Source organism: Massilia sp. DWR3-1-1, from assembly GCF_049898325.1.
Classification (GTDB): Bacteria; Pseudomonadota; Gammaproteobacteria; order Burkholderiales; family Burkholderiaceae_D; genus JAFCUW01.
The window spans coordinates 1-55,129 of the sequence record NZ_JAFCXL010000007.1 but is presented as its reverse complement, the minus strand read 5'-3'; the positions used below and the strand labels follow the sequence as shown (position 1 = coordinate 55,129).

Annotated in this window: 55 protein-coding genes, 1 tRNA gene and 1 pseudogene (1 of these 57 cut by a window edge); 32 read left to right on the top strand and 25 right to left on the bottom strand. The window is 64.4% G+C overall.

The features are described from left to right. From dnaG to ybiB, 5 genes are all read right to left on the bottom strand, one after another. Positions 1-343, bottom strand: partial view of a DNA primase gene (dnaG, locus tag ACP7EY_RS09160; protein ID WP_426192665.1) — the beginning only. Its footprint begins 1,454 nt before the window's first position; the window shows 343 of its 1,797 coding nt (coding positions 1-343); it begins with the start codon at positions 341-343; its stop codon lies beyond the left edge, outside the window. Between the two features lie 113 nt (positions 344-456). After that, the gene (locus tag ACP7EY_RS09155; protein WP_426192663.1) at positions 457-903 is read right to left on the bottom strand and encodes a GatB/YqeY domain-containing protein; all 447 of its coding nucleotides are present in this window, start codon (positions 901-903) and stop codon (positions 457-459) included. A gap of 146 nt (positions 904-1,049) precedes the next feature. Then, positions 1,050-1,262, bottom strand: a complete 213-nt coding sequence (gene rpsU / locus ACP7EY_RS09150; RefSeq protein ID WP_008451879.1) for a 30S ribosomal protein S21 — start codon at positions 1,260-1,262, stop codon at positions 1,050-1,052. Positions 1,263-1,368: 106 nt separating this feature from the next. After that, positions 1,369-2,580, bottom strand: a complete 1,212-nt coding sequence (locus tag ACP7EY_RS09145; protein WP_426192661.1) for an NAD(P)/FAD-dependent oxidoreductase — start codon at positions 2,578-2,580, stop codon at positions 1,369-1,371. Positions 2,581-2,623: 43 nt separating this feature from the next. Further along, positions 2,624-3,610: a DNA-binding protein YbiB gene (gene ybiB / locus ACP7EY_RS09140; protein ID WP_426192659.1), complete on the bottom strand. Its 987-nt coding sequence runs from the start codon at positions 3,608-3,610 to the stop codon at positions 2,624-2,626. Between the two features lie 125 nt (positions 3,611-3,735). Between ybiB and ACP7EY_RS09135 the strand changes: the two genes are divergently transcribed. The 3 genes from ACP7EY_RS09135 (at position 3,736) to ACP7EY_RS09125 (ending at position 6,905) form a co-directional block, all read left to right on the top strand. Next, positions 3,736-4,794 (top strand): 3-deoxy-7-phosphoheptulonate synthase, encoded by a 1,059-nt coding sequence (locus tag ACP7EY_RS09135; protein ID WP_426192657.1) that lies wholly within the window; start codon positions 3,736-3,738, stop codon positions 4,792-4,794. A gap of 100 nt (positions 4,795-4,894) precedes the next feature. Beyond that, positions 4,895-5,935, top strand: a complete 1,041-nt coding sequence (gene tsaD, locus ACP7EY_RS09130) for a tRNA (adenosine(37)-N6)-threonylcarbamoyltransferase complex transferase subunit TsaD (protein WP_426192655.1) — start codon at positions 4,895-4,897, stop codon at positions 5,933-5,935. Between the two features lie 127 nt (positions 5,936-6,062). After that, on the top strand, positions 6,063-6,905 hold the full coding sequence (locus ACP7EY_RS09125; RefSeq protein ID WP_426192653.1) for an endonuclease/exonuclease/phosphatase family protein: 843 nt from the start codon (positions 6,063-6,065) through the stop codon (positions 6,903-6,905). Positions 6,906-6,924: 19 nt separating this feature from the next. Here the strand turns inward: ACP7EY_RS09125 and ACP7EY_RS09120 are convergent, their stop codons facing one another. From ACP7EY_RS09120 to ACP7EY_RS09095, 6 genes are all read right to left on the bottom strand, one after another. Next, positions 6,925-7,731 carry an ABC transporter ATP-binding protein gene (locus tag ACP7EY_RS09120; RefSeq protein WP_426192651.1) on the bottom strand — a complete coding sequence of 269 codons (807 nt, stop codon included), beginning with the start codon at positions 7,729-7,731 and terminating at the stop codon, positions 6,925-6,927. A gap of 1 nt (position 7,732) precedes the next feature. Further along, positions 7,733-8,623, bottom strand: a complete 891-nt coding sequence (gene ntrB / locus ACP7EY_RS09115) for a nitrate ABC transporter permease (RefSeq protein WP_426192649.1) — start codon at positions 8,621-8,623, stop codon at positions 7,733-7,735. A gap of 11 nt (positions 8,624-8,634) precedes the next feature. Next, positions 8,635-9,879 (bottom strand): CmpA/NrtA family ABC transporter substrate-binding protein, encoded by a 1,245-nt coding sequence (locus ACP7EY_RS09110; protein WP_426192647.1) that lies wholly within the window; start codon positions 9,877-9,879, stop codon positions 8,635-8,637. Between the two features lie 177 nt (positions 9,880-10,056). After that, positions 10,057-10,698 carry a DsbA family oxidoreductase gene (locus ACP7EY_RS09105; protein WP_426192645.1) on the bottom strand — a complete coding sequence of 214 codons (642 nt, stop codon included), beginning with the start codon at positions 10,696-10,698 and terminating at the stop codon, positions 10,057-10,059. 75 nt (positions 10,699-10,773) lie between these two features. Continuing rightward, complete coding sequence (plsY, locus tag ACP7EY_RS09100) at positions 10,774-11,400, bottom strand: glycerol-3-phosphate 1-O-acyltransferase PlsY (RefSeq protein WP_426192643.1); 627 nt, start codon at positions 11,398-11,400, stop codon at positions 10,774-10,776. Between the two features lie 128 nt (positions 11,401-11,528). After that, positions 11,529-12,419 (bottom strand): intradiol ring-cleavage dioxygenase, encoded by an 891-nt coding sequence (locus ACP7EY_RS09095; protein ID WP_426192641.1) that lies wholly within the window; start codon positions 12,417-12,419, stop codon positions 11,529-11,531. 194 nt (positions 12,420-12,613) lie between these two features. Here ACP7EY_RS09095 and ACP7EY_RS09090 point away from each other — a divergent pair, with 194 nt between their 5' ends. Next, complete coding sequence (locus ACP7EY_RS09090) at positions 12,614-13,303, top strand: response regulator transcription factor (RefSeq protein WP_426192639.1); 690 nt, start codon at positions 12,614-12,616, stop codon at positions 13,301-13,303. A gap of 1 nt (position 13,304) precedes the next feature. Next, on the top strand, positions 13,305-14,828 hold the full coding sequence (locus tag ACP7EY_RS09085; protein ID WP_426192637.1) for an ATP-binding protein: 1,524 nt from the start codon (positions 13,305-13,307) through the stop codon (positions 14,826-14,828). A gap of 100 nt (positions 14,829-14,928) precedes the next feature. On the opposite strand, the gene ACP7EY_RS09080 is transcribed toward ACP7EY_RS09085, so the two are convergent. Then, positions 14,929-15,423 carry an aminoacyl-tRNA deacylase gene (locus tag ACP7EY_RS09080; protein WP_426192635.1) on the bottom strand — a complete coding sequence of 165 codons (495 nt, stop codon included), beginning with the start codon at positions 15,421-15,423 and terminating at the stop codon, positions 14,929-14,931. Positions 15,424-15,460: 37 nt separating this feature from the next. Between ACP7EY_RS09080 and ACP7EY_RS09075 the strand changes: the two genes are divergently transcribed. Continuing rightward, positions 15,461-16,435 carry an endonuclease/exonuclease/phosphatase family protein gene (locus tag ACP7EY_RS09075; protein ID WP_426192633.1) on the top strand — a complete coding sequence of 325 codons (975 nt, stop codon included), beginning with the start codon at positions 15,461-15,463 and terminating at the stop codon, positions 16,433-16,435. On the opposite strand, the gene ACP7EY_RS09070 is transcribed toward ACP7EY_RS09075, so the two are convergent. Next, complete coding sequence (locus ACP7EY_RS09070) at positions 16,416-18,968, bottom strand: sensor domain-containing protein (protein ID WP_426192631.1); 2,553 nt, start codon at positions 18,966-18,968, stop codon at positions 16,416-16,418. The genes ACP7EY_RS09075 and ACP7EY_RS09070 overlap by 20 nt on opposite strands. Before the next feature lie 321 nt (positions 18,969-19,289). Here ACP7EY_RS09070 and ACP7EY_RS09065 point away from each other — a divergent pair, with 321 nt between their 5' ends. Both ACP7EY_RS09065 and ACP7EY_RS09060 read left to right on the top strand, forming a co-directional pair. Next, positions 19,290-20,501, top strand: coding sequence for an efflux RND transporter periplasmic adaptor subunit (locus tag ACP7EY_RS09065; RefSeq protein WP_426192629.1), 1,212 nt, complete (start codon positions 19,290-19,292; stop codon positions 20,499-20,501). Positions 20,502-20,504: 3 nt separating this feature from the next. Further along, complete coding sequence (locus tag ACP7EY_RS09060) at positions 20,505-23,636, top strand: efflux RND transporter permease subunit (protein ID WP_426192627.1); 3,132 nt, start codon at positions 20,505-20,507, stop codon at positions 23,634-23,636. 78 nt (positions 23,637-23,714) lie between these two features. Here ACP7EY_RS09060 and ACP7EY_RS09055 read toward each other — a convergent pair whose 3' ends face one another. The 6 genes from ACP7EY_RS09055 to ACP7EY_RS09030 all read right to left on the bottom strand — a co-directional run bounded on the left by ACP7EY_RS09055 (position 23,715) and on the right by ACP7EY_RS09030 (position 28,825). Beyond that, positions 23,715-23,924, bottom strand: coding sequence for a hypothetical protein (locus ACP7EY_RS09055; RefSeq protein ID WP_426192625.1), 210 nt, complete (start codon positions 23,922-23,924; stop codon positions 23,715-23,717). A 75-nt stretch (positions 23,925-23,999) separates the two neighbouring features. Then, a complete protein-coding gene (xerD, locus tag ACP7EY_RS09050) occupies positions 24,000-24,971 on the bottom strand; it encodes a site-specific tyrosine recombinase XerD (protein WP_426192623.1) in 972 nt (323 codons plus the stop codon). Next, complete coding sequence (locus ACP7EY_RS09045) at positions 24,944-25,498, bottom strand: methylated-DNA--[protein]-cysteine S-methyltransferase (protein ID WP_426192621.1); 555 nt, start codon at positions 25,496-25,498, stop codon at positions 24,944-24,946. The genes xerD and ACP7EY_RS09045 overlap by 28 nt, the downstream gene beginning before the upstream one ends. A gap of 337 nt (positions 25,499-25,835) precedes the next feature. After that, positions 25,836-27,116, bottom strand: coding sequence for a TRAP transporter large permease (locus ACP7EY_RS09040; RefSeq protein ID WP_426192619.1), 1,281 nt, complete (start codon positions 27,114-27,116; stop codon positions 25,836-25,838). After that, positions 27,113-27,682: a TRAP transporter small permease gene (locus ACP7EY_RS09035; protein ID WP_426192617.1), complete on the bottom strand. Its 570-nt coding sequence runs from the start codon at positions 27,680-27,682 to the stop codon at positions 27,113-27,115. The genes ACP7EY_RS09040 and ACP7EY_RS09035 overlap by 4 nt, the downstream gene beginning before the upstream one ends. A gap of 156 nt (positions 27,683-27,838) precedes the next feature. Continuing rightward, the gene (locus ACP7EY_RS09030) at positions 27,839-28,825 is read right to left on the bottom strand and encodes a TRAP transporter substrate-binding protein (RefSeq protein WP_426192615.1); all 987 of its coding nucleotides are present in this window, start codon (positions 28,823-28,825) and stop codon (positions 27,839-27,841) included. 161 nt (positions 28,826-28,986) lie between these two features. Here ACP7EY_RS09030 and ACP7EY_RS09025 point away from each other — a divergent pair, with 161 nt between their 5' ends. Together ACP7EY_RS09025 and ACP7EY_RS09020 are read left to right on the top strand one after the other, a co-directional pair. Then, positions 28,987-30,987: a PAS domain S-box protein gene (locus ACP7EY_RS09025; protein ID WP_426192613.1), complete on the top strand. Its 2,001-nt coding sequence runs from the start codon at positions 28,987-28,989 to the stop codon at positions 30,985-30,987. 43 nt (positions 30,988-31,030) lie between these two features. After that, positions 31,031-31,615 carry a response regulator transcription factor gene (locus ACP7EY_RS09020; RefSeq protein ID WP_426192612.1) on the top strand — a complete coding sequence of 195 codons (585 nt, stop codon included), beginning with the start codon at positions 31,031-31,033 and terminating at the stop codon, positions 31,613-31,615. A gap of 11 nt (positions 31,616-31,626) precedes the next feature. Here ACP7EY_RS09020 and ACP7EY_RS09015 read toward each other — a convergent pair whose 3' ends face one another. Beyond that, the gene (locus tag ACP7EY_RS09015) at positions 31,627-32,085 is read right to left on the bottom strand and encodes a hypothetical protein (RefSeq protein ID WP_426192610.1); all 459 of its coding nucleotides are present in this window, start codon (positions 32,083-32,085) and stop codon (positions 31,627-31,629) included. A 237-nt stretch (positions 32,086-32,322) separates the two neighbouring features. Between ACP7EY_RS09015 and ACP7EY_RS09010 the strand changes: the two genes are divergently transcribed. Continuing rightward, positions 32,323-32,697: a DUF3052 family protein gene (locus ACP7EY_RS09010; protein ID WP_426192608.1), complete on the top strand. Its 375-nt coding sequence runs from the start codon at positions 32,323-32,325 to the stop codon at positions 32,695-32,697. Here ACP7EY_RS09010 and queG read toward each other — a convergent pair. Further along, the gene (gene queG, locus ACP7EY_RS09005; protein WP_426192606.1) at positions 32,648-33,790 is read right to left on the bottom strand and encodes a tRNA epoxyqueuosine(34) reductase QueG; all 1,143 of its coding nucleotides are present in this window, start codon (positions 33,788-33,790) and stop codon (positions 32,648-32,650) included. The two genes, ACP7EY_RS09010 and queG, sit on opposite strands and share 50 nt — an antisense overlap. Before the next feature lie 69 nt (positions 33,791-33,859). Between queG and tsaE the strand changes: the two genes are divergently transcribed. From tsaE to ACP7EY_RS08990, 3 genes are read left to right on the top strand one after another with little or no spacing between them, the layout of a single operon-like run. Then, positions 33,860-34,345 carry a tRNA (adenosine(37)-N6)-threonylcarbamoyltransferase complex ATPase subunit type 1 TsaE gene (gene tsaE / locus ACP7EY_RS09000; protein WP_426192604.1) on the top strand — a complete coding sequence of 162 codons (486 nt, stop codon included), beginning with the start codon at positions 33,860-33,862 and terminating at the stop codon, positions 34,343-34,345. After that, complete coding sequence (locus tag ACP7EY_RS08995; protein ID WP_426192602.1) at positions 34,309-35,706, top strand: N-acetylmuramoyl-L-alanine amidase; 1,398 nt, start codon at positions 34,309-34,311, stop codon at positions 35,704-35,706. Before tsaE ends, ACP7EY_RS08995 begins: the two co-directional genes overlap by 37 nt. A gap of 2 nt (positions 35,707-35,708) precedes the next feature. Beyond that, positions 35,709-36,518, top strand: coding sequence for a D-hexose-6-phosphate mutarotase (locus ACP7EY_RS08990; protein ID WP_426192600.1), 810 nt, complete (start codon positions 35,709-35,711; stop codon positions 36,516-36,518). A 12-nt stretch (positions 36,519-36,530) separates the two neighbouring features. On the opposite strand, the gene ACP7EY_RS08985 is transcribed toward ACP7EY_RS08990, so the two are convergent. Then, a complete protein-coding gene (locus tag ACP7EY_RS08985; protein ID WP_426192598.1) occupies positions 36,531-37,661 on the bottom strand; it encodes a carbonic anhydrase in 1,131 nt (376 codons plus the stop codon). Between the two features lie 102 nt (positions 37,662-37,763). Continuing rightward, on the bottom strand, positions 37,764-38,411 hold the full coding sequence (locus ACP7EY_RS08980; protein ID WP_426192596.1) for a VTT domain-containing protein: 648 nt from the start codon (positions 38,409-38,411) through the stop codon (positions 37,764-37,766). 205 nt (positions 38,412-38,616) lie between these two features. On the opposite strand from ACP7EY_RS08980, the gene ACP7EY_RS08975 reads away from it, so the two are divergent. From ACP7EY_RS08975 to ACP7EY_RS08890, 18 genes and pseudogenes are all read left to right on the top strand, one after another. Next, positions 38,617-39,549: a peptidylprolyl isomerase gene (locus ACP7EY_RS08975; RefSeq protein ID WP_426192594.1), complete on the top strand. Its 933-nt coding sequence runs from the start codon at positions 38,617-38,619 to the stop codon at positions 39,547-39,549. A gap of 66 nt (positions 39,550-39,615) precedes the next feature. After that, positions 39,616-41,541: a DNA mismatch repair endonuclease MutL gene (gene mutL, locus ACP7EY_RS08970; RefSeq protein ID WP_426192592.1), complete on the top strand. Its 1,926-nt coding sequence runs from the start codon at positions 39,616-39,618 to the stop codon at positions 41,539-41,541. Next, a complete protein-coding gene (locus ACP7EY_RS08965; protein WP_426192590.1) occupies positions 41,541-42,773 on the top strand; it encodes a multidrug effflux MFS transporter in 1,233 nt (410 codons plus the stop codon). Before mutL ends, ACP7EY_RS08965 begins: the two co-directional genes overlap by 1 nt. After that, complete coding sequence (gene miaA / locus ACP7EY_RS08960; protein ID WP_426192588.1) at positions 42,770-43,753, top strand: tRNA (adenosine(37)-N6)-dimethylallyltransferase MiaA; 984 nt, start codon at positions 42,770-42,772, stop codon at positions 43,751-43,753. Before ACP7EY_RS08965 ends, miaA begins: the two co-directional genes overlap by 4 nt. A 79-nt stretch (positions 43,754-43,832) precedes the next feature. Beyond that, positions 43,833-43,909 (top strand) — tRNA-Met (locus ACP7EY_RS08955). A 71-nt stretch (positions 43,910-43,980) separates the two neighbouring features. Then, positions 43,981-44,082: pseudogene (locus tag ACP7EY_RS08950) on the top strand (hypothetical protein); the annotation flags it as partial. Continuing rightward, positions 44,075-45,343 carry a tyrosine-type recombinase/integrase gene (locus ACP7EY_RS08945; RefSeq protein WP_426192586.1) on the top strand — a complete coding sequence of 423 codons (1,269 nt, stop codon included), beginning with the start codon at positions 44,075-44,077 and terminating at the stop codon, positions 45,341-45,343. The pseudogene ACP7EY_RS08950 and the gene ACP7EY_RS08945, both read left to right, overlap by 8 nt. 23 nt (positions 45,344-45,366) lie before the next feature. After that, complete coding sequence (locus tag ACP7EY_RS08940; protein ID WP_426192584.1) at positions 45,367-46,113, top strand: hypothetical protein; 747 nt, start codon at positions 45,367-45,369, stop codon at positions 46,111-46,113. A gap of 198 nt (positions 46,114-46,311) precedes the next feature. Continuing rightward, positions 46,312-46,542, top strand: coding sequence for a helix-turn-helix transcriptional regulator (locus tag ACP7EY_RS08935; protein WP_426192582.1), 231 nt, complete (start codon positions 46,312-46,314; stop codon positions 46,540-46,542). A 280-nt stretch (positions 46,543-46,822) separates the two neighbouring features. Beyond that, on the top strand, positions 46,823-47,221 hold the full coding sequence (locus ACP7EY_RS08930) for a hypothetical protein (RefSeq protein ID WP_426192580.1): 399 nt from the start codon (positions 46,823-46,825) through the stop codon (positions 47,219-47,221). Then, complete coding sequence (locus ACP7EY_RS08925; protein ID WP_426192578.1) at positions 47,218-47,523, top strand: hypothetical protein; 306 nt, start codon at positions 47,218-47,220, stop codon at positions 47,521-47,523. Before ACP7EY_RS08930 ends, ACP7EY_RS08925 begins: the two co-directional genes overlap by 4 nt. Beyond that, on the top strand, positions 47,520-47,885 hold the full coding sequence (locus ACP7EY_RS08920) for a hypothetical protein (protein ID WP_426192576.1): 366 nt from the start codon (positions 47,520-47,522) through the stop codon (positions 47,883-47,885). The genes ACP7EY_RS08925 and ACP7EY_RS08920 overlap by 4 nt, the downstream gene beginning before the upstream one ends. After that, complete coding sequence (locus tag ACP7EY_RS08915; protein ID WP_426192574.1) at positions 47,882-48,199, top strand: hypothetical protein; 318 nt, start codon at positions 47,882-47,884, stop codon at positions 48,197-48,199. The genes ACP7EY_RS08920 and ACP7EY_RS08915 overlap by 4 nt, the downstream gene beginning before the upstream one ends. Then, entirely contained in the window at positions 48,196-49,431 is a 1,236-nt protein-coding gene (locus ACP7EY_RS08910; protein WP_426192572.1) for an AAA family ATPase, read from the top strand. The genes ACP7EY_RS08915 and ACP7EY_RS08910 overlap by 4 nt, the downstream gene beginning before the upstream one ends. Then, positions 49,428-49,883, top strand: a complete 456-nt coding sequence (locus tag ACP7EY_RS08905) for a hypothetical protein (RefSeq protein ID WP_426192570.1) — start codon at positions 49,428-49,430, stop codon at positions 49,881-49,883. Before ACP7EY_RS08910 ends, ACP7EY_RS08905 begins: the two co-directional genes overlap by 4 nt. Then, positions 49,880-50,173, top strand: a complete 294-nt coding sequence (locus ACP7EY_RS08900; protein WP_426192568.1) for a hypothetical protein — start codon at positions 49,880-49,882, stop codon at positions 50,171-50,173. Before ACP7EY_RS08905 ends, ACP7EY_RS08900 begins: the two co-directional genes overlap by 4 nt. A 139-nt stretch (positions 50,174-50,312) precedes the next feature. Next, positions 50,313-50,966 carry an HK97 family phage prohead protease gene (locus tag ACP7EY_RS08895; protein WP_426192566.1) on the top strand — a complete coding sequence of 218 codons (654 nt, stop codon included), beginning with the start codon at positions 50,313-50,315 and terminating at the stop codon, positions 50,964-50,966. Next, positions 50,963-52,153: a phage major capsid protein gene (locus tag ACP7EY_RS08890; protein WP_426192564.1), complete on the top strand. Its 1,191-nt coding sequence runs from the start codon at positions 50,963-50,965 to the stop codon at positions 52,151-52,153. Before ACP7EY_RS08895 ends, ACP7EY_RS08890 begins: the two co-directional genes overlap by 4 nt. A gap of 1,700 nt (positions 52,154-53,853) precedes the next feature. On the opposite strand, the gene ACP7EY_RS08885 is transcribed toward ACP7EY_RS08890, so the two are convergent. Together ACP7EY_RS08885 and ACP7EY_RS08880 are read right to left on the bottom strand one after the other, a co-directional pair. Then, a complete protein-coding gene (locus ACP7EY_RS08885) occupies positions 53,854-54,471 on the bottom strand; it encodes a hypothetical protein (RefSeq protein ID WP_426192562.1) in 618 nt (205 codons plus the stop codon). Between the two features lie 20 nt (positions 54,472-54,491). After that, complete coding sequence (locus ACP7EY_RS08880) at positions 54,492-54,809, bottom strand: hypothetical protein (protein ID WP_426192560.1); 318 nt, start codon at positions 54,807-54,809, stop codon at positions 54,492-54,494. Positions 54,810-55,129: the final 320 nt, after the last annotated feature.

Here is a 55,129-nt window from a genome sequence, read left to right as displayed (position 1 = left end):
CCAGCGATTGCGCGGCCTGGGCGGCGCGCTGGGCGGGCGGGATCTTGTCGTCGTTGTCGGGCACCACCATGCCCACGCCCTGGGCCAGGTCCTTGACGGCGTCGACGAAGCCCATGCCCGAGTACTCGATCATGAAACCGATCGAGGTGCCGTGGGCGCCGCAGCCGAAGCAGTGATAGAACTGCTTGGTGGGGCTGACGGTGAAACTGGGCGACTTTTCGTTGTGGAACGGGCACAGCCCCATGTAATTGGCGCCGCCCTTTTTGAGCTGGACGTACTTGCCTACCACGTCGACGATGTCGACACGGTTGAGCAAATCGGTGATGAAGGATTGAGGAATCACTGCAGTGTGTCAGGGTTTGAGTGGGGTCAGACTATACCGCTGAGCGTGGCTGAAGCTTGATGTACCGCAAGTCGCCAATGGCAGGGGCGCCCGCGGGCCACCCCTGCCCGCCATCAGGCGGCCAGGGCTTTCTTGATCAGCGAGGACACCAGGCCCATGTCGGTCCCTTTTGGCATCTTCGGCTTGATCAGGGCCATCACTTTGCCCATGTCCCGGGGACCGGCGGCGCCCGACGCGGTCACCGCCTCGGCGACGGCGGCGCCGATTTCTTCTTCCGACAGGCCGGCCGGCATGTACGCGGTCAGCACCACCAGTTCGGCTTTTTCGATGTCGGCCAGGTCGGCACGGCCACCGGCTTCAAACTGGGTGATCGAATCCTTGCGCTGCTTGATCATCTTTTCGATGATGGCCAGGGTTTGCTCGTCGCTCACGTCGATGCGCTCGTCAACTTCCTTGCGCTTGATCTCGGCGATGATCAGGCGCACGGTGCCCAGGCGGCCCGCGTCTTTTGCGCGCATCGCCGTTTTCATGTCTTCGGTGATCTGTTCTTTCAGGCCCATGACATCCTCGTGGTCAATTAGTTGGTAACGATAAAGTCGATAGTATAAAAGGCAAAACCCGCTGCGGTAAAACCGGAGCGGGTCTGCGATGCATCAGACCATTGACCCGGACAGACAAGCCGTCGCGGATCACTGGACCAGCTATCTTAGAATAATTTCTTAGGCAGTTGTTGGCTGCGGATGCGCTTGTAGTGACGCTTCACGGCAGCTGCCAGCTTGCGCTTGCGCTCAGCGGTTGGCTTTTCATAGAACTCGCGAGCACGCAGTTCGGTCAGCAGACCAGTTTTTTCGATCGTGCGCTTGAAGCGACGCATGGCGACTTCGAACGGCTCGTTTTCTTTAAGGCGAATAGTGGTCATGTAAAAATTCAAACCGTTTGATTTAGGGAAGAAGGAGAGTGTAGCAGGCTTTCGGCGACAAGGGAAGCCTTTAGCTGTCCCGTTTGGCGTATCGCCCACACCGGCCTCAACTCAAGGCGGTACCGGCCGCCACCGCCGAGGCCCAGGCCCACTGGAAATTGTAGCCGCCCAGCCAGCCCGTCACATCGACCGCTTCGCCAATGAAATACAGGCCGGCGACCTTGTTGCTTTCCATGGTCTGCTGCGACAGTTCGCGCGTGTCGATGCCGCCCAGCGTCACTTCGGCCTTGCGATAGCCTTCCGAGCCGGTGGGCACGATGGCCCAGCGGTTGATGGCGTCGCCCAGCTTCTTCAGTTTGGCGTCGGGCATGTCGGCCAGGCGCGCGTCGGCGGGGATGTCGGCCACTTCCAGCAAGCGTTCGGCCAGGCGGGTGGGCAGCCATTGCGCCAGCAGGTTGCCCATCTGCTTCTTCAGGGTGCCCTTGTTCTCGATCAGTTCGGCGGCGACGTCCACTTCCGGCAGCAGGTTGACGATGATCGGCGTGCCCGGCAGCCAGTAGCTGGAAATCTGCAGGATGGCGGGACCGGACAGGCCCCGGTGGGTAAACAACAGGTCTTCGCGGAACTTGCCCTTGATCGCCGTCTTGCCCTTGCCGGAGCTGGTTTCCACTTCCACTTCCAGGGCGATGCCCGACAGGGGCGCGAACGCTTCCCAGGCGGGGCCGTCGAAGGTCAAGGGCACCAGGCCGGGCCGCGGCGCGACCACGGCCAGCTCAAATTGCGCGGCGATCTGGTAGGCGAAATCGGTGGCGCCGATTTTCGGGATCGACAGCCCGCCTGTGGCGATCACCACGCTCTGGGCGAGGATGTCGCCCGTGTCGGTGGCCAGCAGGAAGCCGTCGTCCATCTGTTCGAGCGACTCGACCTTGGTGGGCATGCGCCAGGTCACGCCGCCGCTGGCGCACTCGGCCTTGAGCAGTTCGATGATCTGCTCGGCCGAGGTGTCGCAAAACAGCTGGCCCCGGTGCTTTTCGTGAAAGCCCACCCGGTGCTTTTTCAGCAGCGCCAGGAAATCCTGCGGCGTGTAGCGCGACAGGGCGCTCTTGGCGAAATGCGGATTGGCCGAGAGGAAATTGGCCGGCATGGTGTTGATGTTCGTAAAGTTGCAGCGCCCGCCGCCAGAGATGCGGATTTTCTCCGCCAGCTTGGCGGCATGGTCGACAAGGACGACGCGCTTGCCGTTCTGGGCTGCCACTGCCGCGCACATCATGCCGGCCGCGCCCGCTCCGATCACTGCGACGTCGTATTCTTTTGCCATGGTTGCTGCCGATTCGAAATGTTTAACCCGCCATTATGCCAGTTCAGCGGGGGCCATCGCCAGCCCCGGCCAGCCGGCGCGAGGCCGCCACGCACTGGGCCACCTGCTCGGCGATCGGGGCCGGCACGGGCGCCTCGCCTGCCAGCACGGCGCCGATCCAGGCGGCGGTGGGGCCGGCCTCGCGCGCTTCCGGGGCGGGGGCGAGCAGGTCGGTGGGGGCGTCGCGCGGCACCAGCAGGGTGCGCTCGCCGTCGTGGAACCAGTCGATCTGGTTGGCGCGGTTGGCGTTGGCCACCGTTTCGCCCTCGGTGCCGCGCATCAGGAAGGCGTCGCCCCGCCCCCGCGGCGCCGCGTCGACAAAATACACGGCCAGCATTTCCAGGTATTCCGGGTGGGTGTAGGACACCAGCCGCAGGGCCGGCCCCGCATACGGCTGCAATATCTTGACCAGGGTGTGGGTGGAATTGCGCACGCCCAGGATACGGCGCAAGGCCAGCAGGCGGTGCATCTTCGGCGCCAGCAGTTCGATCGGCAGAAAGGCCGGCTGGCCCAGGCGCTGCGCCAGCGCCACGCCGGCGGCGTCGGTGGCGGCGGGCAGGCCCATCGCCGCGAAAATTTCGGCCGTCGTCACGCGGCCCGGATCGCGGCTGACACCATGGACGAGCACGGGCACGCCCTGGCGCGCCAGCAACAGCGCCAGCAGGGGCGTCAGGTTGGCCATCTTGCGCGCGCCGTTGTAGCTGGGAATGAGCACGGGGGCGAACGGCCCGGCCGGCTGCGGCAGCGGCGCAAACGACGCTTCGGCGGCGTCGAGAAAGCCGGCGATTTCATCGACCGACTCGCCCTTGATGCGCATGGCTAGCAAGATCCCGCCCAGTTCGAGGTCGGACACGCGCCCGTCAAGCATGGCGGCATACAGGGAACGGGCGTCGTCGCGCGTCATGCTGCGCGCGCCTTTTTTGCCGCGGCCAATTTCTTTGATGAAGCGGGCGGCGGCGAAGGGTTCGGTGGAGAGGGTCGATGGGTGCATGGTGAAAGCTTACACTGGGCACCGCCATTTGGCACAAATTATCCCAGCGGCAAGGGCTGCCTCAGCAAAAAGGCCCATTTGCGGCTACACTGATTCTTGATCCACGTCCATCTATAAAGTGCGCCATGACCACCCCCGCCATTGAAAATACCAACGTCAGCTCGTTCGCGCGCATGCCCTCGCCCATCGAACTGCACGGCAAACTGCCCCTGACCGCCAGCGCCTTCGACACCGTCATGAAGGGTCGCGAAGCCTTGCGCAACATTATCGACCGCAAGGACAAGCGCCTGTTCGTGGTGGTCGGGCCCTGCTCGATCCACGATCCCGTCGCCGGCCTCGACTACGCTGCCCGCCTGCTCGCCCTGCAAGCCGAGGTGGCCGACACCATGCTGCTGGTGATGCGCGTGTATTTTGAAAAGCCCCGCACCACCACCGGCTGGAAGGGCTATATCAACGACCCCGACATGGACGATTCCTTCCGCGTCGACCAGGGCATGGAGAAGGCGCGCCGCTTCCTGCTCGACGTCTGCGAAATGGGTTTGCCCACCGCGACCGAAGCGCTTGACCCGATTTCTCCCCAGTACCTGGGCGACCTGATCGCCTGGACCGCCATCGGCGCGCGCACGACGGAGTCGCAGACCCACCGCGAGATGTCGTCCGGCCTGTCGACCCCGGTTGGCTTTAAAAATGGCACCGACGGCGACATCAGCATTGCCGTCAACGCCATCCTGTCCTCGGCCCACCCGCACTCCTTCCTCGGCATCAACGAGGAAGGCACCGTGTCGATCGTGCGCACCAGCGGCAACGCCTACGGCCACGTGGTGCTGCGCGGCGGCGACGGCCGCCCCAATTACGATTCGGTGTCGGTGGCGATCGCCGAGCAGGCGCTGGCCAAGGCGGGCCTGCCGGCCAACCTCGTGGTGGACTGCTCGCACGCGAACAGCTACAAGAAACCAGAGCTGCAACCGCTGGTGATGTCGGACGTCATCCAGCAGATCCGTCACGGCAACCGCTCGCTGGTGGGCGTGATGATCGAGTCGAACATTGCGGGCGGCAACCAGAAGATTCCCGCCGACCTGTCGCAATTAAAATATGGCTGCTCGGTGACGGACGGCTGCATCGACTGGGAGGCGACGCAAACGATGCTGCGCGCGGCCCACCAGGAGCTGCTGCAACGGCCCTGATCAGGCGGCGCCAGCATGACCCGGCCGTCCATGCGCCCCCGCGGCCCATGGACGGCCTTGCTTTACAATACTGCCCTCCCCCATTTTTTGTCTGCAGCTCATGATTGTTCTCGGCGTCGAATCCTCCTGCGATGAAACCGGTCTCGCCTTGTACGACACCGAGCGCGGCCTGCTGTCCCACGCCCTGCACTCGCAGGTGGCCATGCACGAGGCCTATGGCGGCGTGGTGCCGGAACTGGCCTCGCGCGACCATATCCGCCGCGCCCTGCCCCTGCTCGAGCAGGTGCTCGACGGCGCCGGCAAGCGCCTCGACGAGGTCGACGCGATCGCCTACACGCAAGGCCCGGGACTGGCCGGCGCCCTGCTGGTGGGCTCGTCGGTGGCGTGCGCGCTGGGGTTGGCGATCGACAAGCCGGTGCTGGGCGTGCACCACCTGGAGGGGCATTTGTTGTCGCCCCTGCTGGCGCCCCATCCGCCCGCCTTTCCCTTCATTGCACTGCTGGTATCGGGCGGCCACACGCAATTGATGCGGGTCGACGGCGTCGGCCAGTACGAACTGCTGGGAGAAACCCTCGACGACGCGGCCGGAGAAGCGTTCGACAAGTCGGCCAAGCTGCTCGGCCTCGGTTATCCGGGCGGCCCGGCCATTTCCCGCCTGGCCGAATCAGGCGATCCGCTGGCCTACAAGCTGCCGCGGCCCATGCTCCATTCGAAGGATTTCAATTTCAGCTTTTCCGGCCTGAAAACGGCGGTGCTGACCGTGGTGAAAAATCACCCCGAAAAAATCGTCGCGAACATCAGCGAGCAGGACAAGGCGAACATCGCGCGCGGCTTCGTCGATGCGATCGTCGACGTGCTCACCGCCAAGTGCGTCGCCGCCCTCAAGCACACGGGCCTGAAACGGCTGGTGATCGCCGGCGGCGTGGGCGCCAACACCCAGCTGCGCGCCGCCCTCGACGCGGCGGCCGTGCACAAGAAATTCCAGGTGTTTTATCCGGCGCTGGAGTTCTGCACCGACAACGGCGCCATGATCGCCTTCGCCGGCGCCATGCGCCTGCAAATTAACCCGCTGGCGGCCAAAAAGGACTACAGTTTTAATGTGCGGCCCCGTTGGTCGCTCGACGAGATCCGCGAAATCTGATTGAAGTTTCCGCCAGCAATGTAGCGGCGATCAGCCACTTGGCAATTTGTAACAACATCCTACGGTGTTCTCGTCGTCTCCCGAAAACTGGCAAGATGCCAGCGTTTTCTTGATGTGGAGGTGGGGCATGCGGGTTGTCAGCTGGAATATTCATTGGGGGTGCGGCAAGGACAGCCGCATTCGCATTCACGCCATCATCGATGTGCTGCGCAAGCTCAATCCGGACGTGATTTGCCTGCAAGAGGTCGCCTCAAATCACCCCGAGCTCGAAGGCGGCGCCAGCGCCAACCAGTTCCGCCAGTTGAGCGGTGCCTTTGGCGGCTACCACGCGGTCATCGAGCCCACCTCGGAAATTTACCAAAACAATCTGCCGCGCCAGTTCGGCAACCTGCTGCTGTCGAAATACCGGATGACCCAGGTGCACCGCTACATGCTGCCGTGGCCGCCCGATCCGGACAGCCCGGCCGGCATGCCGCGGGGCCTGATCGAAACGGTGCTCGAAGCGCCCGGCGGCAAGCTGCGCCTGCTCACCACCCACCTCGAATATTATTCAAAGCTCCAGCGCATGGCCCAGGTCCAGTACCTGCGCTACCAGCACTGGGAAGCCTGCGAGCGGGCAAAAATTTTCCAGCCCGACCCCTCGCTCGATGCGCCGTTCCAGCTGGGCTACCGGCCCGGCTCGGCGATCTACTGCGGCGACTTCAATATGCTGCCCGGCTCCGACGAGTACGCCGCCCTGCTGGCGCCCGGCGAAGGGGCGACCCTGCCGCTGGTGGACGCCTGGGGCCTCAAGAACGAGCAGAAGCACGCGCCCACGGCCGGCCTGCACGGCTTCGCCTGGCCGGAAAAGCCCGATACCTATGACTATTTTTTCGTCACCGACGACCTCGCGCCAAGAGTGACGGCGATGGAAGTGCTGTCCGAGACGGCGGCGTCCGATCACCAGCCAATTATGCTCGAACTTGCATAACTGGCGCTGCCCCCCGCGTTCAGGCCGCCTCTTTGCCGGGGCGCGACTGGCGCCGGTATAAAAATTCCAGCACCCGCGTCTTGTAGTCGATATACAGCGCGTCGTGGGCCAGTTCGACCCGGTCGCGCGGGCGCGCCAGCCGCACCTGCACGATGTCGCCGATGGTCGCCGCCGGACCATTGGTGAGCATGACGATGCGGTCCGACAGCAGCACCGCCTCGTCGACATCGTGGGTCACCATCACCACGGTCGAGCCCGTCTGCGCGACGATGCGCAGCAGCTCGTCCTGCAGGTGCGCCCGCGTCAGGGCGTCGAGCGCGCCGAAGGGCTCATCCATCAATAGCACCTGGGGCGCCATCGACAGCGCCCGGGCGATGCCCACGCGCTGCTTCATGCCGCCCGAGATTTCGTGGGGCCGCTTGTTGGCGGCGGCGCCCAGGCCCACCAGCGCCAGCGCGGCGTTGGTGCGCTCGCGCAGTTGCACGCTCGATTCGGTGGCGGCAAACACGCGCTCGACGGCCAGGTGGACGTTTTCGTAGCAGGTCAGCCACGGCAGCAGCGAGTGGTTCTGAAACACCACCGCGCGCTCGGGCGAGGGGCCGTCGATCTCGCGGCCGGCGCAGATCAGGGCGCCGTCGCTGGCGCGGGTCAGGCCCGCGAGCAGGTTGAGCAAGGTCGACTTGCCGCACCCGGAGTGGCCGATCAGGGTGACGAATTCGCCCTGCTCGATGTTCAGGTTGATGTTGGTGAGGGCGTGAAAACTGCCCTTGCTGGTGTCGAAGCGCATTTCGGCGCCCCGCACTTCGATAAATTTCGCTTGGCTCATGTCAGTGTCCCGGGTCCGCATACGTGACCGCCCGGGCCAGCGCGACCAGCGCCTGTTCCAGGATCAGTCCCACCACGCCGATGACGACGATGGCGATGATGATGTGTGGCACATTCAAATTATTCCACTCGTCCCACACCCAGAAACCGATGCCGACGCCGCCCGTGAGCATCTCGGCGGCAACGATCACCAGCCAGGCCGTGCCGATGGCCAGGCGCACGCCCGTGAGCATGTAGGGCAGCACCGAGGGCAGCAGGATCTTGGTGAAAATCTTCCATTCCGACAGGTTCAGCACGCGCGCCACGTTCATGTAGTCCTGCGGCACCCGCTGCACGCCCACGGCGGTGTTGACGATCATGGGCCAGATCGAGCAGATAAAAATCGACCAGATGGCGGCCGGGTTGGCCGCCTTGAACACCAGCAGGCCGATCGGCAGCCAGGCCAGCGGCGAGACCGGTTTCAACAGGCTGATGATGGGATTGAACATGGCCGCCATGAACTTGAAGCGGCCGATGATGAAGCCCAGTGGAATGCCCACCAGCGCGGCCAGGCCGAAGCCCACCGCCACCCGCTTGAGCGAGGCCAGGATATTCCAGCCGATGCCCTGGTCGTTCGGCCCCTTGTCATAGAACGGGTCGGCAAACAGTTTCACGGCCTCGGCCCAGGTCACTGCCGGCGAGGGAAACGCCGTGTTGTTGAGGGAAATGGCCTGCCACACCAGTAGCAGGAAGCCGATGCCCACCAGCGGCGGCACCACCGTCACCAGGATACGGCGCAGCAATTCGGCGGCCGGCGAGCGGCCCAGCCGCACGCCCTGGCTGGCCAGCCGTTCGCTGCGGCGGGGCTTGTCGGACGGCGGCGCGCCCGGGGTGGAATCAATCACGGCGCTCATGCGTATTCTCCTCAGGCGCGGATTTTAAAACTGTCGGCATAGGCCTTGGGATTCTTGCCATCCCACACGGTGCCGTCAATCAGCCTGGTCGTGCGCATCAGCGTTTTCGGCACCGCCACCTTGGCCAGGCTGGCCCCTTCCTTGTACAGGGCGACCTGGTTGACGGCGGTGGCGGTGGCCAGGTAATCGGGCTCGGCTTTCAACAAGCCCCAGCGCTTGTGCTGGGTCATGAACCACATGCCGTCGGACAGGTACGGGAAATTGACGGTGCCGTCGTTAAAAAATTTCATGTGATTCGGGTCGTCCCAGGTCTTGCCCAGGCCATTCTGGTAGCGCCCGAGAATGCGCTGGTTGATGACGTCGACCGAGGTGTTCACGTAAGACTTGTCGGCGATGGTGTCGGCCATTTTCGACTTGTTCGACAGCGAGGCGTCGATCCATTTACTGGCGTCGAGGATGGCGGCGATCAGCGCGCGCGCCGTGTTGGGATGGGCCTTGGCCCACTCGCCGGTGGTGCCCAGCACCTTTTCCGGGTGGTCGCGCCAGATGTCCTGGGTGGTGGCGGCGGTGATGCCGACGCCGTCGACGATGGCGCGGTGGTTCCACGGCTCGCCCACGCAAAAGCCGTCCATGTTACCGACGCGCATATTGGCCACCATCTGCGGCGGCGGCACGGTGATCACCTTGGCATCCTTCATGGGATTGATGCCGTAACTGGCCAGCCAGTAATACAGCCACATGGCGTGGGTGCCGGTGGGAAAAGTCTGGGCGAAGGAATATTCGCGCTTGTCAGTCTGCATCAGCTTGGCCAGCGAGGCGCCATCGACGGCGCCCTTGTCGGCAATTTTTTTCGACAGGGTGATGGCCTGGCCGTTCTGGTTCAGGTTCATCAGCACGGCCATGTCCTTCTTCGGCCCGCCGATGCCCATCTGCACGCCGTAGACCAGGCCATACAGCACGTGGGCGGCGTCGAGTTCGCCGTTGACCATCTTGTCGCGCACGCTGGCCCACGACGATTCCTTGCTGGGAATGATCTTGATGCCGTATTTCTTGTCGAAGCCCAGTACCGAGGCCATCACGATGGAGGCGCAGTCGGTCAGGGGAATGAAGCCGATGCGCACTTCTTCTTTTTCCGGCTTGTCGGAGCCGGCGGCCCAGACGCCGCCGCTGGCCAGTCCCGTCAGGGAGGCGCCGGCGCCAGCGCCCGCTTTGAGAATGGTGCGGCGGATGCGGCTGGTGCTGTGATGGTCGTTCATATAATTCCTCGTTGGGCGCCGGCGGCAGATACCACAGCATCAGCAATTGGCGTGCCAGCAGGAAAAACGAGGCGAAACGACAACGCCCCGGCAAGCGGCACCAGGCCGCCCGGCGGGGCGTGATATTTACAGTTAGAACAGCACCGCGATTGGGCGCTGCACCAGGATGGTGCGGCCTTACGCTTCCGCAGCGATGTTGCGGATGGCTTGCTCGAACACTTCCGGCGGCTGGCCGCCGGAAATCAGGTGTTTCTGGTTGATGATGATGGCGGGCACCGAGTTGATGCCGTGGCGCTGGAAGAACTGCTCGCGCTCGCGCACTTCGACGCCGTAGGTGTCGCCCACCAGGATGTTCTTCGCGGTGGCCTGGTCCAGCCCCACCTGCCCTGCCAGCCGCACCAGCACGTCGTGCGCGCCGACGTTTTCGCCGGCCGTGAAGTAGGCGCTGAACAGGGCCATCTTCAGTGCGTGCTGCTTGCCTTCCAGCTCGGCCCAGTGCAGCAGGCGGTGGGCGTCGAAGGTGTTGTAGATGCGCTCGCGGCTGCCGAACTCGAACCCCAGCGCTTCGCCACGGGCGCGGATCATCTCGGTGCTCTGGGCGCGCTGCTCGGGACCGGCGCCGTACTTGTTGAAGATGTGCTCGCCGATGTCCTCGCCTTCCGGCACCATCGCCGGATTGAGCTCGAAGGGCTGGAAGTGGATGCTGGCGTCGACGCTGTCGCCCACGTTTTCCAGCGCCTGTTCCAGCGCCTTCAGGCCGATGATGCACCACGGGCACGACACGTCCGACACAAAATCAATCCTCATTTCCTTGCTCATGGCACTCTCCATTTTGTTCAGCCGCCTATATGGGCATGCGGTGCGGAAAATTCAAGCGGGGCGCACGACGGGGCCTTATTTCTTGCCCGGCTTGGCGGCCGTGCCCTTGCTGCCGATCTTGCTTTCCTTGCCGGCCAGCAGATTGCTGATGTTCTTGCTGTGACGCCATACCAGCAGGGCGCTCATGATCAGCACGGCCACGAACAGGGCGTCCACGCCATTCATCAAGCCATAGAAGAAGGGCGCGAAGATGGCCGCGATCAGGGCCGCCAGCGAGGAATAGCGGAAGGCGTAGGCGATCACCAGCCAGGTCACCAGGGTGCCCAGGCCCAGCCAGACGCTGATGCCGAACAGCACGCCCAGCGCGGTGGCGACGCCCTTGCCGCCAATAAACTTGAAAAAGATCGGGTACAGGTGGCCCAGGAACACGGCCAGCGCCACCATGGCGATGCCGGCCTCCTCCACGCCGAACTGGGGCGCCAGGCGCAGCGCCAGCCAGACCGCGAACCAGCCCTTGACGGCGTCGCCGACCAGGGTGGCGATGGCCGCTTTCTTGTTACCGCTGCGCAGTACATTGGTGGCGCCCGGGTTTTTCGAGCCGTAGGTGCGGGGGTCGGACAGGCCGAACAGGCGGCTCATCACCACGGCGAAGGAAATCGAGCCGATCAAATAGGCGGCGATGACGAATATCAGGGTGTTCATGGTCTCTCTCGGCTTGGTATTGTTATCACTCCGGCAAGGTGCGCCGGGGTGTGAATATACACCATCAACGGGCCCTGTCGCCAGCCATCATAGCAAGCAGCCAGGCCCGTTCGAGACAGCCCGCCCGGTCAAGCGTTCACGCCCACTTGCAAGGTGGCGACGTAGCCCTCGCTGATGTTGCCCGTCACCGCGGCGATCTGCAGCGCCGTGCCGTCGCTGAACACATTGTCGGTGGCGTAGCTGATATTGGCCAGGTTGCGCACGCTGGCGGTGTAGCCGGTGGCCGTGTAGGCCTCGGTCAGGGTGGCGGTGGGGAAACCGAATTGCGAGGTCTTGATGCGGTTGGCGGCGCTGGTGGCCTTGGCCAGCGAGGGATAGACCTCGAAGTGGATGTGCGGCATGCGCCCGGCGTAGCAGCCGGGAAAGATGGTGGTGAAGCTGACCAGGCCCGTGCTGTCGGCTTCCTGCACGCCGCGCAGGTAATTCTGGTTCGTCACGCCCGTCGAGTACAGCGAATAATTGCCGTCGCGGTCGCAATGCCACAGGTACACGGCGGCGCCGGCCAGCGACGCGCAACTGGCGCTGACGTTGACCAGTTGCAGCTTGACGGTCATCGGCACGCCCGCCGCGGTGCCGCTGGCGCCAGCCACGCTGCTGCGAATATCGGTGCGCACGATGCCGGCCAGGATCAGGGCGTTGGCCACCCCGCTCACGGACGAGTTGGTGCCGTCGGCAGGGTAGGGCCCGCCCGTTTCTTCGGGGATCACGCTGCACGTGGCGCTGCTGGCGGTGGTGCCGGTGCCGGTGCTGCCGGTGGTGCCGGTGGTGCCGGTGCTGGTGGTCGTGGTGGTGCTGGTGCCGGTGCTGGCGGTGCTGCCGCCGCCACAACTGACCAGCGGCACGGCGGCGGCGGCGGCGGCGCCGGCGAACAGCCAGCGCATCGACTGGCGGCGGTTGCTGGTCAGCTTGAGCATTGCGTCAATATCTTCGGCCAGGCTGTGATGGTGCGATGTCGTCATGGGGGATCTCGTGGAGTCAACAATGCGGGAGCGCTTGCGCGAAACGGCGCCCCGGGCCCGTCCATGACGGGCATCCGGGAACTTGGCGACGATTGTGACGGCGCCCCGCGTTAAACGCCGTCAAGCCGTGTAAATCAGTGTAAAGATCGGCCTGCCAAAGGTCGGCGGCAGGCGCACTTTGTTATGATCGCACCATGAAAAAGGTGCTGTTAATCGACGACGATGTGGAACTGGTGGAAATGTTCCAGGAATACTTGACCCAGGAAGGTTTCTCGGTCAGCACCGCCCATGACGGCGTCAAAGGCACCGCGCTGGCGCTGGCGGGCGGGTTTTCCATCGCCGTGCTCGACGTGATGATGCCAGGCACGAACGGCATCGAAACCTTGCGCCGGGTGCGCGAACACAGCCACCTGCCCATCCTCATGCTGACCGGCCGCGGCGACGACACCGACCGCATCCTGGGACTGGAACTGGGCGCCGACGACTATGTCACCAAGCCGTGCACGCCGCGCGAACTGACAGCGCGCATCCGCGCCATCCTGCGGCGCGCCGAGGCGCCTGCCGCCGATCCCCTCAAACCGCTGGCGCTCAAGGTGGGCAAGCTCGAACTGATCCCGGCCACGCGGCGCGCCAGCATGAACGGCGCGCTGCTGCAACTGACCAGCACCGAATTTAGCCTGCTCGAAGTCTTGGCCAGAAATCCCGGCCGCCCCGTCAGCAAGAACGAGCTGTCGGAAGAAGCGCTGGGGCGGCCGCTGGCCCGCTTTGACCGCAACATCGACGTCCACCTGTCGAGCCTGCGGCAAAAGCTGGGCACCCTGGCCGACGGCCGCTCTTGCCTGCTGACCATCTTCCGGCAGGGCTACCAGTTGATCGGCGACTGACATGGGCCGCCTGTTCTGGAAATTTTTCCTGGCTATTTTCCTCGCGCAAGTGGTGGCCTCGCTGGGCGTCGGCGTCGCCTTCTGGCTGCGCAGCCAGACCCAGGACGTGTCACGCGAGGGCGCCGCCGTGCTCGACACGGGCAACCGCGCCGGCAACATCCTCGATGCCGCCGCCATCGCCTACAAATACGGCAAGCTGACCGGCTTGCGCGACTTCCTGCAGACGGGCGCCGGTTCGAGCCTGGTGGTGCTCGACGCCGCTGGCACGCAGTTACAGGCGCGCGCCGTCAGCGCGGCCCTGGTGGCCCAGGCCACGAGCCTGTTGGGGACGCCGTCGGCGCACGCGGTGGTGCGCCATTTCGCGGGCGAGGACGGCCAGCGCTTGACGGCCTTCGTCATCCACGGCGCCGGCCGCGGCGGTTTTCCCGGCGCTGGCCCGCGCCTCGATGCGCGCGCCTTTGTCGGCCCGCCGCCCATGTTCGGCGGTGGCGGTGGCGATCCCGTGCTGGCCGCCAGCGCCCTCAAGGGCGGCCCCTTGCCCGGCATGGACGGCGGCCCCCGCGGCGGCCCGCGCTTTCCCTACATCACCATCGTGGTGGGCCTGCTGGCCAGCTTCGTGTTCGCCGCGGCCCTGGCCTGGACCATGTCGCGCCCCATCCGCGCCCTGCGCACCGCCTTCGCCGCCGCCGCCTCGGGCGACCTGACGCCCCGCTTCGCCCACGGCAAGGCGGGCAAGGGCGACGAACTGGTCGAATTGGGACCGGAATTTGACCGCATGAGCGGCAAGCTGTGGGCCTTGATGGACAACCAGCAACGACTGCTGCACGACGTCTCGCACGAACTGCGTTCGCCGCTGGCAAGATTGCACGCCGCCATAGGCCTGGCGCACCAGAATCCCGACAAGCTCGCCTCCTCGCTCGCGCGCATCGAACGCGAAAGCAATCGCATGGACAAACTGGTGGGCGAACTGCTGACCCTGTCCCGCCTCGATTCGGCCATCAACCTGCCGCCGCTGGAAGAAGTGGCGATCGGTGAACTGGTCCACGAGATTGCCACGGAAGCGGACTTCGAGGCCGAACTGAGCGGGCGCCGCGTGCAGTTCCTCAGCCTGGCCGACGGCGCCGCCGGCAACGGCGCCGCGGCGGCCCAGGTGACCGGCTCGCCCGACCTGCTGTGGCGGGGCATTGAAAACATCGTGCGCAACGGCGTCAAGTACAGTCCGCCCGGCGGCGTGGTGGAAATCGAGGTGCAGCAAACGCTGGCGAACGCGGGCGGGGCCGGCCGCGTCTTCATCCGCGTGCGCGACCGGGGTCCCGGGGTGCCCGAGGCGCACCTGGCCACCATCTTCCAGCCGTTTTTCCGCTCCGATCCCAGCTCCAACAATGTCGACGGCCATGGCCTGGGCCTGGCCATCGCCCAGCGCGTGATCGCCGCCCACGGCGGCGTGCTGGGAGCCAGGAACCGCATCGGCGGCGGTCTGTGCGTGACGATCGAGTTGCCCTGCAAGGGTCCGACCCCGGCCTGAGCGCGGCACGCCCACGCGAGCCGACTGTGCGCCAGCGGCATGGTCGAGCGTTACGGCGTGCCTGCCGGGACCGGCACCAAGCGCCAAACGATCGTCCCGCTCAGCGCTCGCTCAGGGCCACTTCGACGGGGCGGACGTCGAGCAGGCGGCACAGTTCGGCCGGGGCCAGGCTGACCAGGTAGCCGCGCCGGCCGCCATTGATATATATCGTTGGCAAATCAAGGATGCTGCGCTCCACATACACGGGTAACAATTTCCTCGTGCCGAAGGGGCTGGTGCCGCCCACCAGGAAGCCCGTGTGGCGGTTCGCCACTTCCGGTTTGCACGGCTCGATTTTCTTGCAGCCAATCTGGCGTGCCAGTTCCTTGGTCGACACCTTGCAGTCGCCGTGCATCAGCACGATCAGGGGCTTGGCCGCGTCGTCCTCCATCACCAGCGTCTTGACGACGGCGTGCTCGTCGACGCCCAGTTCGCGCGCCGACACGCTGGTGCCGCCCTTGTCCTCGTAGGCGTAGGGATGCTCGCCAAACACCACGGCGTGCTTGCGCAGAAAGGCGGTGGCGGGTGTCTCGGAGATATGCTCTTTTTTGGCCATGCGTGATACGCTGTTCGTTCATTGAGGAGTTTCTATTATGCAGCAGGAAATTCGCTTTGCCACCTTTAACCTGTTGAACCTGGGACCCATCGGTGCGAAGCTGTACGACAATCTCGAGCCATGCACCGAGGCCCAGTTCGAAGCGAAAATCAACTGGACGGCACGACAGATCGATCTGCTCGATGCCGACGTCATTGGTTTTCAGGAAATCTTTTCCCAGGACATACTCAAGCTGGTGCTCTCGCGCACCAGCAAGTACCGCGAAGCCCACCACGTCGGCTTTGACAGCGACCCCGACAGCGACCGCCCCACCCCGGCCGTCGCGCTCGTCTCGCGCCTGCCGCTGGCCGCCGCCGCCCTGTGCTATCCCACCTTTCCCGCCGGCGTGGCCATGCCGGCCGGCAGCCGCGACGCCGACCGCTTTGCCCGTCCCGTGCTGCACGCCCAGGTGGCCGTCACGCCCGACTTGACCATCGACGTGCTGGTGGTGCACCTGAAAAGCAAGCGGCCCGATTACCGCACCGGCGACACCAGCGAAGACTCGCTGCTGTACGCGCTCGCCTGCCTGCGCTCGCTGGTGCGGCGCGGCACCGAGGCGGTGGCGCTGCGCGTCTTGCTCAGCAATCTGCAGCGCGCCAGCGGCCGGCCTCGCGTGGTGCTGGGCGACTTCAACGATGTGGCCGATGCCGTCACCACCGGCATCGTCATCGGCGCCGGCGCCCCGCTGGGCGAGCGCCTGTTCGACGCCTACCAGGTGCAGCGGCGGCCCGACTACCTCAGCCACATGGGCTTTTCCAGCATGCACGATGGCCAGTACACCACCATCGACCATATCCTCGTGTCAGAGGACTTCAATGCCGCCCTGCCGAACGCGATTGGTGAGGTGGTCGACGTGATTTATCTGAATGACCACCTGGTGCTGGGCGTGCCCGAAGCGTCCGACCACGGCCAGGTGCTCACGCGCATCCGCCTGTTCGATGTCGCCGCCAGGCTCATCGATGTGGGCCGCTGAGGTCGGGCGTGCTGGAAGCGGCGCTGGCATAGAAGCCCTGGTAGGCGTCACAGCCCTGCTCGGCCAGGTAGCGCAACTGGGTTTCGTGTTCGACCCCTTCGGCGATCACCCGTAACTTGAGGCTGCGGGCCACCGCGATGATGGCGGGGATGACGGAGCGCTCGACGGGGCCGCGCATCAGGTCGTCGATAAAGCTGCGGTCGATTTTCAGTTTCGACAAGGGAAAGCGGCGCAGGCTCGACAGGCTTGAGTAACCGGTGCCGAAGTCGTCCACCGTCAGTTGCACGCCGCGCCGGCGCAACGCATCGATGGTGGCAATGGTGGCCGGCTCCGGGTCCATGAACACGGCCTCGGTGATTTCCAGGTCGAGGTACTGGGCGGCCAGCCCCGATTGCGCCAGCGCAGCGTCGACAAAGCCCATCAGTTGCGCGTGCACGAACTGCGCGCGCGACAGGTTCACCGCCACCACCACGGGAAAGCCATGGTCGCGCCACACGCGGCCTTGGCGGCACGCTTCGCGCAGCACCCATTCGCCGATCGGCACGATCAGGCCGCTGGCCTCGGCCACGGGCATGAAGTGCTCGGGATGGAGCACGCCCCGCTGCGGGTGGCGCCAGCGGATCAGCGCTTCGACGCCGGTGGTGCGGCCGCTGGCGATGTCGATTTCCGGCTGGTACTCGAGGATGAATTCATGCGCCGCCAGCGCCTGGCGCAAACGATTTTCCATGTCCACCCGCTCGATGACGTGGGCGTTCATTTCGGGGCTGAAAAACTGCAGGGCGTTGCGGCCGGCTTGCTTGGCGTGGTACATGGCCACATCGGCGTGTTGCAGCAAGGTGTCGGCGTCGTCGCCGTCGCCGGGGAACATGGCGATACCGATCGAGGCGGACAGCATCACCTGGTCCTCGCGCCGGGCGGCGCCGGTCTGGCCCTCGATCTGGCCAGCGGGTTCGCCCTGGGCCTGGCCCGGCGCCGCGTGGCTGATCGTCATGGGCTGCGCCAGCGCCTGCATCAGCGTGGCGGCCACGTGCGCGGCCTGGTCGGCGCCGCGGATATCGGCCAGGATGATGACGAACTCGTCGCCGCCGTGGCGGCTGACGGTATCGACGGTGCGCACGCAGCGCGTCATGCGCAGCGCCAGCTCCTTGAGGACGACGTCGCCGGCCTGGTGGCCCAGGCTGTCGTTGACCTGTTTAAAACGGTCGAGGTCGATGAACATCAGGGCCACCAGGGTGCGCCGGCGGCGTGCCGTAGCCAGCGCCTGGTGCAGGCGGTCGAGAAACAGCACGCGGTTGGGCAGGTCAGTGAGAAAGTCGTGTTCGGCCAGGTGGCGCGTGTGCTCCTCGGCCTGGCGGCGGTGGGTGATGTCGCTGAGGATGGCGATATAGCTGTCGACGGCGCCGTCGGCGCGGCGGATGGCGGTGAGCGCCACGTGCACGGGATAAATGTCGTGGTTGGCCCGTTCGCCGAAAATTTCACCCTCCCAGTGGTCGTGGTCGACCAGGTAGTCCCAGATTTGCTGGTAGAAGGCCGGGTCGTGGGGACCATTTTGCCAATGCGGTACTTCGCGGCCAATGACGGCGTCGGCGGCATAGCCGGTGATCTCGGTGAACGCCTGATTGACCGCCAGCACATGGTGGTCGCGGTCGATGATGAGGATGGCGTCGCGGCTCTTGTCGAACACCTGCGCCGCCATTTGCAGCGTTTGCTGGGCAGCGCGGCGGTCGGAAATATCGCGGATGACGGCGTAGGCCAGTTGCTCGTGATCGAGTGCGAGCGAAGTGAGCAGTACGTCAGCATGGAAGGACGTGCCGTTGCAGCGCCGGTACTGCCACTCGTAGCGTTCGTTGCCCTCGACATAGGCGCGGCCGGCCAGGTCGGCGTCGCGCAGCATCGACGATTCGCCGCCCGGCTGGCGCTCCGGCGAAAACTCGAGGAACTCGTGGCCCACCATGCTGTCGCGGGCGGGACAGCCGAACAGGCGCAGGGCGGCCGGGTTGACGTCGATGATCGCATTGCCTTTTAACAGCACAATGGCGTCGGTCGAACGCTCGAACAGCTGGCGAAAATTGGCGCCCTCGCGGCGCAGGCTTTGTTCGTCGACCTTGCGCGCGGTGACGTCGATTTCCATGCACAGCACCTGGCGGCTAAAGCCGTCGCGGCTGATGGCGTAGTGGCTTGAATACACCCAGCGCTCGCCGCCGTCGGCACGCTTGATCAGCCAGTCGCGCGGCGGCGGCACCTCGCCGCTGTCCCACACGTGGGTGATGAGGGCGGCAAATTCGTCTGCGTGGCCCGGGTGCGGCACCACCGTGGTCAGGCGTTGCCCCAGCGCCTGCCGGGCGGGCACCCCGAACAGGGTTTCGCAACTTTTGTTCCAATAGCGGATGGTGCCATCGCGGTCACAACTGTGGACGGCCACGTTGGGGGTGAGTTCGACCGCGGCGACGAAGCGGTACAGGAAGTCGAGCGCGGCCAGTCCGGCGCCATCGGGGTCGTTACCGGGAATAAAAGGGGTGATGTCTTCTGCCACTGCTACCTCGCACACTGTGATGGCCCGTCCGTCTGAGCATGCATTGTGGGTCGGCGCGGTGGCGACGCGCTTGTGCGCTGTCAAAGGAGTTCGTCAGTCATCCATCGGCCCGGGCCGGCGTTTCGTCGCGTTTTTGCGCAGTTCATCGGCGCCAATCGCCCACCTGTCGCACGGCGCTGGCCGGTCCTGTTGTGTTTTCCTATAGTGCCACCATGCGCCTCCCGCTCCATCTCGCAAGAGACGGAGCACAAGCGCCCCGAGCACTGCACTGCTTGCCGCCAACCGCAAGAAAAACCGATTCACCCCTGACAAAAGGCGCCCATGAAAATCGAGACCCTGCCCCTGGCCACAGCGCCGACCACCGCACCCCGGCGCCCCTGGAAAAAGGCCCTGGCCCTGCTGCTCATCGTGCTGCTGGCCGGCGGCGCCTGGTACTTCATGCGCGCACGGGGCGCCGCCGCCCCGGCGCCCGATGCCGCCGCCAAGGACGGGCCGAAAGTGGCCGTGTACGAGCTCTCGAAAGGGGACGTGGCCACCATCGCCAGCCGCGAACTGCGCCTGAACCTGCCCCTGGCGGGGGCGCTGGCGCCATCCGAGCAGGCCACCGTCAAGGCGAAGGTGTCGGGGGTGGTGCTCGACACCACCTTGCAGGAGGGCACCGCCGTGGCGGCCGGACAAGTCATCGCCCGCCTCGACGCCGCCGACCAGCGCGCCCGCGTGGCGCAGATGCAGGCGGCGTATGACGAGGCCACTGCGCGCGTGTCGCTGGCGACCAAGAACAACGCCAACAGCCAGGCTTTGCTCAAACAGAATTACATCTCGCAATCGTCGGTCGACAATACCCAGAACAGCGTGGAACTGGCGCAGGCGAGCCTGGCCGCCGCCCGCGCCCAGCTCGACATGGCGCGCATCGCCCTGGCCGACACCGTCATCCGCGCCCCGCTGGCCGGCGTCATCAGCAAGCGCCACGTGCAGGCGGGCGAAAAACTGGCGCCGGACATGCCGGTGGCCACCATCGTCAACCTGCGCCTGCTGAACCTGGAAGCGTCGGTGCCGGCGTCGGAAGTGCCGCGCGTCAAAATCGGCCAGGAAGTGCGCTTCAAGGTCGACGGCTTTGCCCGCCGCGATTTTGTCGGCAAGGTCGCCCGCATCAGCCCCACCACGGAGGCGGGATCGCGCTCGATGGTGGTGTATATCAGCGTCGACAACAGCGACGCCGCGCTGCGCGGCGGCATGTTCGCCAAGGGCGCCATCACCACCGAGAAATCAGCCGCCGCGCCGCTGGTGCCGCTGGCGGCCATGCGCGAGCTCAAGGGAGACGCGGTGGTCTACGCCATCGTCGATGGCCAGGTGGTGGCGCAGCGCGTCAGCCTGGGCCTGCGCAACGACGACGACGGCGTGGCCGAAGTGAAGTCCGGCTTGCAGGAAGGCGCCACCGTGATCGTCGCCCGCCTCGACGCCGTCAAGCCGGGCCAGAAGGTGCGCGTGGGCGCCGCCCCGCCCGCCCCCGCCGCCGCCGCCGCCAAGGGATAAGCCATGTGGATCACCAAAACCAGTATCAACAACCCGGTGTTCGCCACCATGGTCATGGTCGGCCTGATGGTGCTGGGCCTGTTTTCATACCGCTCGCTGCCGCTCGAGAGCATGCCCAGCGTGGAAATTCCGTATGCCTGGGTTGAAGTCCAGTACCCGGGCGCCTCGCCCGAGCAGGTGGAAAACGATATCACCCGGCCGCTGGAAGACGCCATCAATTCCGTCAGCGGCATCAAGTCGATCCGCAGCAATTCGTGGGAAGGCCGGGCCGGGATCAGCCTCGAGTTCCAGCTCAGTACCAACATCGACAAGGCCATGCAGGAGGTGCGTGACAACATCGGCCGCGTGCGCCCCGGCTTCCCGAAAGACGCCAAGGAACCGCTGGTCGTGCGGGCCGAGGGCGACAACGAGCAGCCCATCGTCGAGATGACCTTGATGTCCGACACGCGCGACCTGCGCGAGATGTCGACCCTGACCGAGCAGGTCATCACCAAGCGCCTGCAGGGCGTGGCCGGGGTGGGCCAGGTGCGCATCAATGGCAAGACCAACCGCCAGATCCTGGTCCACCTGAAGCCCGAGCAACTGCACAGCCAGAACATCGGCGTCGATGAAGTGCTGCGCGCGATCCAGGCGACCAATACCAATATGCCAGCCGGCAACATCAGCTTCGGCGGCAGCGAGCAACTGGTGCGCATCGAGGGGCGCATGAAGTCGGCCCGCGATTTCAATCGCATCATCGTCGCCCGCCGCGCCTCCGGCCCCGTCTACCTGGAGCAGGTCGCCACCATCGTCGATGGCGAGCAGGAAGAAACCTCGGTCTCGCGCGTCAATGGCCGGCGCGCCATTTCCATCGAAGTGACCAAGGTGCAAGGCGCCAACGTCGTCGAAGTGGGCACCAACCTGGCCAAGGCGGCCGCCCGCATGCAAACGGAATTCGGCAGCGACTACCAGTTGCGGGTGATGGAAAACCAGGCCGAACGCGTCAAGAGCCAGCTCGACAACGTGAAAGAAACCATCATCGAAGGCGCCGTGCTGACGATGATCATCGTGTTCCTGTTCCTGCACTCGTGGCGCAGCACCATCATCACCGGCCTGACCCTGCCGATTTCCGTGCTGGCCAGTTTTATCGCCATGAAGGCGTTCGGCTTCACGCTCAATTTCCTCACCCTGATGGCGCTGTCGCTGTGCATCGGCTTGCTGATCGACGACGCCATCGTGGTCCGTGAAAACATCGTGCGCCACCTGAACATGGGCAAGAGCCATCTGCGCGCGGCCTTCGACGGCACCAATGAAATCGGCCTGGCGGTGATGGCCACCACGTTTGCCATCGTCGCCGTGTTCGTGCCGATCGCCTACATGCAGGGGATCATCGGCCGCTTCTTCATGCAGTTCGGCATTACCGTCGCCGTCGCCGTGCTGGTGTCGCTGTTCGTCAGTTTTACGCTCGACCCGATGCTCTCGTCGGTGTGGCCCGACCCCGTCCAGGACCGTTTTAAATACGTGCCGTGGCTGGGCCGCCTGATGGAGCGCATCGAGCATGGTATCGACCGCGTGCACGTCTGGTACGGCAAGGTGCTGGCGCTGGCCCTGCGCTGGCGCAAGTGTACGCTGGCGCTGGCGCTGTCCCTGTTTGTCGGCAGCATTGCCCTGATCCCGCTGGTGGGCGGCGAAATGTTCCCGGAGACGGACAACGGCTACATCCAGCTGCGCTTTAAAACCCCGGTTGGCTCGAGCCTCGAGTACACGGCGCAAAAGGTCGAGCAGATGACGATGGCGCTGAAGGAATTCGGCAAGGAAATCGACACCATTTCCACCACCGCCGGCACCTATGACGGCCGCAACACCGCCCAGATGAACCTCAAGCTGGCCGACCTCAAGCACGTCAAGCGGCGCTCGCAGAAGGCGCTCGAAGGGGCGATCCGCGAACGGCTCGAATCGATCGCCGGCATCACCACTTCGGTGGGCAACCGCCCCATCTTCATCGCCATCCTGGGCCAGGACGAATCGAAGCTCGACGCCGTCGCCCACCAGCTGATGGACAAGATGCGCACCATCAAGGGCGTCAAGGATGTCGAGTACAGCCAGGAAGGGGCCAACCCGGCCACCATCTTAAAAATCAACAACGAGCTCGCCAGCGACCTGGGCTTGTCCGTGCAACAGATCGGCAGCGCCCTGCGGCCCTTCGTCGCCGGCGACCAGATCAGCCGCTGGCTGGCGCCGGACGGCCAGAACTACGATGTCAATGTGCAGTTGCCGAAAAGCGGGCGCCAGAAGATCACCGACCTGGGCGACCTGTCGGTGGCCTCGAGCAAGCGCGACGCGGCCGGCAACCCGGTGATGGTGCCGCTGCGCCAGGTGGTCGAGTTCGTCCCTTCGACCAGCCCGCAAGTGCTCAAGCGCCAGGCCCTCGAGCGCCGCGTGGCGATCTATGCCGGCGTGGAAGGCCGGCCCAATGGCGACGTCAATGGCGACGTGCAGAAGGCCATCAAGGCCATCGCCCTGCCGGTCGGGGTGCGCTTCGACGTCGGTGGCGAAGCCGAGCGCATGGCCGAAACCATGGGCGGTTTCGTCGCCGCGCTGGCCATCGCGGTGATCTTCATTTACCTGGTGCTGGCCTCGCAGTTCGGCAGCTTCCTGCAGCCGGTGGCGATCATGGTGTCGCTGCCGCTGTCGATGGTGGGCGTGGTTGCCGCCCTGCTGGTGACGGGCTCGACCTTGAATATTTTCTCGGTGATCGGCATCGTCATGCTGATGGGGCTGGTGACCAAGAACGCCATCTTGCTGGTCGACTTCACCAACCACGCCCAGCGCGACGGCAAGGACCAGTTCACGGCCATCATGGAAGCGGGCCAGGTACGCCTGCGGCCGATCCTGATGACGACGCTGGCGATGATTTTCGGCATGCTGCCGATGGCGATCGGCATGGGCGATGGCGGCGAACAGCAGGCGCCGATGGGCCGCGCGGTGATCGGCGGGGTGATCACCTCGACCTTGCTGACGCTGGTGGTGGTGCCGGTGGCGTACACCTACCTGGACAACCTGGGCAAGCGCGCCGTGCGCTGGTTCAAGCGCGGCGCCCCGGCCGAAGCGGGGCTGGCGTCGGCGGGCGCGAAGGATGTGGCTGAAGCGGCCTGAGCAATCAGGGCGCCATGCAAAACGGGCCCCGGCAGCAATGCCGGGGCCCGTTTTTTTTGCTGGCCCTGGGCGGGCTGATTACATGGGGCTTTCTTCCTGCGGCGAAGCGCGCTCGACGTCGCCGTCGTGCTCGACGACGTCATCGTCGGCGCCTTCGTCGGGCTCGTTGTCAGCGCCCGGATTCGGATGCGATTTGGCCTCGGCCTTGCGTTTGGCCTTTTCATCGGCTTTCTTCTTTTTTTCCAGCTCGCGCTGCCGCTTTTCGTACGAAAAATTTGTTTTCGCCATGGATCACCTCTATTGTCTGAATTGAACTGGATATGCCGCCATTATGACGCATTATGCGCGCCGCATTTGAATTGCCTATGCACGTGGGTGATGCTGGGAGTGCAAGTGCTTGAGGCGCTCGCGCGCCACGTGGGTGTAAATTTGGGTAGTTGAAATATCGGCATGCCCGAGCAGCAGTTGCACGACCCGCAAATCGGCGCCATGGTTGAGCAAATGGGTGGCAAACGCATGGCGCAAGGTGTGCGGCGACAGGGGCCCGGCGATGTCGGCGCGGGCCGCGTGTTTTTTAATGAGCACCCAAAACATTTGCCGCGTCATGGCCCCTCCCCGCGCCGTGACAAACAGGGCGTCGTCGATCTGGCCGTCGAGAATGCGCCCGCGCGCCTCGGCCAGGTAGCGCCCGATCCACACGCGCGCCTCGTGGCCGAACGGCACCAGGCGCGTCTTGCTGCCCTTGCCCGTCACCCGCAACACGCCATCGTTCAAACTCAGTTCGACCAGTTTCAGGCCCACCAGTTCCGACACCCGCAGCCCGCTGGCATACATCAGTTCGAGCATCGTGCGCTCGCGCAAGCCCAAGGGCGTCGTCACGTCGGGGGCGCCCAGCAGGGCCTCCACCTGGCCCTCCGTCAGCGTGTGCACGAAGCGCTGGGGCTGCCGGGCGGAGGCCATGTTCAGGCAGGGGTCGGTGGCAACTTGATGGTTGCGCAGGGCCAGTTGATAGAAACGCTTGAGGACCGACAGGCGGCGGTTGGCCGAACTGGGTTTCGATTCGGCGTGGCGCTCGGCAAAGTACGCCGTCAGGTCGTGCGCGCCCACCTGCAGCAAGGTGGCGCAGGCGGGCCGGCGCACGGCCAGCCAGCGGGCGAACAGGCGCAGGTCGCGGCGGTAGGCTTCCAGCGAGGCCCTGGCCAAGCCCTGCTCGAGCCAGACGGTGTCGCAGAAGGCATCGATCAGGGCCAGGTTGGCCGCCGAGGCGGGCAACTCGGCAGGCGCGGCGGCCACGGTGGCGGGCGCGCTCACGGCCACATGGCCTGCTGCTGCCATGGCGTGCCGCCCGCCGCGGCGCCTTCGTGGGTGAGCAGCCAGCGTTTCACGCCCAGGTGAAAACCGTGCTCGTCGTCGTGCTGGGCAAAGCCGCCCAGGCCGGCGGCGGCGGTGACGCGGTGGCACGGTATGAGTAGGGGAAACCAGTTGGCGCCGCAGGCCTGGCCCACCGCCCGCGGCGCCGAGCCGATGGCGCGGGCCACCTGGCCGTAGGTGCGCACGCTGCCACGGGGAATGGCGCTGATGGCGGCCCAGACGCGCTGCTGGAAGGCGCTGCCGACGGCGGCCAGCGGCAAGTCAAAGGTGAAATCGGCGTCCGCCAGGTAGCGCGCCACCTGTCCCGCGGCACGTTCGGCGGTGGCGTCGACGGCGTCCTGCGCACCAAAATGGGGCGGCAGATAGACCAGTTCGCACACCTGCTCCGCAGCGGTGCGAATGCCGATGGCACCGAACGGCGCCTCGACGATCGCGCTGAACAGGGCGCTGGCAGGCGCGGGTGGACGGGTGGGGGCGGAGGAAGCGTGCATGGTATCGAGTGTAGCGCATCGGCGCGCCGAAAAAAGGGCGGCGGCCGCTGTGCAGCGACGAAGCAGCGAAGAAAAAATGGCGAAAAAAAACGCACCCTGCGGTGCGTTCTAAGTGTGGTCACGTTCCCGGCCGTTTGGTCAATGCCAACGACATTCTGTAAAACGTGGGTCTCCTCGATATTTCTCCGGTATGGACTACCGTGCTTTTATCACTACTCCCCAAAATCTGTATTCGTTATCTTGCACCGCACCATTGTGGTGCCTGTAAAGCGGAGCAATCATAACGCAAATATTTCATGAACAGCGTGGTTTTTTTAGCACGGTCCTTGGTTTATTTTTACTTGTAGATCAAATTCGGCAACCACAGTGAAATCTGTGGTACGTAAGTGATGAGCACCAGGAAACCGAGCATGGTGAACAGCCACGGCATGACCGCCACCGTCAGCTCCGAGATGCCCATCTTGGTGATGCCGGACGCCACGTACAGGTTCAGGCCCACCGGTGGATGGCACATGCCGACCTCCATGTTGACGACGATCAGGATACCGAAGTGGACCGGATCGATGCCCAGTTTCATCGCCACCGGGAACAGGATCGGTGCCATGATCAGCACGATCGACGACGGCTCCATGAAGTTGCCGGCGATGAGCAGCAGGATGTTGACCACCAGCAGGAAGCCGACCACGCCCAGGCCCTGGTTGGAAATCCAGTCGGCCATGCCCTGCGGGATGTTTTCGCTGGTCATGAGGAAAGAAAACAGCACGGCGTTGGTGATGATGTAGAGCAGCATGGCCGACATCGCCGCCGAGTCCAGCAGTACCTTGGCCACTTGCTTGAGCTTCAAGTCCTTGTAGACGAACACGGAAATGATGAAGGCGTACACGGCCGCCATCGCCGCCGCTTCGGTGGGCGTGAAGGCGCCCGAATAAATCCCGCCCATCACGATGACGATCAGCAGCAGGCCCCAGGCGCTGCGGCGAAACGCCACCCAGCGCTCAAGCCAGGTGGCCTTGACCATGCGCGGGTAGTTGTGTTTCTTCGCCAGGAACCAGGTGGTCAAGCCCAGCAGGAAGGCCAGCATCAGGCCCGGCACCACGCCGGCCATGAACAGCTGGCCCACCGAGGTATTGGTGGTAACCGAATACATCACCATCACGATCGACGGCGGAATCAGGATGCCCAGCGCGCCCGAGGTGGTGATGACGCCGGCGCCGAAGCGGGGCGGGTAGCCCTGCTTGATCATGGCCGGCAGGATGATCGAGCCGATCGCCACCACGGTGGCGGGGCTCGAACCGGAGACGGCGGCAAACAGGGCGCAGGCAAACACGCCGGCCAGCGCCAGGCCGCCGTGGAAGTGGCCCACCATCGAGGTGGCGAAATTGATCATGCGCCGGGCGACGCCACCGTGCGTGAGGAAATTACCCGCAAGGATGAAGAACGGGATCGCCATGATCTCGAACTTTTCAATGCCCGTAAACAGTTTGAGCGCCACCGATTCGATCGGCACGCTGGTCATGGTAAACATGAAGGTGAGAACGGTCAGGCCCAGCGAAATGGAAATGGGCATGCCCGTGAGCATGAGCAGCAGCAGCAGGATGAAAATAATGGCGGCATTCATTTCTGCCCTCCCTTGACGTTGGCAACTTCCTCGTCGAGGCCTTCGACGAACGAATGGTCATGCTTGGGCAAGTCACCCGTGCGCAGGAAATGCACGAGCACTTGCAGGAATCGGAAACACATCAGGTAGGAGCCCAGCGGCACCGCCATATAGATGATCCACATGGGGATTTCCAGGTCGGCCGAGGTCTGGCCCGTGTCGGCCATGCGCGCCACGAACAGGGCGCCCAGGGTACCGACGATGCCGGTGAAGGTGGCGCCGGCGATCAGGCCGAAGCTGACGAACTTGGCGCGCCATGGCGGGCTCAGGCGGTTAATCAGGACGTCGATGCCCACGTGGATGCCGGTCCGCACGCCGTAGGCGGCGCCGAACTTGGCCATCCACACGAACATATAGATGCACAACTCCTGGGCCCAGCTGGTATTGATCTGGATGAGCGCATCCTGCAAACCGGGAATCGGCAAGCCGGACAGATAGCGGTGCACCACCGCCAGGAAAATGATGAAGGTCGCCGCGCCCATCAGGGTCGCAATGATCCATTCTTCGAGTCGATCGAGGAATTTCATAAGGTCTTTCAGAGAACAGGCGCGCGCGCGCCCACGGAGCGCCGACCCGCTGGGGGGGCTGGCGCCGACTGAGCGGCGCCGGGCGGGAACCCGGCGCCGAAAAACACCCCCGCCCGAGCGGGGGTCAGCGCGGCGCAGGCGCGCCGCGCAGCGGGCTTATTTCGCCGCTTCCTTGCTGATGGCGCCGATCAGATCCTTGCCGATGCGCCCTTCCATTTCCTTGTGCACGGGCAGCAGGGCCGTGCGCCACGCCGCCTGTTCGGCCGCCGTCAGGTCGTAGACCTGGGTCTTGCCGGTTTTCTTGATCGCCGCCATCGCCAGGTCATTGTCGCGCTGGGCAATGGCTTTTTCAAACGTGGTGGCGTCGGCCATCGCCTTCGACAGCTGGGTGCGGATATCGGCCGGCAAGCCGTCCCAGAATTTCTTGTTGACAATCACCGCATAGCCCAGGTAGCCATGGTTCGAGTTCGCCACAAATTTTTGCACTTCGTGCATTTTCTGGGTGTACAGGTTCGATGGCGGGTTCTCGGTGCCGTCGACCACGCCCGTTTGCAGCGCCTGGTAGACTTCCGAGAAGGCCAGCACCTGCGGGTTCGCGCCCAGCGCGCGCATTTGCGCGTCGAGCACTTTCGAGGCCTGGATGCGCATTTTCATGCCCTTGAAGTCGGCCGGGATGTTCATCTTCTTGTTCGACGACATGACCTTGAAACCGTTGTCCCAGTACGCCAGGCCGGTGATGCCCTTCGGCTCGAGCTTTTGCAGCATCTGCTTGCCGATCGGGCCTTCGGTGACGGCGTACAGGCCCTGCTTGCTGGGGAAAATATACGGCAGATCGAATACTTCGAACTCTTTCACGCCCAGCGGACCGAACTTGGCCAGCGACGGCGCCAGCATTTGCACGGCGCCCAGTTGCAGCGCTTCCAGTTCTTCCTTGTCCTTGTACAACTGGCTGTTCGGGTAGACTTCGACCTTGACGCGACCGCCCGTGTTTTTCTCGGCCAGCGCCTTGAAGCGCTCGGCAGCCTGGCCTTTCGGCGTGTCGGTGGCGACCACGTGGCTGAACTTGATGACGATGGGGGCTTGGGCAAAGGCGCCGAAGCTGACGGTGGCGGCCAGGGCGGCGACCAGGAAGCGAATTTTCATGCTGTCTCCTTGTGAATTTAAATTCTTATGTGTAAGGTCTTTTGCGTGAGTCTGCAATGCTTGCGCAAGACGTGCTATGAGGGTTTTCCACAGTAGATAAAAAGCAACACTTAATGCGAACGGCATCTTGACAAGCACCACGAAACCCTGAACGCTGCGCCATGCAAAAACTGTTGATCCGGGTCCGCCGTCACCTGCTGCCACCGCAACTGCGCTGGCCGCTGCGCTTCCTGCTGCCCGCCATGCTGGTGCTGCTGTTCATTGCCGTGCTGGTGTGGCTGCCCTGGCAGGCGCGCGAGATGGAAAGCAACGAGCGACAGGAGCAATTGATTGCCGACACCTTGTGGGTCGAGCAATCGCTACGCTTCGAGTTCAACCGTAGCGAGGAGGCGCTGGTGGGCCTGGGCAGCGAACTGGTGAGCCAGCCAGTGGCCACCGCCACCGTGCAGCTACGGCTGGCCCAGTTGATCAACAACGGCCACGAACTGCGCCGCATCCGCTGGCTCGATGCCAACGACGCGGTGCTGGCCGAGCGGGGCGCCGACCCGGCCGGTCCGACCGGCGCGGCGACCTTGCCGACGGTCTCGCGCAATGCCTGGGACTACGCGCGCGCCACCCGCAAGGGCCGTTACAGCGAGCCGTACAAGGGCGCCGCCGGCGGCCCCGCGGTGGTCGATTTTTATGCGCCGCTGTACCGTGGCGGTCACTATGCGGGCAGCCTGGTCGCCACCTACGACCTCAAGACCCTGCTCGATGAAACCGTGCCCTGGTGGTTCGCCCAGGACAACGCCATCAGCCTGATCGACCGCGACGACCGCCTGCTGGCGCGTCGCGTGGCGGCCGGTCCCGGGCGCGGGGTGTACACGCACAAGCGCGCGCTGGACCTGCCGGGCACCTCGATGACGCTGTCGACGGACAGCGTCAAGGGGCCGCCGCGCCTGCTGCCCAATCTGCTGGTGGGCTCGGTCATCGTGCTGGGGCTGGGCTTGTTGGCCTCGCTGGCGGCGCTGTGGCGCCACATTGCGCGCCGGCTGCTCGCCGAAGGGGCGCTGCGCCAGCAGATGGCGTTTCGCACGGCAATGGAAAATTCGCTGGTGACGGGTTTGCGCGCGCGCGACCTGGAAGGGCGCGTCACCTACGTCAACCCGGCCTTCTGCCAGATCGTCGGCCTGCCGCGCGAGGAACTGGTGGGCAAGGCGCCGCCGATGGCCTACTGGGCGCCGGAAGCGATGGCCGAGTACCAGCAGCGCTTCGCCGCCGTCCTGGCCGGCAACGTCACGCCCCAGTTCGAAACGATTTTTCAGCGCTCCGACGGGGTCCGCATTCCCGTGCTCATTTTCGAGGCGCCGCTGGTCGACAGCGACGGCCGCCAGACGGGCTGGATGGGGTCCATCCTGGACATTTCCGAACGCAAGAACGCCGAGGAGCTGGCGCGCCAGCAACAGGAAAAACTCAATGCCAGCGCCCGCCTGGCGACCATGGGCGAAATTTCGTCGATGCTGGCGCACGAACTCAATCAACCGCTGGCGGCCATTTCCAGCTACACGACGGGCGCGCTGAACCTGCTGCAGCGGGCCACCGACCAGCACACGGGGGTCGACGCGGCCTTGCTCAAGCCGGCCCTGGAGCAGGCCAGCACGCAAGCGCGGCGGGCCGGCCAGATCATCCGCAGCGTGCACGAGTTCGTCAAAAAACGGGAGCCGCAGCGCCAGGTGGTGCGCATGCACACGCTGGTCGAAGGCATCGCCACCCTGATCGAAATGCAGGCCAGCAAGCACTTCGTCAGCATCCACAACGACATCCCCGCCAGCCTGCCCGCCGTCAGCGCCGACCGCATGCTGCTCGAACAGGTGCTATTGAATTTAACGCGCAATGGCATCGAGGCGATGCAGGACGTGGCGCCCGAGCGGCGGGTCCTGAAAATCACCGGCGCCGTCGAGGCCGGCCAGGTGGTGGTGTCGGTGATCGACCAGGGCCACGGCATCGCGCCGGAAGTGGCCGAGCGGCTGTTTTCATCGTTCTTTTCCACCAAGGCCGAGGGCATGGGCATGGGCTTGTCGATTTGCCGCACAGCCATTGAATTTCATGGCGGCACGCTCACCCATTGCGACAACCCGGGCGGCGGTACCCGCTTCCGCTTTGCCCTGTCGGCGCAGGGGTAGGCTAAAATTGCTGCATAACTATTAGGTACGGAGACAACAAGCCATGCTGCATATCGTCGACGACGAGGACGTCATCCGTGACGCCCTCGCCTGGCTGGCCCAGTCGCGCGGCATCCAGGCGCGCGGTTACGCCAGCGCCCACCAGTTCCTCGAACAGGCCGCCGAGCGCTTCGACGCCGACGGCGACTGCGTGCTGCTCGACGTGCGCATGCCCGAGCTGAACGGCGTGGCCGTGTTCGACCAACTGGCCGCGCGCGACCTCACGCGCCGCATGCCCGTCATTTTCCTCACCGGCCATGGCGACGTGCCGATGGCGGTCGACACCCTCAAACGGGGCGCCTTCGATTTCTTCGAAAAGCCCTTCAACGACAACCAGCTGATGGACCGGGTGGAAGAAGCGCTGGCCCAGTCGCGCCAGGCGGGTGCGGGCGCGGCCGTGCAATTGCGCCTGGCTTCGCTGTCGGCGCGCGAACGGGAAGTGCTCGACCTGATCCTGGCGGGCAAGCTCAACAAGGTGGTGGCCGATGAACTGGGCATCAGCATGCGCACGGTGGAAGTGCACCGCGCGCATATTTTCGACAAGATGCAGGTCAAGACGGCGGTCGAGCTGGCCGGCCTGCTCAAGTAGACGCCCCTGCGCTAAAACATGTGGGGGCAGGCGCCGATCAGGGGGTCGCCCAGGTTCGCCTTGCCCTGGTCGCCCCGGTTCTTGTCCTGGTAGCGGATGCAAAAACTGGTCAGCAGGCCGGTGACCTTGTAAATTTTCCGTTGATCGTCGCCCGGCGGCGTGATGTCTTCGATCTTGGCTGCCTGGTACCAGCGGTTGGGCGCGGCAGCGTGGGCTTCTTCGATGCCCTTGGCCAGTTTTTCCATCTGCGAGGCAGTGCCGCTCAGCACCGTCGCCGGGCGTGCCCGCGACTGCCGGTTGGCCGGCAGTTCGGCCGCCGCCCGCAGTTTTTCCTGCTCGGCCGCCTCCTGCTGCGCGTCCTGCGTCGCCTGCAGGCGCGCCAGCCGCTTGAATTCGTCCAGGTCGATGGCGCCGGCATGGCTGGTGGCCAGGGCCAGGCCCAGCGCGGCGAACAGGCGGCCTGGTCTCATGTGCTGGCGCCGCGCAAGCAAGTGGTCATGGCTTCACCCTGAAAAGTCGTCAATATTGCCCATTCTGTCACGGTAGCGCCGTACGCTGCCATCAATACCGCGAAAGCACCGCCAGTCAATCCCGCTGGTATTGCCGCGCGCCATCAGCGGGGCGTGGCGGCGCTGCTCGTCGGCAGAAACTTGTAGAATCAGATTGTAAATGTGATCGATTAAATGGACCGAGCCGAGGGATCTCCCATGAGCGAAAAAACCGTTGCCGACAAGATGTTTCTGAAGAACGCCAAGTCGATCGCCGTGCTGGGCGGCGCCGCCCACCCGGGCATGGTGGCGCAGTTGCCGCAAGAACTGATCGACCAGGGCGACGGGCCAGCCGACGTCGTCGTGCTCATCGCCGTGAACCAGAAGCAGCTCGACGAATTCTTGCCGCAGGCGACACAGCGTCTGGGCGAGAAAGGCTCGCTGTGGATCGCCTACATGAAACAGAGCGCGCCCAAGGCCACCGACATCAACCGCGACACCATCAACGCCACCGCGCAACAGCATGGCATCACGGCGGTGGCGATCATTTCGGTCGATGCGGACTGGTCGGCGCTGCGCCTGAAGCGCCTGTAATGCCATGGCGTGCCAGCGCCCAGGCCACGTGCTCGCGCACCAGTGCCGACGGGTGGCCGGCGCGTGCCTGCAGGGCGGCCACCATGGCGGCATCGCCCCGCGCCTCGACGGCGCCATTGCCCAGCGCCACCGCAATATTGCGCAGCCACCGTTCGTGGCCGATGCGGCGGATCGGGCTGCCCTCCATGCGCCGCTCGAAGACCGCCTCGTCCCAGCCAAACAGGTCGACCAGGGTGGCGCTGCCCAGGTCGTTGCGTTCGTCGAAATCGGCCAGCACGGCGCGCTGGGCGAACTTGTTCCACGGGCAGGCCGTCTGGCAATCGTCGCAGCCGTAGATGCGGTTGCCGATCAGCGCGCGCAGGGGCTCGGGGATGGCGCCCTTGAGTTCGATGGTCAGGTACGAAATGCAGCGGCGCGCATCGAGCCGGCCGGGACCGAGGATGGCCTGGGTGGGGCAGACGTCGATGCAACTGCGGCACTGGCCGCAATGGGCGGCCACGGGCGCGTCGACGGGCAGCGGCAGGTCGACCAGGATTTCGCCCAAAAAAAACATCGAGCCGGCCTGCCGGTTGAGCAGCAAGGTGTGCTTGCCGCGCCAGCCCAGCCCCGCTTTTTGCGCCAGCGGCAACTCCATCACGGGCGCCGAGTCGGTAAACACGCGGTAGCCGAAGGGACCGATGGCAGCCTCGATGCGCGCGGCCAGTTGCTGCAGGCGGGCGCGCAAGACCTTGTGATAGTCGCGCCCCCGTGCATACAGCGACACCACCGCGGCGGACGGGTCGGCCAGGCGGGCCGCCTCGCGCGCACGCCAGTGGGCGGGGGTGGCGACGGGCAGATAATCCATGCGCGCGCTGATCACCCGCACGGTGCCCGGGAGCAGTTCGGCGGGGCGCGCGCGTTTACTGCCGTGGCTTGCCATATAATCCATCTCGCCGTGATGGCCCTGTTCCAGCCACGCCTGCAAGCCCGCTTCGGCCTGCGCCAGGTCGATGTCGGCGATCCCGACATCGGCAAAGCCGAGTTCCCGCCCCCAGGCCTTGATGGCGAGGGCGAGCTGCGGCAGTTCAAGTGGCGGCGCGGGTGGTGCGAGCATGGGGACGGATCGTAGGGCATTACTGGCAAAGGGGCGCGGCGCGCCACCATCAACCCACCATTTTATGCGATGCAGCACTTTACAGCCTACCTCCGCGACGACGACGCCACCACCGCCCTGGGCGCGGCCCTGGCCTGCGTGCTGGCGCCCGGCCTGGTCATCTACCTGCACGGCGACCTCGGCGCCGGCAAGACCGCCCTCACCCGCGCCCTGCTGCAGGCGGCCGGCCACGTCGGCAAGGTCAAAAGCCCCACCTACACCCTGTCCGAACCGTACCAGCTGACCATCGACGGCCGCGCCGTGCAGGCGATCCACTTCGACCTGTACCGCATGGGCAGCCCGGAAGAGTTTCTCGATGCGGGCTTTCGCGAAGAGTTTAATCAAGACAACATCTGCATCGTCGAATGGCCCGAAAAAGGCGCACCGGTGCTGCCGCCGCCCGACCTCGACGTATTTCTGCACGTGAAGGGCGAAGGCCGTGAGGTAGAATTGCAAGCGTTGTCCCACCTGGGTTCGCTATGCCTCGACCGCCTCTCCTTCGCACCGGCCCCGTGACCACGGACGCGCCGGCCGACCCGCCCCACCACCGCCAGCGCCATCGCCGCACCCTGCTCAAGGCGGGCGGCACGCTGCTGCTGTCGGTGCTGGCGCCGCTGCCGGCCATGGCCGCGCAGATCCTGGCCGTGCGCGTGTGGCCGGCCGCCGACTACACCCGCGTCACGCTGGAAAACGACACCGACCTGAAAGTGACGCACTTCGTGGTGCCCGATCCGCACCGGCTGGTGGTCGACATCGAGGGCCTCGAACTGAGTCCCACCTTGAAAACGCTGGTGGCCAAGGTGCAGTCGAACGACCCGTTCATCCGCCAGGTGCGGGTGGGCCAGAACCGGCCCAACGTGGTGCGGCTGGTGTTCGACCTGAAAGAGGAAATCCGCCCGCAGGTGTTTACGCTGGCCCCCGTCGGCGCCTACCAGCACCGGCTCATTTTCGACCTGTATCCCATCAAGCCGGCCGACCCGATCGCCGCCATGATCGAAAAGGGCGACTGGTCGCGCGACCCGGACGCCCCCGTCGGCGAAACCGCGGTGCGCCCGCCCCTGCCCGATCCGGTGGCCAGGCAGGCGTCGGAAATGCCGGCAATGGCGGTGGCCAGGCCGCCCGCGCCGGTGCTGCCCAAGCCGTCCGCGCGGCCCGAGCAAAAAGTGGCGCGCATGATCACCATCGCCCTCGACCCGGGCCACGGCGGCGAAGACCCGGGCGCCACGGGCGCCACCGGCACGCGCGAAAAAGACATCGTGCTGGCCATTGCCAAGCGCCTCAAGTTCAAGCTCGAAGAGCTGCCCAATATGCGCGTGATGCTCACGCGCGACGCCGATTTTTTCGTGCCCCTCAACCAGCGCGTGGAGAAGGCGAGAAAGGTGCAGGCCGACCTGTTCGTGTCGATCCACGCCGACGCCTTCGTCGAGCCATCGGCGCGCGGCTCGTCCGTGTTCGTGCTGTCCGAGAAGGGCGCCTCGTCGACGGCGGCGCGCTGGCTGGCCAACAAGGAAAACCTGGCCGACGCCATCGGCGGGGTCAATATCGGCACCCAGGACCGCCAGCTCGCCAGCGTGCTGCTGGACCTGTCGACGACGGCGCAGATCAACGACAGTCTCAAGCTGGGCAAGGCGGTGCTGGGCGAGATTGGCGGCATCGCCAAGCTGCACCGGGGCGCCGTCGAGCAGGCCGGTTTCGCCGTGCTCAAGGCGCCCGACATCCCGTCGATCCTGATCGAGACGGCCTTCATTTCCAACCCCGAGGAAGAAGCGCGCCTGAAAGACAACGGCTACCAGGACCAGATCGCCACGGCGATCGCGCGCGGCATCCGCCGCTATTTCGCCAACAATCCGCCACTGGCCAAGGGCCGCCTGACATAACCATGCACACCAACGCGATCACCCTCGGCCAGTTCGGCCAGCTGCCGGCGGTGCACATCGCCAGCGCCGACGGCGCCCGCGCCACCGTCACCCTGTTCGGCGCCCAGCTGGTGTCGTGGATCACGGCCGACGGCGCCGAGCAGCTGTTTTGTTCGGCGCGCTCGGCGCTCGACGGCAGCCGCGCCATCCGCGGCGGGGTGCCGGTGATTTTCCCCCAGTTTAATGAACGGGGGCCGATCATGCGCCATGGCTTTGCCCGCACCAGCACCTGGCGCCTGGTCGACAGCGGAGAAGACGACGACGGCAGCTTCGCCGTCTTCGCGCTGGCCACCGCCGACCTGGCCCCCGCGCCCGCCGCCGCATGGCCGCACGCCTTCTGCCTGCAGCTGCGAGTGGCGCTGCGCGGCGCGCACCTGGCGCTGACGCTGGAGGTGGACAATACGGGCGCGGCGCCCTTCGATTTCTCGGCGGCGCTGCACAGTTACCTGAAGGTGGCCGAGGTCGACGCGGTGCGCATCGACGGCGTGCGCGCGGACACGCTGCGCATTGGCGACGCGCTCGACGCCATCTACGGCGCAGTGGGCGACGTCACCGTGGCCGACGGCGCGCGCGTGCTGCACTCGGCGCAAAGCGGCTTTGTCGACGCGGTGGTGTGGAACCCGGGCCAGGCGGCCAGCGCCGCCATGGCCGACCTGGCTGCCGACGACTACCGCCACTTCGTGTGCGTCGAACCGGCCCTGATCGCCCCGTTCACGCTGGCCGCCGGCGCCCGCTGGCGCGGGCACAACCGGCTGGCGGTCAGCGCCGTCTGAGCGACGCTTAATTCAGTTCGATTCCTTCACCACGCGCCCGCCACCGGGCTGGACCGGCCGTGCATTCAAGGGGTACAGGCGGCTAAACAGCGCCATCTGCGCCGGCGAGGCCGGCATCGGCTGCTTCATCACCAGCCACAAGACCCCTTCCGTGCAAGGCGGCTGGGTGAGCGAGCCCATGAACGTAAAGTAGTCGCGTTTTTTCGGCAGGATGTCGTTGACGTCGAGCGCCACCACGGGCGTGACGGCCTGGTTTTTTTCCAGCGGCAGGTTGTTCCAGACGGTCTGGATCATGCCATTGGCCGCGCCCCGCTCGAGCAGCACGGCGACCACGGCGATGTTGCCTTCGCCATCCTTGTGCACCAGGTGCACCACCATTTCCGTGCCGCGGCCGTTGATCTTTTCTTCGGACGGGCGGTGAAAATGGAACTGCTGCAGTTCATAGGTGCGGTTCTGCACCGTGATGTAATTGCCCAGGCCCACCCCCACCTGGATCGTGTGGCCGTTGTCGATCACGTTGAAACCGGAGGAGCGGTAGTCGAAGGCGATCTGCTCGAGGTCCACCTTCATGCCGTCGCGCAGGTCGATCGGCGACTGGCGGTTGCCGGCGCCGCACTTGGTCCAGCCTGGATTGATCTTGCCCCAGTTGGCCGGACCGGTCTCGCCGTCGTAGGACCAGGTGTTGCTGTGGGCGAAAACCGGCGCGGCCGGCGTCGCCGCGGCCACGCTGGCCATCGCCACGGCATTGGCCTGCTCGCGCTGGCGCTGCAGTTCGGCCGTCTTCCTGGCTTTGGCGGCGGCGGCGGCGCGGCTGGCCTGGTTGGCGCGCATGGCGGCCAGGCGCACTTCGATCTTGGCCGACAGTTCCGCTTCCGACTCGCCTTCCTTGGCGCGCTGGGCGGCCAGCTGGGCGGCGGCGGTCTGCTTGACCACCACCGGGCCGGCCTTGCCCGAGTCGGCCTTGGCGTCGGCCTTGGCGTCCGGCTTGGCCGCGCCCGCCTTGGCCGCTTCGGCCGCCTTGGCCAGTTCGCCCTTGGGCGCTTCGGCCTTGGCGGGAGCGCCATGGGCGGCCGCCGGGGGATCGTTCGCTTGCGCGGCGCCGGCAGCCATACAACAAACAAACAGGGAAATCAGGGTGCGCATGGGGATCCAGAGAGTCACGTTACTCTGTGGATATCGGCGCGACTGGCCCAAAACTTGAGCCTGACGGCAACATTCGCGCCGATTTATTGCATGGACGGGGGATTAGCCGCGGCGCATCAATTTGCGGCTGAACTTCCACAAGCCCCCCAGCACGACGGGCACGACCGCCACCGCCACGCCGATCAGCACGATGGTGGTGAGGTGGTCGCGCACCATCGGGATATTGCCGAAGAAGTAGCCGGCGGTGACGAGCGAGACCACCCACAGCACGGCGCCGGTGATGTTGTAGAGCTGAAAGCGGGTGTGCGTCATGTCGGACACACCGGCCACGAAGGGCGCGAAGGTACGCACCACGGGCACGAAGCGCGCCAGGATGATGGTCTTGCCGCCGTGCTTTTCAAAAAATTCGTGGGTGCGGCGCAGGGCATCCTTGTTGAGCCAGCGGTAGTCGTGGGTGAACACGCGCTGGCCGATCGCCTCGCCGATATGGTAATTGAGGGTGTTGCCGGTGACGGCGGCGGTGACCAGGAGCGCCATCAGCAGCGGGTAGTTCATCTGGCCGGTGGCGCAGAAGGCGCCGGCGATGAACAGCAAGGTGTCGCCCGGAAAAAAGAACAGCACGACCAGGCCCGTCTCGCAAAAGATGATGGCAAACAGCACCGCGTAGACGTACACACCATATTGGGCGAGCAACATGCCCAGGGTTTTATCGACATGCAGAATCATGTCGAAAAATTGCATCAGATCCATAGTCATCCTAAAAAGGTAGCCGCGCATCATACCATCCCCACCAGCGCCGTATTGACCAGCGGGGGCCCGTTTGCCGGGATTATTTTCGCGACATCCGGTTTTCCAGGAGAACCTTGTTTTAGCGCATAGAAGGCCGGCCCACGGCAGCATTCCCATTACAATCTGTCCACGTCGGTTCGTTCTGTCCCTTACACCGGAGATTTGCATGCTTCCTGTTCGCCTGTACACCCTGCGCGCCGTGGGCGCCTGCATGCTGGCCCTGGCCGGCGCCGGCCACGCCGCCGAACTGCCCGCCAGGGCCACGCTGGCCGAGGTCATCGCCGCCTCGCCCGCCAGCGCCTGGCGCCCGCTCGACCCGGCCAACACGCTCTACATGGAGCTGCCGGGCGGGCGCGTGGTGATCGAACTGGCGCCCGTGTTCGCGCCGCGCCACGTGGCCAATATCCGCACGCTGGTGCGCGAGCGGTATTTCGACGGCCTGGCGGTGCTGCGCTCGCAGGACAACTGGGTGGTGCAGTGGGGCGACCCGAATGAGGCGCAGCCGAAGTCGCTGGGCACGGCGAGCGCCACCCTGCCCGGCGAATTTACCATTCCCCTGCGCAAGGACCGCCATTTCACCCGCCTGCGCGAGCGCGACGTCTACGCGGCGCAGGTGGGCCATTCGGCCGGCATGCCGTCGGCGCGCGACCCGGCCTCGAAGCAGGCCTGGCTGGCCCACTGCTACGGCATGGTGGGTGTGGGCCGCGACAGCGGCGCCGACAGCGGCAACGGCAGCGCCCTGTACGTGGTGATCGGGCACGGTCCGCGCCACCTCGACCGCAACATCACCGTGGTGGGCCGGGTGGTGGCCGGCATGGCGCTGCTGTCGACGGTGCCGCGGGGGCCGGGACCGATGGGCTTTTTCGACCAGCCGGGGCAACACGTGCCGATCGCCGCGCTGACCCTGGCCGCCGACGTGCCGGCGGCCGCCCGCAGCGCGCTCGAAGTGATGCGCACCGACAGCGCCACTTACCAGAAAGCGGTGGAAGCGCAGCGCAACCGGGGCGGGCCGTGGACCAAGGTGGCGGCCGGCCATATCGACCTGTGCAACGCGCCCATTCCCGTGCGCACGGTGGCCGCCGGCGCCGGCGCGCCCTGAGCCGGACGGGTTGACGGGGCGCTGCCAGGGCGCCGCCAGCGCCCGGGCACAGGCTATAATCGGGCCATGAACGCCGCCCTGTCTTCCGCCTCCCCAGATCCCGTCACGCCGCGCCCCATCCAGGCCCTGCCCGACCAGCTCATTTCGCAAATCGCCGCCGGTGAAGTGGTCGAGCGTCCCTCGGCGGTGGTCAAGGAGCTGCTCGAAAACGCCCTCGACGCGGGCGCCACGGCGATCACCGTGCGGCTCGAAGAAGGCGGCGTCAAGCGCATCGCCATCACCGACAACGGCCGCGGCATCGCCCCCGAGCAGTTGCCGCTGGCGCTGGCGCGCCACGCCACCTCGAAAATCGCCTCGCTGCACGACCTGGAAAACGTCGGCACGCTGGGCTTTCGGGGAGAAGCGCTCGCGTCGATCGCCTCGGTGGCGGCCGTCACCGTCACCTCGCGCACGGCCGACGCCCCGCACGCCTGGGAGCTGGTGGGCTCGCACCTGGGCCAGGTGGCGCCCTCGTCGGGGCCGCACGGCACCACCATCGACGTCCAGGACCTGTACTTCAATACCCCGGCGCGGCGCAAGTTCCTCAAGTCCGAGCAGACCGAATACGGCCATTGCGCCGAGGTGGTGCGGCGCATCGCGCTGGCCCGCCCCGACGTCGCTTTCAGCCTGACCCACAACGGCCGCACCATCGACCACTGGAAGATCGGCGCCATCGACAAGCGCAGCGCGCACATTCTCGGCAGCGATTTCGCCGAGGCGCGGCTGGCGCTGGACGAGTCGGCCGGCCCCTTGCGCCTGCACGGCTTCGCCGGCCTGCCGACGGCCTCGAAGGCGCGTGCGGACGGCCAGTTCTTTTATGTCAACGGGCGCTTCGTGCGCGACAAGCTGCTCATGCACGCGGTGCGCGCGGCCTACCAGGACGTGCTGCACGGCGACCGCTTTCCGTCCTACGTGCTGGCGCTCGACCTCGATCCGGCGCTGGTCGACGTCAACGTGCACCCGTCGAAAATCGAAGTGCGCTTTCGCGACAGCCGCGCGGTGCACCAGTTCGTTTTCCACGTGGTCCAGCGCGCGCTGGCGCAGACCTCGGCCACGGCGCACGGCAGCGTGCCGGCGCCGCTGCCGGCGGCCGATGTGGGCGGCGCGGTATCGGCCTCGAACGGGGGACCGTGGCGGCGCGAGCACGAGCAGACTTCGTTCGGGCCGCAGCTGTCGGGCACATTCTCGCCGTCGCCGTATGGGCCGGGCGAGCGCTATCAACCGGGGGTGGCGCAAACGGCGGCCGCGTATGGCGCGCTGTTCGATGGCGGCGGCGCTGGCGCTTCCGGCGAAGTTGCCGCGGCGCGCGCGCCGGTGACGCCGTATGCCGCGCCGGTGCCGTCGATGCCCAACGAAGACTACCCGCTGGGCTTCGCGCTGGCGCAGCTGCACGGCATCTACGTGCTGGCGCAAAACGCCCGGGGCATGGTGCTGGTCGACATGCACGCCGCCCACGAGCGCATCCTGTACGAACAATTAAAAACGGCGCTCGACGCCCAGGTGGACGGCCAGGACATGCAGGTGCAGGCGCTGCTGATCCCCGTCACTTTCTATGCCGACGCCATCGAGGTGGGCACGGCGCAGGAGCACCGCGCCACCTTGCAGGCGCTGGGCTTCGACATTGCCGCGCTCTCGCCCACCACGCTGGCGGTGCGCTCGGTGCCGGTGCTGCTCAAGGGCGCCGACGCGCAGACGCTGGCGCGCGACGTGCTGCGCGACGTGCGCGAATACGGCGGCTCGCGCGTGCTGATCGAGCGCCGCAACGAGCTGCTGGGCACCCTGGCCTGCCACACCGCCGTGCGCGCCAACCGCATGCTGTCGGTGCCGGAGATGAACGCGCTGCTGCGCCAGATGGAATCGACCGAGCGCGCCGACCAGTGCAACCACGGCCGCCCCACCTGGGTCCAGCTCGAAATCGCCGCGCTCGACAAGCTGTTCCTGCGCGGCCAGTGATGAAGCATCCCGCCGCCGCCCCGCAGATCACGCCGATCGCCGCCTTCGCCCACGCCCCCGTGCTGCTGCTCATCATCGGTTTCCTGATGCTGCAGCCCCTGTCGACCGACCTGTACCTGGCCTCCCTGCCCGGCCTGGCCAGCGCCTTCCAGGTGCCCGCCTCGACGGTGCAGCTGACGCTGTCGCTGTTCGTGGCCGGCTTCGGCGGCGCCCAGCTGGTGATCGGTCCCCTGTCGGACCGTTACGGCCGCCGTCCCGTGCTGCTGGCCGGCCTGGCGCTGTACGTCGTCGCCAGCCTGCTGTGCGCGGGCGCGCCCGGCATCGGCCTGCTGATCGTCGCCCGCTTCCTGCAGGCGCTGGGCTGCTGCTCGGCCATCATCATCGCCCGCGCCATCGTGCGCGACGCCTATGCGCCGGCCGACAGCGCGCGCGTGATCGCCCGCGCGTCGAGCTGGCTGTCGCTGGCGCCCCTGCTGGGGCCCATCGCCGGCTCCTACCTGCAAGTGAGTTTCGGCTGGCGCGCCGCCTTCCTTGCCCACGCCGTGCTGGGCGCCGCCCTGCTGCTGGCGGTGCTGCTGCGCCTGCCCGAGACGAACGTCCACAAGAATCCCCGCGCCACCGAGCTGGCGGGCCTGCTGGAAAACTACCGGCTGGTGCTGGGCGCGCGCGCCTTCTGGGCCAACGCCCTGCCTGGCGCGCTGTCGTACGGCGCCATTTTCGCCTTCATTTCCGGCTCCTCGCTGGTGCTCATTCGCGTGCTCGAGGTGCCCACCGCCTGGTTCGGCTACTGTTTTGCCTTCGGCGTGTCGGGCTACCTGGCCGGCACCTTGCTGTGCCGCCGCATGCTGGGCCAGCTGGGCCAGGCGCGCGCGCAGCGCATCGGCGGCGCCGCCTCGCTGGTGGCCGGGCTGCTGTTCCTGGCGGCGATTGGCGCCGGCCTCGCGCACTGGGCGCTGGTGGTGGCGGCGATGTTCGCCACCATGCTCGCCCACGGCATCAATTTCCCCATCTCCCAATCGGGCGCGGTGACGCCCTTCCCCCAGCAGGCAGGCACCGCCGCGGGCCTGATGGGGGCGCTGGCGATGTCGGTGGCCTTCGTGGTGGGCTCGGTGGTGGGCGCCACCTTCGACGGCACCTTGCGCCCGCTGGCCATGGTAGCGGCGGTGCTGGGCCTGGCCATCTTCGCGTCGGTGCGCCTGCTGGGCCACCGGGCCGACGCGGTGGGCGCATGAGCGCGCCCCGCATGGCGACGACGCACGCCGCGGCACCGCTGGCGGTGGCCATCATGGGGCCGACCGCGTCGGGCAAGACTGCCGCCGCGCTGGCCATTGCGGCGGCGCTGCCGGCCGAGATCATCTCGGTCGATTCGGCGCTGGTGTACCGCGGCATGGACATCGGCACGGCCAAGCCCAGCGCGCAGGAGCTGGCCAGTGTGCCGCACCACCTGATCGACATTCTCGACCCGCTCGACGCCTATTCGGTGGCCCAGTTCCGCCTTGACACCTTGCGCCTGGTGGCCGACATCAGCGCGCGCGGCAAGCTGGCGCTGCTGGTGGGCGGCACCATGATGTATTTCAAGGGCCTCAGCGAGGGCCTGGACGACCTGCCGACGGCCGACGTGGCCGTGCGTGCCCAGCTGGAAGCGGACGCCGCCCGGCTGGGCTGGCCGGCCCTGCATGCGCGCCTGGCCGAGGTGGACCCTGTGACGGCGGCGCGGCTGGCGCCGAACGACGCCCAGCGCATCAACCGGGCGCTGGAGATCTACCTCCTCAGTGGCAAGCCGATGTCGGCCTTGCTGTCGGGCCGCGGCAAGCTTGATTTGCCGTTCGCGCTGCTGCCGCTGGCGCTCGAGCCGTCCGACCGCGCCGTACTGCATGGCCGCATCGCCGCCCGTTTCGAGCAGATGCTGGGCCAGCGCGACGACGCCGGCCTGGTGGCCGAGGTGGCGACCCTGCGCGCGCGCGGCGACTTGCAGCCGAACTTGCCGTCGATGCGTTGCGTGGGCTACCGCCAGGCCTGGGAGTATCTCGACGGCGCCATCGACCGCCCCGCCCTGCGCGAGACGGGCATCATCGCCACCCGCCAGCTGGCCAAGCGCCAGTTGACGTGGCTGCGGGCGATGCCGGAGCGGGTGGTATTCGACTGCATCGGCACCGACCCCGCCCCGGCCATGCTGGCCCACATCGAGACCGCCATGACGGCGCGCCGGTAGGCGAAGAGCGCAGGTTTTAAAGAGTTGTGCGGGTATCCTTGACACATTCCCGCAAAATCTGGATAATGCCCGTCTGTCAGGTGATATAGCTCAGTTGGTTAGAGCACAGCATTCATAATGCTGGGGTCGGTGGTTCAAGTCCACCTATCACCACCAAAAACACGGCAAAGTATTACCAAGTTTGCCTAGAAACCCCTAAGAAATCAAACGCTTAGGGGTTTTTTTACGCCTGTACTGCCAAAGTTTGCCCATTGACACCCATGTATTTTCGGGGCAGTCTTGGGGGTCGGACGATGCCCCCAAAGACTGGATGCCCCCAAGATGCCTAAAATCGTTGTCCCCCTTTCTGATAAGTCGATCAAGAACGCCAAGCCGCGCGAGAAGGCATACAAGCTGGCAGATGGTGGCGGCCTGTACCTCGAAGTGATGCCTACTGGCGCGAAGCTGTGGCGGATGAAGTTCAAGCAGGCCAACGGCAAAGAAAGCCGACTTGCCTTCGGCGCCTACGACGAGGTGTCGTTGCTGGATGCGCGACTCAAGCGAGAGGCTGCGCGCAAACAGGTGGCGGCTGGCGTTGACCCCGGCCAGGCGAAACGCATCGATAAGCAGCACAAGGCTACGGCCGCCGCAAACACGTTTGAGGCAGTCGCACGCGAGTGGCATGCGAACAAGCTGGAGAGCTGGCAGCCGCGCACCGCCGCCAACATCATTCATCGTCTGGAGGTCGACATATTCCCGCTGATCGGCAAACACCCTATCGCACAGATCAAAGCGCCTGTCATCCTGGACGTGCTGCGCCAGATCGAGAAGCGCGGGGCATTGGATATGGCCAAGCGCCAAGGCCAGGTATGCGGCCAGATATTCCGCTACGCGATCGCATCGGGCAAGGCCGATACAGACCCCGTGCCCAGCCTGCGCGGCGCCCTCAAGCCGACAACGAACGGTCACCATGCGGCCATCACCGCCGACGACCTGCCGGACTTCCTGCGAGCCTTCGCCAAGATCGAGGGGCGCATGTTCGTGCCAACCCGCGTCATGTTCCGGCTGATGATGATGACGTTCGTGCGGACTAGCGAGCTCACCGAAACGCCATGGTCCGAAATCGACCTGGTGAACGAGTCATGGGTGATCGACTGGCACCGGATGAAGATGGGCAAAAAGAAGGTCAAGCCGCGCAAGGTCAACCACCATGTGTTCCTGCCGCGCCAGGGGTGGGACCTTCTCCGCGAGCTGCACGAAATCACCGGCGGCAATACCTACCTGTTTCCCAACCAGCGGGACCACACGAAGCCGGCCACGAACTTCGGCATCCTGGCGGCCCTCAAGCGCATGGGCTACGCCGGCAAGATGACCGGCCACGGCTTCCGCTCGCTGGCCATGGGCGTCATCAAGGAGCGCATGGGCTACCGGCATGAGGTGGTCGACCGCCAGCTGTCGCACGCATCTGGTGACGCCTATGGGGAGGCATACGACCGGGCCCTATTCCTGGACGAGCGCCGCGTGATGATGCAGCAGTACGCCGACTACCTGGACGCGGCCGCCGGCGGCAAGGTTATTGCCGGGCGCTTTGGTAAGACCGCTCAAAACTGATTCGCCAATAGCAAAGGATGAACATGGATATTAATGAACTCCCAGACCTTTCCGACTGGCGCTTTGTCGAAGTGTGGACAGTGGAAGAAGCGGCAATGCTGTGGGCTGCAATTGACCCATGGGACCATGAAACTCGCCGGTTAAATGAGCTTCGTGGAATAGTTCGGATAATGCAATATAAGAAAGCTGGAACTTATCAACGCGCGATTGCAGAGGCAGTATGCGCTGGAACACTTCCGTTCGTTAAGGCATGGGAATTACACGAAGATTATCAGAACGGGTCATGGGCAAAGGAAGTAAGTTTCCCCGATCTTCCTGACAGCAATACAATAATTCATCACATGACGCGTATATCTCAAGCCGCATTTATGAAATGGGTAAAGAGCAAAAACATTCCGTCATATCGTGAGTTTGTTATTAGGAGTCAGCAAAAACCGGTCGATGGAACTGTGACGATTGTTGCCGTCGATGATGGCGAAAACACGGCGGCGTCTGAAGTGCAGTTACTTCTGCCGCCAGCTTCTTATCTTGATCCAAACCACCCGCGATATACGGTCAAATTGAAAGCCGCAATCCAAGCTTGGGAGACGGTCACTGAACCGCCACCTGGCCGTACCGCCAAACAAGCGCTTGAACAATGGCTTACGGACAACGCTGCCGATTTAGAGCTAACCCATCCAGACGGTAAGGCGATGACCGACGCAATCAGAGAAATTGCCAAGATAGCGAACTGGCAGTTAAAAGGGGGGCCGCCAAAGACCCCGGGCTAACCTACCCACCCTTTAACTCGTTGATATTGAATGATTTTTTTAACCATCACCCCCATTAGCTGGATTAACCCACCCCCCTATTAAGCCTGAAGGACGGGTATGTTTTCGTAACCTACCCAGCTATTCGGCGCTGCTCTGCCTGCCTAAGATTGCATCAATCCGCTGAACTTCGGCGGCAACATGCAAAGGTAGGCAACCATGGCACATCAAGCATCAGAACCAAGCAAGACCCTTCCAGTAGACGGCATGAGCCGCTGGAAAGAGCTCGAACCATTCTGCCCATTCAGCCGCGAGAAGTTCCGCCAACTGGTCTTGGCGGGCAAGGCGCCACCAGCACACCGCCTGTCGGAGCGCTGCACCGCATACCAAAACCGCGAGCTGCACCGCTTCTTTGCCGATCCGGTAAATTACCGCGTCGCCGGCAAGTGATGGAAATGCAAATGATTCCCTTGACATCGCTCAAAGCGCTGACGCATACTCCGTGCAAGTGCTTGAAAACACGATTATCTAGCGGTATGCCACCCCGACAGTCTGTGGTATTTTTTACGCCTAATGGTTTTGCTTCCATGGGCGCGATGGGGCATGAACACAATACCCGCAAGGGGAATAGTGCCCGCTCGGCTAGATACGAGTTTTCAACATTCGCGCCCACCAATCCGCTTGAAAACGGATTGATGGACTTTCAAAAGTCTCATCTAGGAGCAAGGCCATGACCCCGCACGCCCCAGGTACGTCCGTACCGACCACATCCCCACACCAGCAAGAACAACTCTCAGCACAACGCAAAGCGAACGACGACGCCGCTTGCGCCGTCATGCTCGACATCATGAGCCCAGCCTGGCCCCCATCCGCCGGCGGCGCCCAGGTGGCCACCAGTGCACTTTCGGTCGACCAGCTGATGCAAGCCGCGTTCTTCAACGGCCGCACGCCGCGCAGCGCCGAATACAAAGCCGGCACCCGCGCAGTTCTCGAAAATCGCATCGAGCGGAAAGACATCATCCCGACGTACCAAGCCGGCACCGCCGAGGCGGACGCTTTCTTTGCCGGCCTGGACGAAGGCAAATCCATCTGGCGCGCGGCTGTCGCCAAGATCGGCGGTGCAGCATGAGCCATTCCCCTCATATCCCAATGCACCGGCCGTTTTCGTGGCTTCCCTATCGACTTGAAGACAGCTCTGATGCCCGCTTTGCCGCAATGGTGAAGACAGTGGCGCGCGGCGCGCAAACCATCGCAACGATCGTCCAGAAGGATTTGATTCATGCCAGCGCTGGCGTGCAGCCACTGTTGTCGGTCGATGACCTTGATGGGCTGGTTGGCCTGATGGTTTCATCGCTCAACTTGATGACTGGCGCCGCAGAGGACCGCATCGATTACCTGGAAGCCGAAGCGTTGAAGGGAGCTAAAAAATGAGCAACCCAGCTTTCAAACATGCGAGCCGTCCGAGCTATGAGCTTCCAAACCTGATGAAGGCCATCGGTGACGTTGACGGCGGCGAGCCGCTTGACGACGGAATGCGCAATGCGGTGGGCGCTGCTTCCTCGCATGCCAACAACGCGAAGGAGACCCTGCTGATGGGGATTGAAACCATCGGAAACCTGATGATGCAGCTCTCGCAGATCAGCGAAGCGGTTGATGATCGCGATCTGATCGGCATCGGCGGCATCATCCGCCACATGGCAGTCGAGGTGCAATACCTGATCGACGTTGAAGACGAAATGGACGGCATCCTCAAGCGCGATAGAGAAGCATCGAAGAAAGGGGCTGCCAAATGACGAACCCACTCCACCAGCTCGATTCGATGGTCGCCGCCGGCATGCAGCCGGTGCGCCGTGAGGTATGGCTGGGCCTCGGATTCAGACCTCCGAAGCGCTGCGCCATTGCGATCGATACTGCCGTGCTCCCCACCGCCGCTGACTGCCGGCCGGTTATTGGGCTCGACATCATTCTGACCTACCACGGCGACACGACGCGTTACGGCGCCCTGCGCGCGCTGTGTGGTGTTCTTGCCGCCGCGAGCCCCCGCCGACTTGTCGTGATCGACCTGGACATAAAGCGGGTCGCATTTCTGAAACTGGGGACGCCATGAAAATTATTGAAGGGTTCGCCTTGGAGCCGGCACATGCGGCCTTGCTCGCCGAGCGCACCGCCAGCCGCGCCATGATCGAAGATGCGCGCGTGGTCAAGATTCGGTGTGGCGCCAGCATTAAGCCACTGGCCATCGATTGGCTGTGGCCCGGCTGGCTACCTGCTGGCAAGCTGACCATCCTGGCCGGCGCCGCCGGTACTGGAAAGACGACACTTGCGCTCGGCCTGGCCGCCACCATCACCACCGGCGGCCGCTGGCCTGATGGCGCCGTCACGAAGCGCAAAGGAAACGTGCTGGTGTGGTCGTCCGAGGATGTGGCAGACGATACGCTAGTGCCGCGTCTGATCGCGTCTGGCGCCGACCTGAATCGCTGCCATTTCATCGAAGGCATTGTGCAGCATGGGGAGAGCGTCCCATTCGATCCGTCCCAGGACATACCGGAGCTGCACCGCGCTGTGGAGCGCATCGGCGGCGTGTCCTTGCTCATCATCGACCCGATCGTGTCGGCGGTCGCTGGTGACATGCACCGGGCGAACGATGTGCGGCGCAGCCTGCAAGCGGTGGTCGACTTCGCAGAGGCGCACAGCTGCGCTGTCATCGGGATTACGCACTTTGCCAAGGGCGGCGCCGGCAAAGCGCCACAGGACCGCGTAATCGGCTCCCAGGCGTTCGGCGCGCTGGCCCGCATGGTGCTGGTGACCGCAAAGGAAGAAGACAGCACACGCCGCGTTCTGGCGCGCGCCAAGTCCAACATTGCACCGGACGATGGCGGCGTAGCCTACTCCCTGGACCTGGTGACGATCGCCGGCGGTATCGCGGCAACGCATGCCGTTTGGGATGGGATCATCGAAGGGACAGCCAGAGAAATCCTCGGGGACGTCGAAACCGAAGAAAATTCGGACGGCGGAACCAGCGACGACCTGGAACAAATGCTGAAAGACACCTTGTTTGATGCCGGCGGATCGATGACGACCAAGGCACTTATGGCCGAGGTGCGCGACTCCGGGCACTCATGGGATACAGCCAAGCGCCTGAAAAAATCAATGGGTATCGAGTCCAAAAAGCTCAGCATGGGCGGCCCTTGGATGTGGTTCTTGCCAGCAACTAGCCCCCGAAGGGAGCACGAAGGGAGCGAAGAGCGCACACATAATAATGTGCTCCCTTCGCTCCCTTCGGCGCACCCTTCGGAGATTATCGCGGGATTGACCGGCACGATCGAGGTCGACATATGAGCCCGCAGACTCTCATTGATGACTGTTCCGCCGCCGGTGTTTCGGTGCACCTGGTCGGCGCCACGCTGAAATTGCGGGGCTCGCCGAATGCGGTAAATGCGGTGGCCGAGGCGGTGCGCGCCAACAAAGCGGCGTTGCTCGCCTATCTGTCGGCCGCGCCAGCTATCGACCTGGTAACCGAATTTATGACGGTCGACGGCATGACGCGGGAAGAAGCTGAGGCCATGGCCGCCATCTCAATTCAGCCGCGCACGCCGGCCATCTGGCTGTACATGATCGCGGACCTGAACAGCCTGATTAACGCCTACTGCGCCAGCGCCAAGGTCAGTGACGAAGCCAAGCAGCGCATGCGCGCCGCCAGCTACTCGCAAAGCTTGGCCAGCATCCCGCACGCCATTGACTGGTTCCGGGCTGAACTGCGCGCCCTTGAAAAAACTGAAAGAAAAAAATGACCAATAAATTTGTCCCTACAAGCGATGCCGCAGCGCTCTCGAAACAATCCGCCGCCTTCATGCGCGCCGCCAGCGACCTCATGGAAATCATCAGCAAAGAACTACCGGCGGAACTCCAAGCATCAATGATGCAAGTGATCGACGGCGGCGGCCGCGTCGGCCTGGAGGTCACCGTCGACCGTCATGCAAACAACCTCATGAGCCTGGTTGCGGTGGAGCGCGAAGGCCGGCACCGCACCTTGGCGACTGTCGCTGTCGTAGGCTCCGGAAACGGAGGGGTTGCACATTGAAATCGAAAATCGTATACTTGCCTTGTGACATGGTGCGCGGGATGCCGCCAAGTCCACTTCAACAGCAGCGCGGGATGCCTGCCGAAGTTAATTCAACACCTTTGACGGTGTTCGTTTTCGCTCGGATAAAAGGAACCACATGACGCTGCAAATCTCACTGCCACTACTCGAACTTCGCTCGGAATCTCAAGGCCTCATATCCGGTTACGGGGCGGTTTTTGGGGGTGTCGACTCCTACGGCGACACCATCATCAAAGGCGCCTTCCGCGAAACGCTGGCCCAGCACAAGGCCAACGGCAGCGCACCTGTGATGCTCTGGGCGCATAAGCCTGAATCACCAGTAGGGCGATGGACCGAAATGTTCGAGGACGCACGCGGCCTCAAGCTCACGGGCCAGATCAACATGAGAACCAGTGCCGGCACCGACGCCTTCGAGCACTTGCGGGCCGGCGACATCAACGGCCTGTCAATCGGATACCGCGTGCCACAAGGTGGTTCCGAATTTCGGGAGGGCGTCAATTTCCTCAAGCGGATCGACCTGGCCGAAGTCTCCATCGTCTCCGTCCCTGCCGACTCTGCCGCCCGCATCAGCTCCGTCAAGGCGCAAGCGATCAAGCCGGCCACCGTACGCGCCCTGGAAGAGGCGCTCAAGGAAATGGGCTACTCCAGGAACGAAGCGCGAAGCATCGCAGCCAAGGGCTTTAGCGGCCTCGGCTCGGCGCCAGACAAATCCAACGAACTTATTGCGGCACTCTCCGCCGCATCACAACTCTTTACGAAAGCTCCACAATGAAAAACCACACCAACAGCACGCCCCTTCTGACCAAATCGGGCATGCAAGCCGGCGATGATAACGACGTTGCCGCAGCAATCACGACCTTTAGCAAGGCGGCCAACGCCCGCATCGACACCACAGACAGCAAGGTGAAAAGTCTGACCGAACTGGTATCGGGCGTCAAAGCGGAAGTCATGGAACTGGCGCAGAAAGCAGTACGCCGCCCCGGTGGAGGCAATTCGTCAGACGACGAGTCCACCGACAGCGTCAGCTCGATCGTCTTGAAAAGCGACGGCCTGGACCTGATCCGCGCCGATGCGGTCAAGAACCTGCGCATCTCTGTAAAGGGATTCGGGCTCGGTCAGAAAGCGGCAGTGACCAACACCGACACTCACGCCCGCGCAGAACGCGACACCGAGATTTACGGCCCACTCGGCCGCCGCACCGCGGTTCGTGACCTACTGGTGACCCGCCCCACCACCGCCCCCAGTATCGAGTACCTGCTCGGCACCCGCACCGGCAGCGCCGCAATCCAAGCGGCCGAAGGTGACCAGAAGGCCGAGATGGCACTGGCCTTTGAATTGAAGCAGGCGCCAGTCCGCACGATTGCAGTCTGGATTCCAGCATCCCGCCAAGCGCTTGACGACGAGGCGCTGCTGGCCGACTACATCGACACCGAGCTGCGCGACGCCCTGCAACTGACCGAGGATGCCCAGCTCTTGAAAGGCAACGGCACCGGCGTCAACATCAACGGGCTGTGGACCCAGGCAGTGGCCTACAGCCGCGCGGTGGTTGGTGACTCGCCAAGCGACACCCTCCGCCGCGCCATCACTCAGGTGCAGCTGGCGCGCGGGGTGGCCACTGGTGTGGTCATCAACCCGATTGGCCTTGAACTGCTCGAGCTCGACAAGGACAACGAGGGACGCTACCAGCTGGCCTACACGGTGACCGATGCCGACGGCCGCACCAGCGTGTGGCGCGTGCCTGTGGTGGTCACCGATGCCCTGGCCGCCAATGAGTTCCTGGTGGGTGACTTCTCCCGCGCAGCCCGCCTGTATGACCGCCAGCAGGCCACCGTCGAAATCGCCACCCAGCACGCCGACTTCTTCACCCGCAACTTGGTGGCCATCCTCGCCGAGGAACGTCTGGCGCTCGCGGTGAACCGCCCTGACATGCTGGTGAAAGGCACCTTCACCACGGTGTAACGATCTCCAACGGGCGTAACTCATGAGTGGCCCGAGTCCGATAACCATGAGACCCTGCCGGCGTCGAGGGACGAAGCGGCAGGACTGGCCCAGCCCGCAACGGCTGGGCTTTTTATTGGGCGGCGCCGGCAGGGCACCACCAAAGCGCGCCAGCACGCCCAGGGCAGGACCGCTCCCTACCTCTTTGCACACACCCGCGAATTGAAAACTTTTTTCCTGATGCGTTTTCAGAGTTCTCCCTCACTGGGGGAAGCAGATAGATGCGCGCAAATCTGCCCGCATCTCACGGTGAAAGCAGGTGCCGTGAGATGCGTCCAAAATTGGTTCTATCTCACGATGCACTGAAGATTCGCCAAAAGGTGCTGCGTACTGCGCAGACCCTTTGCGAGTAGCTTTAAACGACTCGCGAAAATGTCCGCAATTTGTCCGCAAAGTGTCCGGGTTTGTGCGTGACTTATTTTCACTCGCAAATTTGCGCCATACCCGAAGTAAGTCACAAGGGTGGCATTTCAAATGCGGCCCTATCTTCGAACCGTTCGATGATGCGCTGAAAAGTCAGCCCATCCGCCGCTGGCGGCCGGCGTCGGCCTGCCCACAGATTGTGGTTGGCGCCGCAAACTCAGGAATTTTGGTTCAGGGCTGAAAATTTAGCCCAGTCCGTCCACCGTTGGTGGTTGGAGGTTTTACGGCCAAGTCGTAGAAGTGATGCACCCCCGGTAGCATCACTCGTAGGGGGTGGATTTCAAGTCTGACCCTAGTGGCCACGACCGGATCAAGTTTGCGCCCGTCGACCGGCTGTATTGCCAGCGGGTTAGACGACCCGAATATTTGGGCCATCGTTTCGGACCGTCACTTTGGCGGCGATCGAGACCCCCGGTTTGAGACAGCCTCAGTTGTGGAGGTCTTCCACACGCTGTGGAGTATCGCCAGTTATGGCCACACCCCGCGGTGCGGGAGGTCGGCGCAGGGTCGACCAGAGGCGGGGCGGGTCAAAAGTTCCGAAAAGCAACACATAGGACACCGCATGTTCTCCCATTCACAGAAAAAATCCCCCTTTGAGGGCATGTTAATCAAACGCTTTTCAGCAAATGCCGCACCGCGCCGGCCACTCCGTCATAGAAGAAACCGCCCTACATGCGGCGCTTCCCTGATGTTAAAGCCGTGTTAAAGATTCAAATCAATCATCAGATCGCGGAAGCCGCCGCGAGCTGAACAGCCGATCTTTTTTGGGGGCATTTTTCGGGGCATGTTCCGGAATCAATATCTGCACAGTGCCAGCTGGTGCGGCTTTCAGGCCACAATACTAGTCCACCTATCCCACCAAGAATTCCAGAAACGCCCCCGAGTAAGCAAGGACTTGGGGGATTTTTTGCGTTTGGGTGGACGAAAACGGGCGGCGGCCGGCGCAGGGAGGCGGGCGTGGGGTGGGGAGCGTTGCATCCGGCAAATGGGCACTGGGTAGTCAGCAAGCGTGGATTGTGCGGCCACGGAAGAGCACGTGCCTGTTTGCGAGATGTGCCGTTCAGTTCTACTCCTCGACGGCGAAATATTCACAATGAGTTTGAGAACTCCGCACTTGAAGATGGTCTGATCACTTCCGTCCTCAATTTCGCAGCCAAGGCAGGACTCGCGTCCATTTGTCAGATGTGACCCTCAGCATTTCTCCTCATAAGAAAACTAGGTTTGCTGACGGGCAAGAACTACCTATCCAACTTAGGCCGGAGGTACTGCTCAGTCTCTGCCAACGCGAGCTTAATCTCTTCTGTGTATTCATTTCTCTGGAAATCGCTCGTGTCGTACATCACGTCTCTTTTCTTCGCAAGCATATCGCTATATAGGCCCCGAGTTTCTGGATCGAGAGATGGATTTGAAGATGCAAGGTAGGCTCGGATAGCACTACCAAGCTCTTCCACAAGGGCCAGCAGGGATTTGAATTTCTGGTGAACGGCATCGCCCCACACGACCTCCCCTTCGATAAGGTCAGTCTGAAGGTCGCTATGCACTGCCACCAGTTTCCCCCATCGCCCTTCGTAAGCGAGGACCAGTCCACGATACTCGCTGTCCTCCCTTCCGAGCGGTGGCTCTCCCTCCTTGGCCTGCACTCGCTCGTACGTCAGCGTGTGGTAGCGTACGTCCTTGATTGCATCCCGCAGCCTGAAAGTCTGACGGAGCAGTCTTCTCGCAAGCTCGTATTCCACTCCACCTTTGAGCTGTCGATTCCACGTTCTCAGTCCAACGATTGCAACCACCATCCCGACGCAGGCGGCGATACCAAGAATTAAGTCTTTGAATGCAGTAACATTGTCAGGATAGGTCATGATTGCGCTCCGGCTTCACATCAGTGTCCGTTGCGGAAATAGTCAAGCTCTGCGCAGCCTTCACCCAGCGCCTCATAGTCCAGCGTAGTCCAGAACGAGCAATGCAGCTCTTGCCCCACGGTGAACAGACAAACAATCTCTTCTTCGTCAATGTTGTAAATGACGGCCTCGACGGCTGGCTTCAGCTCCCCGGTCGCCGTCTCCCAAAGCGTTGTGCTTCCTCCCTTCTCGAACTGCATGCCAACGGTAGGCACAAAGGGTAGATCAAGGTCGCATACGTACCCACCAGCCATGGAAGAACCATTGACACGACGAACAATCAGTTTGACTTTATGCACGGTAATCCTTTGGGTGATTGAACAGGACCACCAGCTTAACCCCGGCAGCAGCGGTTGTACACGCTCACCACCTGTTAGAAATCGACCGTTGCCCCCCTTCGGCATGCCTTCCAACCCTGTTAGTAAATTAGCCCTCCCTTAACGCCGCGACGTAGCATTCATCTCCGCCCTCATGGCTCGCCGGGTGCCGTTCGTCGTTGCTGTCAGCAGCGGTTGTAAACTGATACACAGCAGCGATTGAAAACTGATACACCGATTTGAGAAGATGGCTGCTTTGCGGAGCAGCCTTGAAACCCAACGAGGTGTATGTGGAAATTCAG

Coding starts and splice junctions, on each gene's coding strand:
- ACP7EY_RS09155 (WP_426192663.1), bottom strand. CDS start 903: ATGGGCCTGAAAGAACAGATCACCGAAGACATGAAAACGGCGATGCGC.
- rpsU (WP_008451879.1), bottom strand. CDS start 1,262: ATGACCACTATTCGCCTTAAAGAAAACGAGCCGTTCGAAGTCGCCATG.
- ACP7EY_RS09145 (WP_426192661.1), bottom strand. CDS start 2,580: ATGGCAAAAGAATACGACGTCGCAGTGATCGGAGCGGGCGCGGCCGGC.
- ybiB (WP_426192659.1), bottom strand. CDS start 3,610: ATGCACCCATCGACCCTCTCCACCGAACCCTTCGCCGCCGCCCGCTTC.
- ACP7EY_RS09135 (WP_426192657.1), top strand. CDS start 3,736: ATGACCACCCCCGCCATTGAAAATACCAACGTCAGCTCGTTCGCGCGC.
- tsaD (WP_426192655.1), top strand. CDS start 4,895: ATGATTGTTCTCGGCGTCGAATCCTCCTGCGATGAAACCGGTCTCGCC.
- ACP7EY_RS09125 (WP_426192653.1), top strand. CDS start 6,063: ATGCGGGTTGTCAGCTGGAATATTCATTGGGGGTGCGGCAAGGACAGC.
- ACP7EY_RS09120 (WP_426192651.1), bottom strand. CDS start 7,731: ATGAGCCAAGCGAAATTTATCGAAGTGCGGGGCGCCGAAATGCGCTTC.
- ntrB (WP_426192649.1), bottom strand. CDS start 8,623: ATGAGCGCCGTGATTGATTCCACCCCGGGCGCGCCGCCGTCCGACAAG.
- ACP7EY_RS09110 (WP_426192647.1), bottom strand. CDS start 9,879: ATGAACGACCATCACAGCACCAGCCGCATCCGCCGCACCATTCTCAAA.
- ACP7EY_RS09105 (WP_426192645.1), bottom strand. CDS start 10,698: ATGAGCAAGGAAATGAGGATTGATTTTGTGTCGGACGTGTCGTGCCCG.
- plsY (WP_426192643.1), bottom strand. CDS start 11,400: ATGAACACCCTGATATTCGTCATCGCCGCCTATTTGATCGGCTCGATT.
- ACP7EY_RS09095 (WP_426192641.1), bottom strand. CDS start 12,419: ATGACGACATCGCACCATCACAGCCTGGCCGAAGATATTGACGCAATG.
- ACP7EY_RS09090 (WP_426192639.1), top strand. CDS start 12,614: ATGAAAAAGGTGCTGTTAATCGACGACGATGTGGAACTGGTGGAAATG.
- ACP7EY_RS09085 (WP_426192637.1), top strand. CDS start 13,305: ATGGGCCGCCTGTTCTGGAAATTTTTCCTGGCTATTTTCCTCGCGCAA.
- ACP7EY_RS09080 (WP_426192635.1), bottom strand. CDS start 15,423: ATGGCCAAAAAAGAGCATATCTCCGAGACACCCGCCACCGCCTTTCTG.
- ACP7EY_RS09075 (WP_426192633.1), top strand. CDS start 15,461: ATGCAGCAGGAAATTCGCTTTGCCACCTTTAACCTGTTGAACCTGGGA.
- ACP7EY_RS09065 (WP_426192629.1), top strand. CDS start 19,290: ATGAAAATCGAGACCCTGCCCCTGGCCACAGCGCCGACCACCGCACCC.
- ACP7EY_RS09060 (WP_426192627.1), top strand. CDS start 20,505: ATGTGGATCACCAAAACCAGTATCAACAACCCGGTGTTCGCCACCATG.
- ACP7EY_RS09055 (WP_426192625.1), bottom strand. CDS start 23,924: ATGGCGAAAACAAATTTTTCGTACGAAAAGCGGCAGCGCGAGCTGGAA.
- xerD (WP_426192623.1), bottom strand. CDS start 24,971: ATGGCAGCAGCAGGCCATGTGGCCGTGAGCGCGCCCGCCACCGTGGCC.
- ACP7EY_RS09045 (WP_426192621.1), bottom strand. CDS start 25,498: ATGCACGCTTCCTCCGCCCCCACCCGTCCACCCGCGCCTGCCAGCGCC.
- ACP7EY_RS09040 (WP_426192619.1), bottom strand. CDS start 27,116: ATGAATGCCGCCATTATTTTCATCCTGCTGCTGCTGCTCATGCTCACG.
- ACP7EY_RS09035 (WP_426192617.1), bottom strand. CDS start 27,682: ATGAAATTCCTCGATCGACTCGAAGAATGGATCATTGCGACCCTGATG.
- ACP7EY_RS09030 (WP_426192615.1), bottom strand. CDS start 28,825: ATGAAAATTCGCTTCCTGGTCGCCGCCCTGGCCGCCACCGTCAGCTTC.
- ACP7EY_RS09025 (WP_426192613.1), top strand. CDS start 28,987: ATGCAAAAACTGTTGATCCGGGTCCGCCGTCACCTGCTGCCACCGCAA.
- ACP7EY_RS09020 (WP_426192612.1), top strand. CDS start 31,031: ATGCTGCATATCGTCGACGACGAGGACGTCATCCGTGACGCCCTCGCC.
- ACP7EY_RS09015 (WP_426192610.1), bottom strand. CDS start 32,085: ATGAGACCAGGCCGCCTGTTCGCCGCGCTGGGCCTGGCCCTGGCCACC.
- ACP7EY_RS09010 (WP_426192608.1), top strand. CDS start 32,323: ATGAGCGAAAAAACCGTTGCCGACAAGATGTTTCTGAAGAACGCCAAG.
- queG (WP_426192606.1), bottom strand. CDS start 33,790: ATGCTCGCACCACCCGCGCCGCCACTTGAACTGCCGCAGCTCGCCCTC.
- tsaE (WP_426192604.1), top strand. CDS start 33,860: ATGCAGCACTTTACAGCCTACCTCCGCGACGACGACGCCACCACCGCC.
- ACP7EY_RS08995 (WP_426192602.1), top strand. CDS start 34,309: ATGCCTCGACCGCCTCTCCTTCGCACCGGCCCCGTGACCACGGACGCG.
- ACP7EY_RS08990 (WP_426192600.1), top strand. CDS start 35,709: ATGCACACCAACGCGATCACCCTCGGCCAGTTCGGCCAGCTGCCGGCG.
- ACP7EY_RS08985 (WP_426192598.1), bottom strand. CDS start 37,661: ATGCGCACCCTGATTTCCCTGTTTGTTTGTTGTATGGCTGCCGGCGCC.
- ACP7EY_RS08980 (WP_426192596.1), bottom strand. CDS start 38,411: ATGGATCTGATGCAATTTTTCGACATGATTCTGCATGTCGATAAAACC.
- ACP7EY_RS08975 (WP_426192594.1), top strand. CDS start 38,617: ATGCTTCCTGTTCGCCTGTACACCCTGCGCGCCGTGGGCGCCTGCATG.
- mutL (WP_426192592.1), top strand. CDS start 39,616: ATGAACGCCGCCCTGTCTTCCGCCTCCCCAGATCCCGTCACGCCGCGC.
- ACP7EY_RS08965 (WP_426192590.1), top strand. CDS start 41,541: ATGAAGCATCCCGCCGCCGCCCCGCAGATCACGCCGATCGCCGCCTTC.
- miaA (WP_426192588.1), top strand. CDS start 42,770: ATGAGCGCGCCCCGCATGGCGACGACGCACGCCGCGGCACCGCTGGCG.
- ACP7EY_RS08945 (WP_426192586.1), top strand. CDS start 44,075: ATGCCTAAAATCGTTGTCCCCCTTTCTGATAAGTCGATCAAGAACGCC.
- ACP7EY_RS08940 (WP_426192584.1), top strand. CDS start 45,367: ATGGATATTAATGAACTCCCAGACCTTTCCGACTGGCGCTTTGTCGAA.
- ACP7EY_RS08935 (WP_426192582.1), top strand. CDS start 46,312: ATGGCACATCAAGCATCAGAACCAAGCAAGACCCTTCCAGTAGACGGC.
- ACP7EY_RS08930 (WP_426192580.1), top strand. CDS start 46,823: ATGACCCCGCACGCCCCAGGTACGTCCGTACCGACCACATCCCCACAC.
- ACP7EY_RS08925 (WP_426192578.1), top strand. CDS start 47,218: ATGAGCCATTCCCCTCATATCCCAATGCACCGGCCGTTTTCGTGGCTT.
- ACP7EY_RS08920 (WP_426192576.1), top strand. CDS start 47,520: ATGAGCAACCCAGCTTTCAAACATGCGAGCCGTCCGAGCTATGAGCTT.
- ACP7EY_RS08915 (WP_426192574.1), top strand. CDS start 47,882: ATGACGAACCCACTCCACCAGCTCGATTCGATGGTCGCCGCCGGCATG.
- ACP7EY_RS08910 (WP_426192572.1), top strand. CDS start 48,196: ATGAAAATTATTGAAGGGTTCGCCTTGGAGCCGGCACATGCGGCCTTG.
- ACP7EY_RS08905 (WP_426192570.1), top strand. CDS start 49,428: ATGAGCCCGCAGACTCTCATTGATGACTGTTCCGCCGCCGGTGTTTCG.
- ACP7EY_RS08900 (WP_426192568.1), top strand. CDS start 49,880: ATGACCAATAAATTTGTCCCTACAAGCGATGCCGCAGCGCTCTCGAAA.
- ACP7EY_RS08895 (WP_426192566.1), top strand. CDS start 50,313: ATGACGCTGCAAATCTCACTGCCACTACTCGAACTTCGCTCGGAATCT.
- ACP7EY_RS08890 (WP_426192564.1), top strand. CDS start 50,963: ATGAAAAACCACACCAACAGCACGCCCCTTCTGACCAAATCGGGCATG.
- ACP7EY_RS08885 (WP_426192562.1), bottom strand. CDS start 54,471: ATGACCTATCCTGACAATGTTACTGCATTCAAAGACTTAATTCTTGGT.